50 protein-coding genes and 1 pseudogene (2 of these 51 running past the window's edge) are annotated in these 57671 nt (G+C 64.0%); 18 read left to right on the top strand and 33 right to left on the bottom strand.

Annotated elements, in window-relative coordinates:
* From AC0L3P_RS23400 to AC0L3P_RS23385, 4 genes are all read right to left on the bottom strand, one after another.
* A protein-coding gene (locus AC0L3P_RS23400) for a glycosyltransferase family protein (RefSeq protein ID WP_473305401.1) crosses the window boundary here: on the bottom strand, positions 1-328 show its 5' portion. Its footprint begins 761 nt before the window's first position; 328 of the gene's 1089 nt are visible here — the first part of the coding sequence; its start codon is at positions 326-328; its stop codon lies beyond the left edge, outside the window.
* Positions 329-331: 3 nt separating this feature from the next.
* Positions 332-2170 carry an asparagine synthase (glutamine-hydrolyzing) gene (gene asnB / locus AC0L3P_RS23395; protein ID WP_473305399.1) on the bottom strand — a complete coding sequence of 613 codons (1839 nt, stop codon included), beginning with the start codon at positions 2168-2170 and terminating at the stop codon, positions 332-334.
* Between the two features lie 3 nt (positions 2171-2173).
* Positions 2174-3727 (bottom strand): oligosaccharide flippase family protein, encoded by a 1554-nt coding sequence (locus tag AC0L3P_RS23390; RefSeq protein ID WP_473305468.1) that lies wholly within the window; start codon positions 3725-3727, stop codon positions 2174-2176.
* A gap of 157 nt (positions 3728-3884) precedes the next feature.
* On the bottom strand, positions 3885-4211 hold the full coding sequence (locus AC0L3P_RS23385; RefSeq protein ID WP_473305396.1) for a hypothetical protein: 327 nt from the start codon (positions 4209-4211) through the stop codon (positions 3885-3887).
* Between the two features lie 126 nt (positions 4212-4337).
* On the opposite strand from AC0L3P_RS23385, the gene AC0L3P_RS23380 reads away from it, so the two are divergent.
* On the top strand, positions 4338-4625 hold the full coding sequence (locus AC0L3P_RS23380; protein ID WP_473305394.1) for a hypothetical protein: 288 nt from the start codon (positions 4338-4340) through the stop codon (positions 4623-4625).
* A gap of 348 nt (positions 4626-4973) precedes the next feature.
* Here AC0L3P_RS23380 and AC0L3P_RS23375 read toward each other — a convergent pair whose 3' ends face one another.
* The gene (locus tag AC0L3P_RS23375) at positions 4974-7925 is read right to left on the bottom strand and encodes a M10 family metallopeptidase C-terminal domain-containing protein (RefSeq protein WP_473305392.1); all 2952 of its coding nucleotides are present in this window, start codon (positions 7923-7925) and stop codon (positions 4974-4976) included.
* 198 nt (positions 7926-8123) lie between these two features.
* On the opposite strand from AC0L3P_RS23375, the gene AC0L3P_RS23370 reads away from it, so the two are divergent.
* Positions 8124-8438, top strand: a complete 315-nt coding sequence (locus AC0L3P_RS23370; RefSeq protein WP_473305390.1) for a hypothetical protein — start codon at positions 8124-8126, stop codon at positions 8436-8438.
* A 134-nt stretch (positions 8439-8572) separates the two neighbouring features.
* Positions 8573-9766 carry a CaiB/BaiF CoA transferase family protein gene (locus AC0L3P_RS23365; RefSeq protein ID WP_473305388.1) on the top strand — a complete coding sequence of 398 codons (1194 nt, stop codon included), beginning with the start codon at positions 8573-8575 and terminating at the stop codon, positions 9764-9766.
* A 76-nt stretch (positions 9767-9842) separates the two neighbouring features.
* Here the strand turns inward: AC0L3P_RS23365 and AC0L3P_RS23360 are convergent, their stop codons facing one another.
* The 7 genes from AC0L3P_RS23360 to AC0L3P_RS23330 all read right to left on the bottom strand — a co-directional run bounded on the left by AC0L3P_RS23360 (position 9843) and on the right by AC0L3P_RS23330 (position 17514).
* On the bottom strand, positions 9843-10736 hold the full coding sequence (locus AC0L3P_RS23360; RefSeq protein WP_473305386.1) for an outer membrane protein: 894 nt from the start codon (positions 10734-10736) through the stop codon (positions 9843-9845).
* A 435-nt stretch (positions 10737-11171) separates the two neighbouring features.
* Positions 11172-12047 carry an outer membrane protein gene (locus AC0L3P_RS23355; protein WP_473305384.1) on the bottom strand — a complete coding sequence of 292 codons (876 nt, stop codon included), beginning with the start codon at positions 12045-12047 and terminating at the stop codon, positions 11172-11174.
* Positions 12048-12200: 153 nt separating this feature from the next.
* The gene (locus AC0L3P_RS23350) at positions 12201-13718 is read right to left on the bottom strand and encodes a tripartite tricarboxylate transporter permease (RefSeq protein ID WP_473305382.1); all 1518 of its coding nucleotides are present in this window, start codon (positions 13716-13718) and stop codon (positions 12201-12203) included.
* Between the two features lie 12 nt (positions 13719-13730).
* Positions 13731-14273 carry a tripartite tricarboxylate transporter TctB family protein gene (locus AC0L3P_RS23345; protein WP_354100982.1) on the bottom strand — a complete coding sequence of 181 codons (543 nt, stop codon included), beginning with the start codon at positions 14271-14273 and terminating at the stop codon, positions 13731-13733.
* A gap of 76 nt (positions 14274-14349) precedes the next feature.
* A complete protein-coding gene (locus tag AC0L3P_RS23340; protein ID WP_473305379.1) occupies positions 14350-15336 on the bottom strand; it encodes a Bug family tripartite tricarboxylate transporter substrate binding protein in 987 nt (328 codons plus the stop codon).
* A gap of 136 nt (positions 15337-15472) precedes the next feature.
* Positions 15473-16270, bottom strand: coding sequence for an enoyl-CoA hydratase/isomerase family protein (locus AC0L3P_RS23335; RefSeq protein ID WP_473305375.1), 798 nt, complete (start codon positions 16268-16270; stop codon positions 15473-15475).
* A 44-nt stretch (positions 16271-16314) separates the two neighbouring features.
* On the bottom strand, positions 16315-17514 hold the full coding sequence (locus AC0L3P_RS23330; RefSeq protein ID WP_473305371.1) for a pyridoxal-phosphate-dependent aminotransferase family protein: 1200 nt from the start codon (positions 17512-17514) through the stop codon (positions 16315-16317).
* 244 nt (positions 17515-17758) lie between these two features.
* On the opposite strand from AC0L3P_RS23330, the gene AC0L3P_RS23325 reads away from it, so the two are divergent.
* From AC0L3P_RS23325 to AC0L3P_RS23305, 5 genes are all read left to right on the top strand, one after another.
* Complete coding sequence (locus AC0L3P_RS23325) at positions 17759-20770, top strand: FAD-binding and (Fe-S)-binding domain-containing protein (protein ID WP_473305366.1); 3012 nt, start codon at positions 17759-17761, stop codon at positions 20768-20770.
* Positions 20763-21191 carry a GlcG/HbpS family heme-binding protein gene (locus AC0L3P_RS23320; protein WP_473305362.1) on the top strand — a complete coding sequence of 143 codons (429 nt, stop codon included), beginning with the start codon at positions 20763-20765 and terminating at the stop codon, positions 21189-21191. Before AC0L3P_RS23325 ends, AC0L3P_RS23320 begins: the two co-directional genes overlap by 8 nt.
* Before the next feature lie 469 nt (positions 21192-21660).
* The gene (locus AC0L3P_RS23315; RefSeq protein ID WP_247411853.1) at positions 21661-21834 is read left to right on the top strand and encodes a hypothetical protein; all 174 of its coding nucleotides are present in this window, start codon (positions 21661-21663) and stop codon (positions 21832-21834) included.
* A gap of 112 nt (positions 21835-21946) precedes the next feature.
* On the top strand, positions 21947-22909 hold the full coding sequence (locus tag AC0L3P_RS23310) for a GIY-YIG nuclease family protein (RefSeq protein WP_473305360.1): 963 nt from the start codon (positions 21947-21949) through the stop codon (positions 22907-22909).
* 166 nt (positions 22910-23075) lie between these two features.
* Positions 23076-24632 (top strand): AAA family ATPase, encoded by a 1557-nt coding sequence (locus AC0L3P_RS23305; protein ID WP_473305358.1) that lies wholly within the window; start codon positions 23076-23078, stop codon positions 24630-24632.
* Between the two features lie 129 nt (positions 24633-24761).
* Here AC0L3P_RS23305 and AC0L3P_RS23300 read toward each other — a convergent pair whose 3' ends face one another.
* The 8 genes from AC0L3P_RS23300 to AC0L3P_RS23265 form a co-directional block, all read right to left on the bottom strand.
* On the bottom strand, positions 24762-26048 hold the full coding sequence (locus AC0L3P_RS23300) for a relaxase/mobilization nuclease domain-containing protein (protein ID WP_473305356.1): 1287 nt from the start codon (positions 26046-26048) through the stop codon (positions 24762-24764).
* Complete coding sequence (locus tag AC0L3P_RS23295) at positions 26048-26461, bottom strand: hypothetical protein (protein WP_473305354.1); 414 nt, start codon at positions 26459-26461, stop codon at positions 26048-26050. The genes AC0L3P_RS23300 and AC0L3P_RS23295 overlap by 1 nt, the downstream gene beginning before the upstream one ends.
* A gap of 255 nt (positions 26462-26716) precedes the next feature.
* On the bottom strand, positions 26717-27529 hold the full coding sequence (locus AC0L3P_RS23290; RefSeq protein ID WP_473305352.1) for a hypothetical protein: 813 nt from the start codon (positions 27527-27529) through the stop codon (positions 26717-26719).
* A gap of 144 nt (positions 27530-27673) precedes the next feature.
* Positions 27674-28603, bottom strand: coding sequence for a hypothetical protein (locus AC0L3P_RS23285; protein WP_473305350.1), 930 nt, complete (start codon positions 28601-28603; stop codon positions 27674-27676).
* A 299-nt stretch (positions 28604-28902) separates the two neighbouring features.
* Positions 28903-29331 (bottom strand): hypothetical protein, encoded by a 429-nt coding sequence (locus AC0L3P_RS23280; protein ID WP_473305348.1) that lies wholly within the window; start codon positions 29329-29331, stop codon positions 28903-28905.
* An 86-nt stretch (positions 29332-29417) separates the two neighbouring features.
* Positions 29418-30053: a hypothetical protein gene (locus tag AC0L3P_RS23275; RefSeq protein WP_247411811.1), complete on the bottom strand. Its 636-nt coding sequence runs from the start codon at positions 30051-30053 to the stop codon at positions 29418-29420.
* A 499-nt stretch (positions 30054-30552) separates the two neighbouring features.
* Positions 30553-31335: an enoyl-CoA hydratase/isomerase family protein gene (locus AC0L3P_RS23270; RefSeq protein WP_473305344.1), complete on the bottom strand. Its 783-nt coding sequence runs from the start codon at positions 31333-31335 to the stop codon at positions 30553-30555.
* A 131-nt stretch (positions 31336-31466) separates the two neighbouring features.
* Positions 31467-33557, bottom strand: coding sequence for a molybdopterin-dependent oxidoreductase (locus tag AC0L3P_RS23265; RefSeq protein ID WP_473305341.1), 2091 nt, complete (start codon positions 33555-33557; stop codon positions 31467-31469).
* 249 nt (positions 33558-33806) lie between these two features.
* Between AC0L3P_RS23265 and AC0L3P_RS23260 the strand changes: the two genes are divergently transcribed.
* The 4 genes from AC0L3P_RS23260 to AC0L3P_RS23245 are packed head-to-tail and all read left to right on the top strand — an operon-like array spanning position 33807 to position 38073.
* Positions 33807-34763, top strand: coding sequence for a Bug family tripartite tricarboxylate transporter substrate binding protein (locus AC0L3P_RS23260; RefSeq protein ID WP_473305465.1), 957 nt, complete (start codon positions 33807-33809; stop codon positions 34761-34763).
* 15 nt (positions 34764-34778) lie between these two features.
* Entirely contained in the window at positions 34779-35249 is a 471-nt protein-coding gene (locus AC0L3P_RS23255; RefSeq protein WP_354100989.1) for a (2Fe-2S)-binding protein, read from the top strand.
* Positions 35246-37378: a xanthine dehydrogenase family protein molybdopterin-binding subunit gene (locus tag AC0L3P_RS23250; RefSeq protein ID WP_473305337.1), complete on the top strand. Its 2133-nt coding sequence runs from the start codon at positions 35246-35248 to the stop codon at positions 37376-37378. The genes AC0L3P_RS23255 and AC0L3P_RS23250 overlap by 4 nt, the downstream gene beginning before the upstream one ends.
* On the top strand, positions 37375-38073 hold the full coding sequence (locus AC0L3P_RS23245) for a molybdate ABC transporter substrate-binding protein (RefSeq protein ID WP_473305333.1): 699 nt from the start codon (positions 37375-37377) through the stop codon (positions 38071-38073). Before AC0L3P_RS23250 ends, AC0L3P_RS23245 begins: the two co-directional genes overlap by 4 nt.
* 9 nt (positions 38074-38082) lie before the next feature.
* Here AC0L3P_RS23245 and AC0L3P_RS23240 read toward each other — a convergent pair whose 3' ends face one another.
* From AC0L3P_RS23240 to AC0L3P_RS23225, 4 genes are all read right to left on the bottom strand, one after another.
* Entirely contained in the window at positions 38083-38889 is an 807-nt protein-coding gene (locus AC0L3P_RS23240) for an SDR family NAD(P)-dependent oxidoreductase (protein ID WP_473305331.1), read from the bottom strand.
* A 23-nt stretch (positions 38890-38912) separates the two neighbouring features.
* Positions 38913-40205 carry a TRAP transporter large permease gene (locus tag AC0L3P_RS23235; protein ID WP_473305327.1) on the bottom strand — a complete coding sequence of 431 codons (1293 nt, stop codon included), beginning with the start codon at positions 40203-40205 and terminating at the stop codon, positions 38913-38915.
* Positions 40196-40744 (bottom strand): TRAP transporter small permease, encoded by a 549-nt coding sequence (locus AC0L3P_RS23230; protein WP_473305323.1) that lies wholly within the window; start codon positions 40742-40744, stop codon positions 40196-40198. Before AC0L3P_RS23230 ends, AC0L3P_RS23235 begins: the two co-directional genes overlap by 10 nt.
* 86 nt (positions 40745-40830) lie before the next feature.
* Positions 40831-41802 carry a TRAP transporter substrate-binding protein gene (locus tag AC0L3P_RS23225; protein WP_354057799.1) on the bottom strand — a complete coding sequence of 324 codons (972 nt, stop codon included), beginning with the start codon at positions 41800-41802 and terminating at the stop codon, positions 40831-40833.
* A gap of 324 nt (positions 41803-42126) precedes the next feature.
* Here AC0L3P_RS23225 and AC0L3P_RS23220 point away from each other — a divergent pair, with 324 nt between their 5' ends.
* Positions 42127-42903 (top strand): cyclase family protein, encoded by a 777-nt coding sequence (locus tag AC0L3P_RS23220; RefSeq protein WP_473305319.1) that lies wholly within the window; start codon positions 42127-42129, stop codon positions 42901-42903.
* Here the strand turns inward: AC0L3P_RS23220 and AC0L3P_RS23215 are convergent.
* Positions 42900-43628: a Crp/Fnr family transcriptional regulator gene (locus AC0L3P_RS23215; protein WP_354100992.1), complete on the bottom strand. Its 729-nt coding sequence runs from the start codon at positions 43626-43628 to the stop codon at positions 42900-42902. The two genes, AC0L3P_RS23220 and AC0L3P_RS23215, sit on opposite strands and share 4 nt — an antisense overlap.
* Positions 43629-44127: 499 nt before the next feature.
* Positions 44128-44835 (bottom strand): annotated as a pseudogene (locus AC0L3P_RS23210) (helix-turn-helix domain-containing protein); the annotation flags it as partial.
* Between the two features lie 148 nt (positions 44836-44983).
* On the opposite strand from AC0L3P_RS23210, the gene AC0L3P_RS23205 reads away from it, so the two are divergent.
* Positions 44984-45304 (top strand): c-type cytochrome, encoded by a 321-nt coding sequence (locus AC0L3P_RS23205; protein WP_473305315.1) that lies wholly within the window; start codon positions 44984-44986, stop codon positions 45302-45304.
* A 6-nt stretch (positions 45305-45310) separates the two neighbouring features.
* Here the strand turns inward: AC0L3P_RS23205 and AC0L3P_RS23200 are convergent, their stop codons facing one another.
* The 3 genes from AC0L3P_RS23200 to AC0L3P_RS23190 are packed head-to-tail and all read right to left on the bottom strand — an operon-like array spanning position 45311 to position 48324.
* On the bottom strand, positions 45311-46414 hold the full coding sequence (locus AC0L3P_RS23200; protein ID WP_473305312.1) for an ABC-type transport auxiliary lipoprotein family protein: 1104 nt from the start codon (positions 46412-46414) through the stop codon (positions 45311-45313).
* 3 nt (positions 46415-46417) lie between these two features.
* Entirely contained in the window at positions 46418-47185 is a 768-nt protein-coding gene (locus tag AC0L3P_RS23195; protein WP_473305309.1) for an ABC transporter ATP-binding protein, read from the bottom strand.
* Positions 47186-47187: 2 nt separating this feature from the next.
* Positions 47188-48324: an ABC transporter permease gene (locus AC0L3P_RS23190; protein ID WP_473305307.1), complete on the bottom strand. Its 1137-nt coding sequence runs from the start codon at positions 48322-48324 to the stop codon at positions 47188-47190.
* 176 nt (positions 48325-48500) lie between these two features.
* Between AC0L3P_RS23190 and AC0L3P_RS23185 the strand changes: the two genes are divergently transcribed.
* Together AC0L3P_RS23185 and AC0L3P_RS23180 are read left to right on the top strand one after the other, a co-directional pair.
* A complete protein-coding gene (locus tag AC0L3P_RS23185; RefSeq protein ID WP_473305303.1) occupies positions 48501-48776 on the top strand; it encodes a hypothetical protein in 276 nt (91 codons plus the stop codon).
* Complete coding sequence (locus AC0L3P_RS23180; RefSeq protein ID WP_473305301.1) at positions 48777-49265, top strand: phage holin family protein; 489 nt, start codon at positions 48777-48779, stop codon at positions 49263-49265.
* 9 nt (positions 49266-49274) lie between these two features.
* On the opposite strand, the gene AC0L3P_RS23175 is transcribed toward AC0L3P_RS23180, so the two are convergent.
* Together AC0L3P_RS23175 and AC0L3P_RS23170 are read right to left on the bottom strand one after the other, a co-directional pair.
* Positions 49275-51968 (bottom strand): bifunctional acetate--CoA ligase family protein/GNAT family N-acetyltransferase, encoded by a 2694-nt coding sequence (locus tag AC0L3P_RS23175; RefSeq protein WP_473305299.1) that lies wholly within the window; start codon positions 51966-51968, stop codon positions 49275-49277.
* A gap of 70 nt (positions 51969-52038) precedes the next feature.
* A complete protein-coding gene (locus AC0L3P_RS23170) occupies positions 52039-52869 on the bottom strand; it encodes a universal stress protein (RefSeq protein WP_473305296.1) in 831 nt (276 codons plus the stop codon).
* Between the two features lie 194 nt (positions 52870-53063).
* Here AC0L3P_RS23170 and AC0L3P_RS23165 point away from each other — a divergent pair, with 194 nt between their 5' ends.
* Both AC0L3P_RS23165 and AC0L3P_RS23160 read left to right on the top strand, forming a co-directional pair.
* Positions 53064-54590, top strand: a complete 1527-nt coding sequence (locus AC0L3P_RS23165) for a bifunctional aminoglycoside phosphotransferase/ATP-binding protein (protein WP_473305294.1) — start codon at positions 53064-53066, stop codon at positions 54588-54590.
* A 12-nt stretch (positions 54591-54602) separates the two neighbouring features.
* Complete coding sequence (locus AC0L3P_RS23160; RefSeq protein ID WP_473305291.1) at positions 54603-55574, top strand: CHAD domain-containing protein; 972 nt, start codon at positions 54603-54605, stop codon at positions 55572-55574.
* Here AC0L3P_RS23160 and AC0L3P_RS23155 read toward each other — a convergent pair.
* On the bottom strand, positions 55571-57421 hold the full coding sequence (locus AC0L3P_RS23155) for a PHA/PHB synthase family protein (RefSeq protein WP_473305288.1): 1851 nt from the start codon (positions 57419-57421) through the stop codon (positions 55571-55573). The genes AC0L3P_RS23160 and AC0L3P_RS23155 overlap by 4 nt on opposite strands.
* A protein-coding gene (locus AC0L3P_RS23150) for a hypothetical protein (protein ID WP_473305286.1) crosses the window boundary here: on the bottom strand, positions 57418-57671 show its 3' portion. It continues 166 nt past the right edge of the window; 254 of the gene's 420 nt are visible here — the last part of the coding sequence; the start codon falls outside the window, past its right edge; it ends in the stop codon at positions 57418-57420. Before AC0L3P_RS23150 ends, AC0L3P_RS23155 begins: the two co-directional genes overlap by 4 nt.

Here is a 57671-nt window from a genome sequence, read left to right as displayed (position 1 = left end):
CGAATGCGCTCGGATAGCGCACGGGATCGAGGTTGTAGAACACCTCGGTGGCGTGATGCTCGATTTGAGCGAGCAGAATGGCCTCGAGCGTCGGCTCACCCGACATGCCCTGCTCGCGCGCCCAGCGGCGCTGCAAGACCTCGTCGTCCCCATTGGTGAAGAAGGCCTCCGGCGAACCGTCGAGCACCGGTTGAAGGAAATGCGACGCACCGAAACGATCGTGCAGAAATACGCGCCGCCGCTCCGCGAAGCTCTGCGTGTTGGCCGCAAGCTCATTCAACCGCGGCAGATAAGACGGATAGAGGGCGCTATTCTGGAACAAACGCATCGTTTACGCGTACCTCGCCAACATCCATTTCATATTCAGATACGGCCAGATCCGCCCGACCGACTCCCAATCCCAGGACTTCGACGCCGTCAAACGGCTGACCGCCGCGCGCAGACCCGCTTCATCCACCAGTTCCGCAAACGCCGGCACATTCCTGTCCAGCAGGTCAGCCGTCCAGCCGGCCAGCGGTCCGTTCAACCATTCCGGCATCGGCGAGTTGAAGCCGACCTTGCGACGCGCGGTGCGAATGGACTCCGGCATCAAATTGGCCATCGCCCGCCGGGCAACAGCCTTGGTATAGCCGTCCGCCGACTTGCTGCTCTCGGGAAGGGCCATCGTATAGGTCACCAGCCGCCAATCCATAAAGGGCATGCGGACTTCGACGCCGTGCGCCATCGAAAGGCGGTCGAAGTTGCGCAGGATGGTGGGCAGCACCGTGCTGTGAAACATCCGATAGAGGCGCTTGTTCAAGCCACCCCATTCACGCGGCAGCACATCGTCCTCCGCTATCAGCGGAAGCGGGGCGGGAAGATTGCGCAGGCCACCGCGCAGAAAATACACGCCCTTCCGCTTGAGGGCCAACGCACGCAGGACATCCACACAACGCCGGGCCAGTTTCGAACGCGACGCGAGGTCCTCTGCCGCGTTCCGTATCTGAAACGCGCGCGCTTGTCCTTCCTGCAAATAGCCGCCCATCAGCTCGTCCGCCCCGTGGCCGTCGAGTGACACCGTCACGTTGTTTTGGGTCAATTGCCGATAGAGCAGCCATATGGCGCTGGGCAACGCGATGTAGACGTCATCGAGATCGTCGAGAATCTGATCGAGGTCCGTCAGCGCATCGGCCTGTCCGATTTCGAGAAAAGTTGGCGCGACGTTGGCCCAGACGGCGGCCTCCTCGGCCATCGGCCTCTCGTCGTTCAAGGCGCCGGGGAACGTCGCAACAAAGGCGTGACGCCATGCTGCGCTGTCGCGCGGCCCCATGCCTTCCTTCTCGTGCGCCGCCATGGCGCAAATCACGGCCGACGAATCGAAGCCGCCGGACAGGCATGTTCCGATCGGCACATCGCTGCGCATGCGCAGGGCCACGGCATCCTGAAACAGCTCGCGAAAGCGCGCGACACGCTCGGCTTCGGTGGCCGGCACCGGCGGCAGATGATCCACGGTCCGCCACCATCGCTTGACACTGACCTTGCCCTGACGAAGCCACATGCAGTGGCCGCCCTGCAAGCGGCGAACCTGGCGAAACAGGGTCCGCTCGCTTCCTTCGATCCCGAAGGCATCGAGCAGCAGCCGGCGTGCAACCTCCATGTCGACGGAGGTATCGATCAGTCCACTCCGCACCAACGCCCGTTGCTCGGACGCGAAGACGAATCGTTCCGGCGACGCGGCATAGAGCAGCGGCTTGATGCCGAAGCGGTCGCGCGCAAGGAACAGCTCGCGGGTGCTGGTGTCGAAGATCGCCAAGGCCCACATGCCGTTGAAGCGGGGCAGCATGTCTTCCCGCCAGGCCTGCCACGCGGCCAGGATCACTTCGGTATCGGATTGGCTGCGCAACACCGCGCCCTGCGCCTCGAGCTCGCGGCGAAGCTCGAGGAAGTTGTAGATCTCGCCGTTGAACACGATCACATGGCGGCCGTCCGCGGACAGCATGGGCTGATAGCCGCCCTCGCCTGGATCGATGATCGCCAGGCGGCGGTGGCCGAATGCGAGGCTTCGGTCCGCGCTGAACCAGGTCCCCTCGCCGAACGGACCGCGATGCGCGATCAGGCTGGTCAGCCGCGAGATGTCGGCCGGTTCGACCGCATTGCCACCCAGATTTACGATGCCTGCGATTCCGCACATGTCCTAGACAGCCTTGATGGGCAAGAAGCGACTGACGATCGAACGAATATCTTGCCGGCAAGCCCTTCGATACGGACCCAATTGCGACGCCGCAACCGCGATCGCGAAAATCGTCGCGGCCGTCACCGACGAGATAGCTCCCACCGACCACCAGGACGGCGCGGGCTGGAATGGCGCGCGGTCGAGACCGTATCGCACCGCCAGCGCCGTCGCGATCCCGATGCCGAGCGGCATCAGCACGCAATGCACGATGCGCGACCACATGCCGGCGAGATCAAAACTACGGCGCAACAGGAAGACAATGGTCGCCATCTGCGTGATCATTCCGGCGCATGCGCTCCAGCCTGCGGCGTGCCATCCGAAGCGTGGCAATGCGATGGCGCTGGTTACGAGTGTGACGACACCCGTGATCAAGGCGATGAGCGCGTTGGAGCGCGACCGCCCGTGCGCCAGCAAGTAAAAGCCGAAGACGTTCGCGCTCGATCCGAGGATCCCGGCAATCGACAGGACGACGAGAACCTGTGCAGCCTCGGCCGCGACCTCGGCGCCGGTCCAAACATGCAGCAGCGGACGAGCCACGGGGATCAATCCGCCGAGCGCGCTTGCGGCCAGGACATTGAGAATCCACGACGCTCGGAATAGCAGATCGACCTTGCGGTCCTCGCTCTCCCCCTGCAGCGTGCTGAAGAAGGGAAACAGGATCTCGCCGACCTTCAGGATACCGATATAGGTCGCCTCCTGCAGGCGCTGCGCAACGCCGTAGAAGCCGACAAACTGCGGTTGCAGCAGCGCGCCAAGCAGATATCGATCGGCCTGCCCTGCAAGCAGCGCACCGCCCTGTGCGGCAACCTGCCATCCGCCGAAACGAACCAGCCTGCCAAGCGCGTCGCGATGCAATGCTGGAGGTGCCAGCCACTGACGCATTTGGCCGCTAGACAAGGCCAAGGCCAGCAGCAGACCGATCGCCAACCCCAGCGCCTGGCAACCCAGGAATGTCGATGCGTATGGCGCGGCGGGGATCAGGAGGAGCATCGAAAGAGTCGAGACCACGGTGCTGACGATGCCGATCGAGGCGATCCGGCGATAGTCTTGCCGCGCGGTGAACAACGAAATGAAGACGGCCGATACACATTGGCACAACCAGCCGATACCGGCCAGCGCGAACGCCAGCGCGAGATCCGCGGCAGCCGGACCGGCCAGATGAAATCCGAGACGCGCGAGTGGAGCTCCGGCCACCAAAAGGAAAATGGCGATCGGCCCGCCCGCGCCGACCGCGAGCATGACCGCGGTCGCGAACAGGCGTCGCGCGTCGTCGCGGTTGGATGGCTCGAGTCGCTGTGCAAGCTCGCGCGACGTCGACAGTCCGAGCGCGTTGCTGAACACCTGCGCTGGCGCAATGCATGCGGTGACAAGACCCGCGACACCGAAGGCCGCGAGCCCGAGATGGGTGATCACGAAAGGCAGGATGGCCAGGTTCAGCACCACGGCCACCAGGAAGGCCGTCGCATTCCACGCGGAATTCCCCAGCAGATCGGGCGGTGTTTTTCTCAACGTCATGCCAGCCACCCGGCCATCACCTCAGCAAGCCTTTGCCCACACCGATCGGGGTCCTTCCCAAGGCATCGCGAATTCGGGCTAGCAGTCAGTTCACGGAATGTCGATAGCCGGCAGGAACCGCAGCCGGCCCGCTTGGCGGACCCGTTCGGCCTGCGTTTCAGGGCTCCGCCCGAGGCTTGCGGGGCGCCCGGGAAGGCACGCTCAGAGCCCGTCCGACTCGCCGTTCTTCGGCGTGGAGCGCGGCACGGAAGGCGAGAACGCCGGATCGGCCGGGCCCGGCATCGTCGGCCTGCCGCCGGCATCCGCAGGCCGGACCCGCGGGAGCGGCCGCGTCCGGCCGCTGGAACGTCAGCACCTCGCTGCGCTCGCCCTGCTTGGACGTCACCTCGCGCGGCTGCACCGAGGTCAGCGACCAGCCGGCGAGCGATTCGCCCTGCCGCAGGCGCACGACCTTCTGATCGGTGCGGTTGACGAGAATGGCCATGGCGTCGCCCTCGCCCACCACGGCCCCGACCAGCAATAGCGGTGGCGGTGCCTCGACCGGCTGGGTGACGGTGCGGAAATCTCTTCGACCGGCGATGCCGCGACCGCACGCGGCGGCGGCCGTCGCGTGGCCGAGAAGATGGGGCGCTCCTGGGTCGCGGTCGAGCCGAGAACGGCACCGACCACAGCGGATTGCCGCGACGAACGGGCCTGGCGGGAGCCTGCTGCGCGGGCCATGCGACCGGCGCATCGTCGCGACCTCGAAATTTCCGGGCGGGGCTGCCCGCAGCATCGTCAGGCAGCATGTCGATGCGCGACGACGTGGCAGCCATGGTTCCTTGTTGCCATGCACACGTCCTCGCGCCGCAACCTGCGCGTCGCGCAGCCCTACGACATCACCTTCCAGATTCGCTGAAACTGCCGCCGGCCGCTTTGAAGCGCTCGCAAAATAAGGCCTTCGTGTTGAAATTTTCTGGGTATGCGACGCTACTTGGAAAAAGGTTGCAGAATTTTCTGGCATTTCCTCGCCAGCAACTGTTGCGTGACGGACCGCGGATTTTCTAGTGGTCGCACCGGATCAGGCAAGGTGCTTTTTATCTTCCGGAACTTGCCTGGGAGGCCTCGAATATAACCTACTGTGGGCGCCGGGATCAACGGATTGCACAAGCATCGTGTACGTCCCACGGTTGCGACGTCACACGCAGGCTGTAACAGAAATGCCCGCGCCATACTGTGTTGGTTCGACGCGACGCGACCTGCGTCGTCAGCCGAGCATGAAACCGGTGCCGTGCAGGTTATGGAGAAGGTCGGCCACACTGTCGATCATCGTGTCCTGGCTTCCCGCCGGTTCGGCCGAAGTCGCCTGTTCCAAGTCAATCAGCACACTCGCTGGCGCGGGCATGGAATCCGGCAGCTCAGACGAATTGGACAATGTGATTCCGCCTTGGCTGAAATTGAAAGCGAAGCCGCCACCGGCGGTCGCGAGCCCCGACGTCGCTGCGGGCGCTGCGCCTACGGCGCCGTCACCATTGAGGTCCTGGTGGAATGCCGGCTCGAGCGCCTTCAGGCGCGCGTCGCTTCCCGCCACTTCGGGCGTGAGGGTGGACAGGTAGTTGCCGTTGCTGTCCGCGCTCCAGACCGAGAAATAGCCGGTCGATGAGTTCTTCCAGGCGACGTCGTAGCCGCCGCCCGAGACCTGCTCGGCGGCAACCGGCGACCATGCGCCGTAATTGCCCGCGACGACTGCCGCGCCGCCATTCTTCAGAACCGGGCCGGTGCCGGTGGAGATGCTGTCCAAATCGTAGTTGCTTCCGCTCTGAACCAGGCTGGTCGAACCGGTATGTTCGATCGTGACGCTCGTCGTCGAACCACTCGGGCTGCCGATCGTGCCGTCGCCATTGAGATCCTGTTGGAAGACCGACTCCAGCGAGATCAGGCCGGCATTGCTCCCGGGCACTTCAGCCGTGAGGGTGGTCAGAAAGTTGCCGTTGCTGTCGGTGCTCCAGATCGAAAAATATCCGGTGCTCGCATTCTTGAAGGCAACATCATAGCCGCCACCCGAGACCTGTTCGGCGGCAACGGGCGACCAGGCTCCGTAACTGCCTACGATGACCGGAGCACCGCCATTCTTCAGGACAGGGCCCGTGCCGGTAGCGATGCTATCCAGCTCGTAATTGCCTGCACTTTGGACCAGGCTGGTCAAACCGGCATGTTCGATCGTCGCGGTCGACCCGCCTGACGTCCCGATCGTGCCGTCACCATTGAGATCCTGATGGAACGCCGTTTCCAGCGATATCAGACCGGCATTGCTCCCCGACACTTCGGGGGTGAGGGTGGACAGGAAGTTACCGTTGCTGTCCGTGCTCCAGATCGAAAAATATCCGGTCGATGCATTCTTGAAGGCGACGTCGTAGCCGCCGCCCGAGACTTGCTCGGCGGCCACGGGCGACCAGGCGCCGTAACTGCCTGCGATAACGGGAGCACCGCCATTCTTCAGGACAGGGCCCGTGCCGGTAGCGATGCTGTTCAGGTTGTAATTGCCGCCGCTCAGGACCAGGCTGGTCGATCCCGCGGCCTCGATGGTGGTCGTCGGAACACCGATCGTGCCGTCGCCGTTGAGGTCCTGATGAAACGCCGCCTCCAGCGAAACCAGGCTGGCGTTGGTTCCCGACACTTCAGGCGTGAGGGTGGACAGGAAGTTACCGTTGCTGTCCGTGCTCCAGATCGAAAAATATCCGGTCGATGAGTTCTTCCAGGCGACATCGTAGCCGCCGCCGGAGACCTGTTCGGCGGCCACCGGCGACCAGAGGCCGTAATTGCCGGCGACCACTGCCGCGCCGCCACTCTTCAGGACGGGGCCGGTGCCGCCGCCGGTCGGATTCAGGTAGTACTTGCCGCTGTCGATGACGAGAACGGTCACGCCCGTTGATTCGCGCACGATGGGCCCGGTGAGCATCGCGCTGGCAACGGTCTGATCGGCGAACTGGAGATACTCGACGCCTGTGACGGTGTCGGTGCCATCGGGCGAACCGCTGCGTTGATCCGTGATCGTGAAGGTCTGGGTCGTGGCATTGTACGTGAACGCGTAATTGGCGCGATTGCCTGAATACGCGGCGGTGTCCGTGCCCGAGCCGCCGGTGATGGTGTCGTTGCCGCCGCCGCCGGTCAGCGTATCGTTGCCGGACCCGCCGTTCAGTGCGTTGGCGATCGCATTGCCGATGATCGTGTCGTTGCCGGAGCCGCCGACGGCGTTGTCGATGTAGGAACGCGCGTCGTTGTTGTAGAGATAGGAATTGTAGACGTTGCCCCATGCGTAATGGCCGTTTCCGAGATTGGCGAGTTGAACCGACGAGAACACGGACGACGCACCCGGATTGAGATTGATGCTCAGGTTCGTCGTGTAGTTCGACAGGTCGTAGGTATCGACGCCGCCACCATCCCAGATCGTCTCGTAGATGCGATTGGCCGAGCCACCGGCACCGCCATTGTCCGCCGGCTGGCCAGCGCCGTTGATGAACTCCTGCCCGGTGGTCGGGCTCCATGTATAGACGGTGGTCCCGCCCTGAGTGGTGTAGTCCGCGCCGTACATCGTCTGCAGCGCGAGGATATCGTTGGCCATATAGGTCTGCGAATATCCATAGGCTTCGTTGGTGTAGCCGCTCGTCGTCGAAGCACCGACATAGCTGCGATAACTCATGACGGTGTATTCGCTGTCGTCGTGCGCGCTCGGCACGGCGACGTTGGCGGGACCGCCCGCTTCCTGACTGTGCTTCAGGCCAAGGGCGTGTCCGAGTTCGTGCAACGCAGTCGTGAAATAGTAGTTGCCGAGCGCAGCCAGCGAATAGTTGTAGGCGGTTCCGAACCACACGTCGCCGCCGGACGCGTAGTTGCCGGGATAATAGGCGTAGGATGTCGGATTGGCCGCTGGCGACTGCGCGACCATGATGTCGGCGCCGTTCGTCCCGGCGTACTGGATGTTGGCGTTGGTGTAGCCGAGGATCAGTCCGATCGCGTAATTGATCGCCGCCTGCATCTGACTCGGCGCCGAGCCAAAACCCGACGTCGTCGGCTCACTGCTGCCGCCGCTGTAGGGACTGGCGTAGTCGCTTGCAGCGTCCGGAAAGCTGTAGGTGATCGTGCCGGACCATTTGTAGCCCGACAGAAGGCCGTCGATCTCGGCGTTGTTGGTGGCACTGACGTTGACGGCGGTGGCCAAGAGAATCTCCGAAGCAGCAACCCCCGTTCGATTCGGGGCGCGACAGGTGATTCTAGCTTGAGAGTTAAACGTTTGGTTTAATTTTGGCGAGCCGGTCCGGACTCCTTCCGTAAGGCCGTGTTAGCCATCAAATCCCGTAGTCATACGGGCCAAGACAAGGATGCCAGTTCCGGCTCCCTGCGTGTTGCGAGCGAAATCATGAAACGACGTCTACTCTCGGCCGGTCTGTTCGGCGCCCTGATCGCGCTCGCCGGGCCGGACCATCTACCTTTCGGAGGACTGCCTGTCATGGTCGGAAAAGCCAATGCGGATGAGAGCGGCAAACAAGGCGACACAGCGAGACGCGCGCCCTCCGTTCCAATGGCCCGCGACTCCTCGGCTGCGGTCGCGGAGGAGTACGAATCCGCCCGTCGCAAGGGAACGCGGGAGGCATTCGAGCTGTTCATTGCGCGCCACGGCGATGACCCGCTGGCCGAGCAGGCGCGCGCCGAGCTGAAGCAGCTGGCGCGCTGATCCTTCGCGGGCGCCGCTCAGGCATTGCATTTCGCCAAGCGGCATCCGCGCGGCCCTGACCTGCCGCGTGATGTCTTGCCGCATGGTCATTCGGCACTATGGTGGGCCCGCAATTTGTCCCGGAGCCCATCAAGATGCCCTTTCCGCATGCCTCGGAAGCCCTGTCACGCTTCACCGTGCTCGATCTGACCCGCGTCCGGTCCGGGCCCACCTGCGTGCGGCAGCTCGCGGACTGGGGTGCGAACGTGATCAAGATCGACGCGCTCACCGCGGATGCCGGCGGCGAGCAGCCGGGCGGGCCGCGGCAGGGCTCCGACTTCCAGAATTTGCATCGCAACAAGCGGGCGATGACGCTTAACCTGAAGGACGAGCGCGGGCTCGCCGTGTTCAAGCGCCTCGCCGCCAAGGCCGACGTCGTCGTGGAGAATTTCCGCCCCGACGTGAAGAAGAAGCTCGGTATCGATTATGAGGGCCTCGCCAGGATCAATCCGCGCATCGTCTACGGGAGCATCTCGGGCTTCGGCCAGGACGGGCCCTACCACAAGCGGCCGGGTTTCGATCAGATCGCGCAAGGCATGGGTGGGCTGATGTCGATCACCGGCGCGCCCGGCGAAGGCCCGATGCGGGTCGGCATTCCGGTCGCCGACCTCACCGCCGGCCTGTTCTGTGCCATGGGTATCCTTACCGCACTGCTGGAGCGCGAGGTCTCGGGCAAGGGCCAGTGGGTGCAGACCTCGCTGCTGCAGGCCCAGATCTTCATGCTCGACTTCCAGGCCGCGCGCTGGCTGATGGAGAAGGAAGTGGCCAAGCAGGCCGGCAACAACCACCCGACCAGCATTCCGACGGGCGTGTTCAAGACCTCGGACGGCTACATCAACATCGCCACCACGGGCGGCCGGATCTGGGAGCGTTGCGCGCAGGCGATCGGCGCGCCGGAGCTCTACAGCCATCCCGACTATCTGACCGCGCCAGCCCGCTCCAAGAACCGCGACGCGCTCAATGCCGAGATCGAGAAGCGTACCTTGACGAAGTCCACCGAGACCTGGGTCCGTGAACTCAACGAGGCCGGCGTGCCCTGCGGGCCGATCTACGCCATCGACCAGATGTTCGAAGACGAGCAGGTCAAGCATCTCGGCATCGCGCAGGAGGTGCCGAATGACGAGGATCGCGACATCCGTCTGGTCGGCCAGCCCGTGACGCTGTCGCGCACGCCGAGCAGGATGGTGGCGCGGCCGCCGGAATTCGGCGAGCAGACCGACGAAGTGCTGAAGGAGTTCGGCTTCGGCGCCGACGAGATCGCCAAGCTCCGGGACGCCAAAGTGGTGTGAGTGCTTCGTTGGAGATCGGCCAGCGAAAAAGCCCGGCGCTCGCCGGGCTTTTTGACTCGCGGAGCCACGTCGCCGCTCAGGTGCCGCTGAAGCGATAGTTGACGCCGACGCGCAGGATGTTGTCGGTGATGTGCGAGCGATAGCCGACGACCAGGGGCGCGCCGCTGAGCGCGATCACTGGCGTTGCGAGCGAACCCGAGACGGTTCCGAGATCGACATGGAGATATTCGAGCCTGGCGCTCCAATTGTCGGCGAAGGCGCCTTCGATGCCGGCACCTGCGGTCCAGCCGATCTTCGTCGCACTGCTGCTGAAATTTGCCGCGACGGGCGTGAACGCCAGGTTGTCGTCGCTCCCAGGGCTGCCGCTGACATTGGTCGCGGCGATGGTGCCCGAGGTGGAGACGCGGCCATAAGCAAGACCACCGGTACCGTAGAACAGCACGCGCGGCGTCACCGCCGCGCCAAGCCGGCCGCGGACAGTGCCGAACCAGTCGAGCTTCTGGACGAGATTGAAGGTCACGGGCAGCGCGGGATCGAACGTGTTGTCGCCGCGATGACCCGGCGTGCAGACGCCGTCCTGCAAACCCGCCGGCGCGCCGGCGCACAGCGCGTCGAAACGGCCGTTCCGGCCGCTGCCCTGGAAATCAGCCTCGAAGCCGATCACGAACATCTCGCGCTGCCAGTTGTAGCCGATCTGTCCGCCGCCGCTGACGCCGTTGAGATCGAACTTGCCGGCGCTCGAATTCAGCAGCGCGCCAGCTCCGCTGTCGATGAAATCAGCAGTCGTGGCCGAGCGTCCCCAGCCATGGCCGACATTGATGCCGGCGTAGAAGCCGCTCCAATTGTGGCCGGGATCCACGGCCACCGGCGACGCCTTGGTATAAATGTGCGGTACCGCGAGATCAGCGGCGAAGGCAGGCGGTGCTAGCAGCATGGCAGTCGCGACCGCAACCAGCAGAGTTCGTGTCATCAATCTTCCCTCGACAAAAGGTGTTGCCTGCTCGCTTCCTCGCGCGAGGCCGGCGATTCAGTGTCGCGACCCTAGGGAAGAGCGCATCGCTCCGCGTCGTGCGAACGAATGTCAGTCGTTTGTGGGATGCGAGCGGACAGTTGCGCGCGGAAGGCGTGCGCGCACCATCCAAGCGTTCTCGAAATCGCTGCTATTTCAGTAGGATTTGATGGTGGGATGGATTTTCGCGGACTGGCACGATGGCGTCGGGAGGCGCTCGACGCATACGGCTTCGCAGGTCCAACCAGAGCAGATCAGGCCGCAGATGTGGCGCCACCGCAACAAGTCAATCGCTCCGTCCGATTGTCGGCCTTGCGCCATTTCCAAAAATCAGGACAGAAACGACAAAGCCCGGCTCGAGCCGGGCTTTGCTTCTTGTTGACGCCGCTGTTGTTGTTAGTACCGGGCGACCACCGGGCCACCGAACTGATAGTTGATGCCGGCGCGCAGGATGTGGTCGGTGAAGCGCGACGAGACGTTGGCACTGACCGTGGAGAGCGGCGCCAGGGTAAACGGACCGGACGAGAAGCTGCCGAGATCCATATAGAGGTATTCGAGCTTGGCGCTCCAGTTCTGGGTGATCTTGCCTTCGATTCCCACGCCGGCGGTCCAGCCGGCACGCGTCGTCGAGTTCGATCCGACCGAGGCGATCGCGACCGCCGCGGGCGTGAACCCGGTCATCGTACCGGTGGTCTTGATCTCGCCAAAGGCCAGACCGCCAGTGCCGTAGAACAGCACTTTCGGAGTCGCCAGGATGCCGACCCGGCCGCGAACCGTGCCGAACCACTGAAGATGCTGATCGATCGTCAGGACGGTGCCGCCGGCAGCAGCGGGGGGAAGGAACGTCAGGCCGGGAAGACAGGGCCCGGCGCCCGGCGCGATCGGGGCGCCCACGCAGCTATAGGTGGCGCTGCCCTTCTCACCTGACCACTGGAGGTCGCCCTCGACGCCGAACACCCAGTTGGCGTTCTGCCAATTGTAGCCCGCCTGGCCACCGGCGACGCCGCCGTTCATGTCGAAAGACGCATTGGTGACGGAGCCGGCGGGAGGCGCGATCCCAAGGCCGGTTGCCGAGTTGAAGTAGGAGACGTCGGTGCGCGAACGGCCCCAGCTATAGCCGCCATTGCCGCCGACGTAGAAACCGGTCCAGTTCCAGACCGGATCGGCCATGACCGGCGCCTTGACGTAGGGCCTTGCGGCCAGATCGGCCGCCAGTGCGCCCGTCGCGAACAGCGACATCGCCGCCGCCATTCCAATCACAATCCGCTTCATGGCAATCCTCCACACAAATTTGTGATGAAAATATGCGCTGAGAAGCGCCCAAGGGCTGTGCCGCGCCTACAACTACCCGAAACAATCGCAGCGTGTAACGCCTAGGACTAGGACGACATCCCCCTATGTATTTGAATCCAGGGGTGATTACGCCTAGCTTTGCGCCGGCTTGGCCCCCTGCGTCAATCCGACACGGGCGAGCAAACGGTCGATCACCGGCCAGAACAGCAGCACGATCGCCAAGGTCGTGAGCGAGCCGACCAGGCCGTTCGACCAAAACACCTTGAGGTCGCCGCCGGCGCCGATCATCGACAGGCGGAAGGCATCCTCGGCGCGGTTGCCGAGCACGAGTGCCAGCGTGAACGGCGCGAGCGGAATGCCGATCTTCTTGAAGACGTAGCCGACGAGGCCGAATCCGAGCATCAGCCAGATGTCGAACATCGCGTTCTGGATCGCATAGGCGCCGATCGCACAGGACACCACGATCATCGGCGCCACCGCGGCGAACGGCACGCGCAGGATCGAGGCGAAGATCGGCACCGTCGTCAGCACCAGCACGAGGCCGACGACATTGCCGAGATACATCGAGGCGATCAGGCCCCAGACGAAATCCTTGTGCTCGACGAACAGCAGCGGTCCCGGATTGAGCCCCCACACCATCAACCCGCCGAGCAGGATCGCCGCGGTGCCGGAGCCGGGAATGCCGAGCGCCAGCATCGGCAGCAGCGCCGCGGTGCCGGAGGCATGCGCCGCCGTCTCCGGCGCGAACACGCCCTCGATGCGGCCCTTGCCGAAGCTCTCTGGATTCTCGGCAAAGCGTTTCGCCAGATTGTAGCCCATGAACGAGGCTGCGATCGCGCCGCCCGGGGTAATGCCGAGCCAGCAGCCGATGAAGGAGGAGCGCAGCAGCGTCACCCAGTATTTCGGCAGGTCCTTCCACACACTCAGCACGACGCGCAACGAAATGCTCGCTGCGTGTCCGCGCAGCGCCAGGCGCTCCTCCATCGTCAGCAGGATCTCGCTGATGCCGAACAGGCCGATGACGGCGACGAGGAAGTTGATGCCGCGGAGCAGCTCGGACGAGCCGAAGGTCATGCGCAGATTGCCTGACACCGTGTCCATGCCGATGCCGGCGAGCAACAGCCCGAGCGACATCGAGATGACCGTCTTGTGCTTGGCCTCGCGTCCCAGCCCGACGAAGGAGCAGAAGGTCAGCAGATACACGGCGAAGAACTCGGGCGGGCCGAACTTCAACGCAAAGGACGAGATCATCGGGGCGAGGAAGGTGATCAGGAGCACCGCGACCAGCGAGCCGATGAAAGAGGACGTGAACGCCGCCGTCAGCGCCTCCGCCGCCCTGCCCTGCTGCGCCATCGGATAGCCGTCGAAGGTGGTCGCGACCGACCAGGCTTCGCCGGGGATGTTGAACAGGATCGAGGTGATCGCGCCGCCGAACAGCGCGCCCCAGTAGATGCAGGACAGCATCACGATCGCCGAGGTCGGATCCATCGTGAAGGTCAGCGGCAGCAGGATCGCAACACCGTTGGGTCCGCCGAGCCCGGGCAAAACGCCGACGAAGATGCCGAGCACCAGCCCGACCATCATCAGCGCGAGCGTCTTCCACGTCAGCAGGACCGCAAAGCCGTGAAGCAAGAGACCGAAAGCTTCCATCGCGGGCTCGCCTTAGTGGCCGAAGGCCGCTTCTAGCGGCCCTTTCGGCATGATGACGTCGAAGGCGATGTCGAAGGTAACGAACATGATGGCCGTGAATACGACAGCGGTGAGCAGCGACTTCCAAAGCGCGATCTTGCCGACGAGGCGCATGAAGCTGGCGATCAGCAGGAAGCTCGCGACATAGAGGCCGAGAAACTGCGTCGCCAGGCAGAACAGCAGCGTCGGCACGAACACCGCCATCACGCGGCGGGCCTGCGCACGCGTGACGAAGGTCTCAGCTGCCGCGCGGTGCGCGACCAGCGCCACGATCAGGCCGTAGAGGCTGGCACCACCGAGAATGACGGAGAGGTAGAACGGGAAATAGCCGGGCTCCGGCCCGGTCGAATCCCAGGAGGCGCCGGTGCGCCAATTGTCGTAGCCGAGCGTGGCGGCCAGCGCGAGCAACAGGAGACAGACGAATATCTCGATCGTGCCGGAGGAGACGACGGAAGGCGAGTCGTCTTCGGGCGCGGTCGGATCGTCGACGATGATTTCAAGATCGGTTTGGGGCATGAGCCGTTGGGACGGAGTGCGGTTCGATTCTCCCTCTCGCCGCAAGAACGGGAGAGGGAGAAGGGAGAAGAGACGGCTACTTCGCGACGAATCCAGCTTCCGTCATCAGCAACTTGTTGACTGCATCGTCCTCCTCGAGGAATTGCACCATGTCTTTGCCGGTGAGGAAGATCGGCTTCAGCGCCTGCTTTTCCATGTAGTCTTTGTATTCCGCGGTCTGCGTCACCTTGTGGAACAGCTCGACATAGAACGCCTGCTGTTCCGCCGTGACCTTGCCCGGCAGGAACGTCGCGCGGAGCATCAGATACTGCACATCGACGCCCTCCTCCTTGCAGGTCGGGATGTCGGCCCAGGACTGCGTCTCCGTCACTTTGCTGGTGTAGGAGATTCGCTCCTTGTCGAACACGCAGAGCGGACGCACCTGGCCCGCGCGCCAGACTTCGAGATTTTCGGATGGATTGTTGACGTTGGATTCGGTGTGGTTGCCGACGAGTTGGGTCGCCGCCTCGCCGCCGGACTTGTAGGGCAGATAGGAGAATTTCGCGCCGGTCTTCTGCTCGAGGAACACGGTCAGCACGTGATCCTCGCGCTTGGAGCCGGTGCCGCCCATCTTGAACGGCGCGCTCGCCGCCTTCGCGGCCGCGACGAACTCCTTCACCGTCTTGGGACCCGCGCTGTTGTCCCACAGCACGAACTGGTCGAGCGCGATCACCGAAACCGGGGTGAGCTCACGCCAGTTGAACGGGATCTTCGCCGACAGCGGCAGCATGTAGATCAGCGAATAGGCGATCAGCACCTTGTTGGGGTCGCCCTCGCTGGATTTCATGTACATCAGCGCTTCGGCACCGGAAGCCCCGCCCTTGAGCGAGACCACGATCGGCTGCTTCATCAGATTGTTCTTCTGGATCGCGGCCTGCATCATCCGAGCCATCTGGTCGGAGGCACCGCCCGCGCCCGCCGCAACCACGATTTCGACCGGCTTCGTCGGTTCCCAGCCGGCAATGGCCGGGGTGCTCAACGATAACGCTGCTGCAACGCCAACAGTTTTCACTAGACTTCGCACGAGTTTCGTCCCCCGGTTATTGTTTGGCTTGTTGCCAGGAATTCGATGCATTTTGCGGACGAATGCTGGCGAGTTCAAGCCGGCGCGCATCGCGCCGCCTATGACTTTCGGCTGACGAAGCCAAGCCGGAGATGCGCTACTTGCCCTTCCAGTTCGGCGTGCGCTTGTTGAGGAAGGCGTCCATTCCCTCGCGGAAATCTTCGCTCATATAGGCCTTGAGGATCAGATCCTCGCCCTCTTCGCGCGACAGCGTGCGGCGGATGCGGCGGACTGCCTCCTTGGTCGCTTCAAGCGTCAGCGGGGCGTGGCTCGCCACGAGCCTGGCGGTCTCGTCAGCGCGGCGCTGCAGCGTCTCGACGTCGGGAACGATCTCGTTTAGAAGGCCGAGCGCCAGTGCTTCCGGCGCTTCGACGAGGCGCGCCTTGAAGATCAGATCCTTGGTGCGGGCGGGCCCGACCAGCGAGACGACGCGGCTGATGTTCGACATCGACAGGCAGTTGCCGAGCGTGCGCGCGATCGGAAAGCCGATGCGCGTCGCTTCAGTCCCGATGCGCAGGTCGCAGCAGGCCGCAATTCCGGCGCCGCCGCCGGTGCAGGCTCCCGCGATCGCCGCGATTACGGGCACGCGGCACTGCTCCAGCGTGCCGAGCACGCGGTCGATGCGGGCCTCATAGTCGAGCGCATCCTGCGCGGTTTTGAACGCACGGAATTGAGAAATGTCGGTGCCGGAGGCAAACGCCTTGTCGCCGGCGCCGGTCAGGATCAGCGCCTTGATCGAGCGGTCGGCGTTGATCTCCTGGCAGATCTCCGCCATGCGCTCGTACATGGCGAAGGTCAGTGCGTTGCGCGCCTGCGGGCGGTTGAAGGTAATCCGCGCGATGCCGTCCGTGACGGAGTAGAGCAGGTCTTCGTTGGCGGTGGTCGGTGCGTTCATTGCGCGCTCTCTTTTCTCTAGGTTAGTTCAGGCAACCTGGGCCTTCAGGCCACCTGAGCTTTGGTCATCGGCACCGCGTCGCGTCCCTTCAGGAGGTCCATGGCCGCCAACACGCCGCCGCTCCGGTGCGGGATCTTTGCAAGATCGAGGCCCATCTCGACGCCGGCGAGCGTGCCCATCAGCATCAGGTCGTTGAAATGGCCGATATGGCCGATGCGGAACACCTTGCCCTTGACCTTGTTCAGGCCGGTGCCGAGCGACATGTCGAAGTTTTCCAGCACCACCTTGCGGAAGGCGTCGGCATCGTGGCCATCCGGCACGCGCACGCCTGTCAGCGCCGGCGAATGCGCGGCAGGATCGGCGCACTGCGTCTCCAGGCCCCAGACCTTGATCGCGGCACGCGTCGCCGCGCTGTGGCGCTTGTGGCGGGTCCAGACGTTCTCGAGCCCCTCCTCTTCCAGCATCTTGATCGCCTCGCGCAGGCCGTAGAGCAAATTGGTCGCGGGCGTATAGGGGAAGGTGCCGAGCTTGTTGAAGCTGATGACCTCCTGCCAGTCCCAATAGGAGCGCATGCCGGGGTTGGCCTTGGCCACCGCGAGCGCCTTCTCTGAGACGGCGTTGAAGCCGAGGCCCGGGGGCAGCATCAGGCCCTTCTGCGAGCCGGCGACCGAGACGTCGATGCCCCAGGCATCGTGCTCATATTCCATCGAGCCGAGGCCGGAGATGGTGTCGACCATCAGCAGCGCCGGATGCTTGACGCGGTCGAGCAGCTTGCGCACCTCCAACGGCGGCGTCACGCAGCCGGTCGAGGTCTCGTTGTGGACGACGCAGACCGCCTTGATGGTGTGCTGCTTGTCGGCGGCAAGGCGCTTCTCGATCTCGGCGAGATCGGCGCCATGGCGCCAGTCGCTCGGGATGAAATCGACGTCGAGCTTGAACCTGTCGGCGATGCCGCGCCACAGCACGGCGAACTGGCCGGTCTCGCACATCAGGACCTTGTCACCGGGCGCGAGCACGTTGACCATCGCGGCTTCCCAGCCGCCGGTGCCGGACGAGGGGAAGATGATCACGGGCTGCTTGGTGCGGAACACCCGCTGCATGCCGGCGAGGACGGCGAAACCGAGCTCGGCGAACTCCGGACCGCGATGGTCCAGCGTCGGCATGTCCATCGCCCGCAGCACCCGGTCGGGCACGTTGGTCGGTCCTGGAATCTGGAGAAAATGCCTTCCAGTATGCACGGTCATCGGCGTCCTTCCCGGTCTTTGAGTCTGTCTTTTGCGTCTGTCTCTTGAGTCTGTCTTGCCTTCGAGCCCAGCCTGACTTCGAGCCCGCTGGCCTCAAGGGGCTGCGCGAGCCGCTCGAATATCACTATTCGCCGGGCTTGTCCCTCGCCGGGCGGGGTCCGTCAATGCACAAGAAGCAGGGCTCGCCTTGCCAAGGGCCGTGACCGGAGGCAAGACGGGGGCGGCGAACAGGCAAGAGCGGACCATGGCGGCGGAAGTGCCCGGGAAATCACAGGAATCGGCCAAAAAGGACGGCCTCGCGGCACGTCTGGCCCGGGAAATGACCGGTGACGTCCTGTTCGACGCTTTCAGCCGCGGCCGCTACGCCACCGACGCTTCCTTCTACCAGATCATGCCCCATGGCGTGGTGGTGCCGCGCACCATGGACGAGGCCTTGCGGACGCTGGCAATCGCGCGCGACGAGGGACTGAAGGTGACCCCGCGCGGCGGCGGCACCTCGCAATGCGGCCAGACCGTCAATGACGGTCTCGTGGTCGATCTCTCGAAACACCTGAACCGGATCCTGTCGCTAGACGTCGAAGGACGCACCTGCGTGGTCGAGCCGGGCATCGTGCTCGACGACCTCAACCGCCAGCTGAAAAAGCACGGCCTCTGGTTTCCGGTCGACGTCTCCACGGCCTCGCGCGCCACCATCGGCGGCATGGCCGGCAACAATTCCTGCGGCGGCCGCAGCTTGCGCTACGGCACCATGCGCGACAACACTCTGTCGATGGAAGCCGCGCTTGCCGACGGCACGCTGGGCCGCTTCGGCGAGGTCTCGCGCGATCTTTCCGATCTCGATGCGAACGACAGCGCCCGCGCCCTGTTCCGCGACATGCTCGATCTCGGCGCCCGCGAGGCCGGGGAGATCGCCGCGCGCTTTCCAAAGGTGCAGCGTCGTGTCGGAGGATACAATCTCGATGCGCTGGTGCCGCGCAATGCGCGCAACAACATGGCCCACCTTCTCGTCGGCTCCGAGGGTACCCTCGCTTTCACCACCAAGGTCGAGCTGAAGCTGTGGCCCGTGATCCGCAACAAGGCGCTCGGCATCTGCCATTTCGGCAGTTTTTACGAGGCGATGGACGCGGCCCAGCATCTGGTCAAGCTGAAGCCGATCGCGGTCGAGCTGGTCGACCGCACCATGCTCGCGCTCGGCCGCGACATCGCGATGTTCCGGCCGATCATCTCCGCCGCGATCAAGGGCGATCCGGATGCGGTGCTCGTGGTCGAGTTCGCTGAGGAAGATCAGGCGGACAACCTCGTGCGCCTGAAGCAGCTGGGCGAGCTGATGGGCGATCTCGGCTTCGGCTGGAACAACGACAAGCGAAAATGGGGCGGCGTGGTGGAAATCACCGAGCCTGCGCTGCAGAGCGGGATCGCCGATTTCCGCGCCGCCGGCCTCAACGTCATGATGTCGATGAAGCAGGAGGGTAAGCCGGTCTCCTTCGTCGAGGACTGCGCCGTGCCGCTGCCGCATCTCGCCGACTACACCGCGCGGCTGAGCGAGGTGTTTGCCAAGCACGGCACCAGCGGCACGATGTATGCTCACGCCTCCGAAGGCTGCCTGCATGTACGGCCCGTGCTGAACTTGAAGCTGGAGAAGGACGTCAAGGCGATGCGGGCCATCGCCGAGGAAGCCTTCGAACTGGTGCGCGAATACAAGGGCTCGCATTCCGGCGAGCACGGCGATGGCCTGGTGCGCTCCGAATTCCACGAAACGATGTTCGGCGAGCGCCTGGTCGCCGACTTCAGGGAAGTGAAGCAGCGCTTCGATCCCGATGGCGTGCTCAATCCCGGCAAGATCGTCGACGCCCCGAAGATGGACGATCGTTCGCTGTTCCGCTTCAAGCCTGAGTATCGCGTCGCTGAGCTCAAGACAAAACTCGACTGGTCCGCTTATCCCGGGGCCGGCGGCGGCTTTCAGGGCGCGGTCGAGATGTGCAACAACAACGGCGCCTGCCGCAAGCTCGAGGGCGGCGTGATGTGTCCGTCCTACCGCGCGACGCGCAACGAGAAGGACGTGACGCGAGGCCGCGCCAATACGTTGCGCCTCGCGATCTCCGGCCAGCTCGGCGCGGGCGCGCTCTCCTCCGACGAGATGATGGAGACGCTAAAGCTTTGCGTGTCCTGCAAGGCCTGCCGCCACGAATGCCCCACCGGCGTCGACATGGCCAAGATGAAGATCGAGGTGCTCGCCGCGCGCGCGGCCTCGCATGGCCTGACCTTGCGCGACCGGTTGGTCGGCTATCTCCCGCGCTATGCCGGCCTCGCGTCGCGCTTCGCGCCGCTGGCGAATTTGCGCAACCGCAGCCCGCTGCTGCGAAAGCTGTTCGAACACTTTGCCGGCATCAGCGCCCGCCGCGCGCTCCCCGCCTTCCGCAGCGACGTGTTCGTGCCGCCGGCCGAAGCGGTCGGGCCGGAAACCGGCCGCGAGGTGGTGCTGTTCGCCGACACCTTCAATCGCATCTATGAGCGCGAAAACCTCGAGGCCGCGCTGCGCGTACTCACAGCCGGGGGCTATCGCGTGCACATGCCAAAACCCGCGAGCAGCGGCCGCCCGCTCTGCTGTGGCCGCACCTTCCTGTCAGCCGGTCTCGTCTACGAAGCCCGGTCCGAGCTTGACCGCCTCGTCGCCGCCTTCGCGCCGTTTGCCGCGCGCGGCGTGCCGATCGTCGGTCTCGAGCCAAGCTGCCTTTTGACCCTGCGCGACGAGCTCGCCTCGCTGCGCCAGGACGATGACGCCAAGGCCGTCGGCACCCACGCGCTGACCTTCGAGGAATTCCTGGTGCGCGAGGCCGAGGCCGGCCGGCTGCAACTGCCACTCGGCACTGTTGCCGACAAAGCCCTGGTGCACGGCCATTGCCATCAAAAATCCTTCGGCGCGTTCAAGCCGGTCGAGCAGGTGCTGCGCCTCATCCCTCGCCTGAAGGTCGAGACCATCGAGTCGAGCTGCTGCGGCATGGCCGGCGCCTTCGGCTATGGCGCGGACACCTACGATGCCTCCATCGGGATGGCCGAGCTGTCGCTATTGCCCAGCATACGGCGCGCGGACCAGAATACGCTGGTCGTTGCCGACGGCACCTCCTGCCGGCACCAGATCCACGACGGCACCCAGCGCGAGGCGCTTCACGTTGCGCGCGTGCTGGCGATGAGCCTTGATCGTGCCGAAACCCAATCCACAACCACTCCCATTGCAAAGGAAACCAATCATGGCTGACCTCACCCTCGACACCGCCCGCAAGATCCTCGATGCCGCTTTCGCAAAGGCCGGTGAGCTGAAGCTGAAGCCGCTCGTGGTCACCGTCCTCGACGCCCGCGGCGTGCTCAAGATCGCCGCGGCGCAGGACGGCACCAGCCTAATGCGCGCCGAGATCGCCCACGGCAAGGCCTATGGCGCGCTCGCCATGGGCCTCGGCTCGCGCGCCCTGTTTCAGCGGGCGCAGGAGCAGGCCTATTTCATTGATGCCGTGAACACGATTGCCAAGGGCGCGCTGGTGCCGGTCCCCGGCGGCGTGCTGATCATGGACGGCACGACCCTGCTCGGCGCGGTGGGTGTGTCGGGCGACACGTCCGACAATGACGAAGCTTGTGCGGTGGCGGGCATCCAGGCCGCGGCCCTAAAGGCCAACGCTGGGTAGCGATGTCCCCCTCGAGCGCTGCCCACCGGAAAAATGTCACAGATAAAGTTGCGGAGAGGACATTAGCATCATCCGCCTGCCTCAATAGAATTTACCGCGCCTGCTGCGTGCGCGACCGGTCGATCGACTGATTAGAGTCGTCGCGCCTATTGAGATAACGACGGATGGCCCTCAAACTTTCGTTCGCGGTCTCTACTATCAAACTGGGAGCAAAGATATCTCTGAGCAGCATTCCGCCATCCCCAGGCCGGCTGGTAGCGAGGTTGTCGCCTTGTCAAGCGAGCTGCACAATTGGAGGGGAAAATCGCCCAAGGCGAATTTCGGGAAAATCGACAAATATTTGGACTTTGCGCCCGGCCACATTTTGTTCTATGTTTGTCCGGCCTACGCATAACCGCAAGGGCGGCCGCCGCCGATGGTTCAGATCGGACGGCGACCTAACCACAGCAGACTAACCAGGAGTCTACCAATGGCTATCGGCCAGTATATTGCCGATTCGTCGGCGAATTTCTCTTTTGATCTTCTTGTTCCCTCCCAGATGGCTGTCCGGTCGCGCCTTGCGCACTCGGAGCTCATGAGCTCGTCGGGCCGCCTGACGCGCGTGGATGGCGGCGTTTCGCTGTCGTGGATCGCGATCCACTAGCCTCGCCCCCCATCGAGCTTTCCGAACGGCACAGCTTCTCGGCACGCAAGGTGTCGGGGACTGCTGCCGTTCGGATTTCAACGGACATTCGATCGAACAGGAGATCTTCAACATGTCTTACTTCAAGGACAAGCCGCTCATCAGCACGCGCACCACGAGCCATGTGCACCGCCCGTATGGAGGTGTTGCCGACGTTCGCGAGATCATCGACCGCGCCGCCCATGTCAAAGTTCTGGTGTTCCCGATGAGCCTCGGCCCCAAGCTCGTGGCGAGCGAGCTCGCCTGCCCGGCCTTTTATGCCATGACCGGCGACGTTCAGGACGGCAACGTTCCGATCTATCTCGGCGAGACGAACTGCTTCAGCCGGCGGCTCGGTGAACACCTTGCCGATCCGCAGAAGGCGTGGGCCCGCCAGGTGGTGGTGGTGCGCGGGACCTCGAAGGAGGTGCGCTTCACGAAAGAGACCGCAGCCTACCTGCAGTTCTGGCTGACGCATGCGGCCGATCGCTGCGGCGTCATGAAAGTGGTCGCGGGCAGCCCGCCACGGATGCCCGAGATCGATCCGCTGGACCTGCCGCTGCATGAGCGCATGCTCGAAGACGCACAGCGCTTGCTGTTCGATGCCGGCTTGACCGCATTCGAATCGCCGCCGGGCGGCATGCCACAGGTGGACGCGCCGGTGCTGTCGCCGGAGGCGGCTGACGATGTAGAGAGCGGCCCGATGGAGATCGACGTGCACCTGTCGCCTGGCGGCGCGGAGTTCGAGTTGCGTTATGATGAGACGATCTGGGCGCGCGGCTATCCCGCCAACGACCGATTTGTCGTGGCGGCCGGCTCGGATTTCCGCATCGCCACCAATCCGAGCGCGAGCCCGGTGACCCGGGCGCGTCGAGCCGCCTTGTTCGAGGCCGGCGTGCTGACGCCGATCCCGGGAGCCATAGATCGCATGCGGATCACCGTCGACATCGCCTTCCCCTCGATGGCGACCGCCGCCAAGGCCGTCTGCGGGGCGCATGTCGACAGCTCGAAGTGGCGGCCGGTCGATCCGACGCAGCGCCCGGTGATGCAGCTCTAGACCTGAGCGCGACTGGACGCTGCGGAAGGTTTTCTGCAGCGTCCATGTTCGTCGTTTGCGTAGGCGGGGCCTTGCCCTCCTCCGCAATGGCAAGAGCGATCCGCGATTTTTCACAGTAGGACCGGCTGGCGCCGTGTTTCGGCGTCGACGCGAGCCGAGCAATCTCATGATCGATGATCTGGATGACCTGCCGCCGAGCGACCTCGATGAGAAGGTCATCGAGGGCGCGGCCGAGGATTCCGCATCCGGCGAGCAGGCCACTGCCAGCTTGCCACGCGTGCTGCGCTACGCTGTTCTGGCCTCGCGCGCCGACCATTCGGTCTACCAGCGCCTCGCCGCCGAAATCGAGACGGTCTGCCCGGGCATCGCCCTGACGGAGACATGGATCGACACGCCCGACGCCGCAAGCGGATGCGCGCTTGCCGTCGAGCTCGACCACCGGGCTGTCCGCGAAGACAAGCCGGAGTGCCGGAGCCTTGCCGATGGCGTGCGGCTGATCTCGCTGGCGCTACCTCGCGACAGGGGGCTCGACGAAGAGCACCGCCGTGTCGCAAGCGCGCTTGTTGCCGCCTTTCACAAACTTCCGCCGTCCATCCCCCTCGAGCTCGCCGCCGAGATCGAGGCCCTCGTTTATGGCTGGGCGGCACTGCCAGTCTGCGCGCACGAAGTTATAGGTGCCTTTCAGACGCCCGCAATCCGGGCAGCTGCGATGCTCGGCGCCAGCATGGCGCGGCGCAGGATCGAGGAAGCCGAGGAGACAGCATTCGCCCGCTCGCGGGAGCGTCTGCGTAAAGCCGACGAGCGGGAGGCCATGCGCAGCGACGCCAGTAGTGAGAGGCCGCTGCTGGACGTTCCCGAGGGGCATGTCATCGTGGTGCGAACGGATCCGGTCACCATGACGGGCTATAAATTGAAGGAGATCGTCACGCCCTTGAAAGGCCTGATCGATGTACCCTTGCCGCTGATCAAGACACCGGCGCTTGCGGAAGTGCGCCGCCAGTTGATGGCGGAATTCAGCTACGCGGCCAATGTCGTCGATTTTGTGCTATCCGACCTCGTCGGTCGCCCCACGATCGCCTTCCGCCCGCTGCTGATGGTGGGGCCGCCCGGGAGCGGGAAGACGCGTTTCGCGCAACGGCTGCAGCAGCTGCTTGGCGTCGGCATGTGGCGGACTGATTCAAGTGGAGCCGATGGCGCGGCGTTCTCCGGAACCGACCGCAGATGGGCGACCGCGCAGCCGTGCCATCCGCTTCTGGCGATCGCGCGCGCTCGGCATGCCAACGTAATGATCCTGCTCGATGAGCTCGACAAAGCCGCGACGGGGCGAGACCATGGCCGCCTGTTTGATTGCCTTCTTGGGTTCCTCGAAATCGACTCGGCGCGGCAATATCCGGACCCCGCACTGCAGACCCCCGTTGACCTGCGACACGTTTGCTACGTTGCTACGGCGAATTTCATCGACAACCTGCCCTCTCCTTTGCTCGATCGCTTCCGCAAGATAGACTTTCCCAAGCCGACGGAGGCCGACCTTCTGGCTCTAATCCCCGCGGTGATCACCGATATCCTGCGCGACCAGGGTATGGACCGGCGCTGGATCGAGGGCCTGAGCCCGAGTGAAACTTCCGCCATCGCGCACCATTGGCGCGGCGGATCAGTGCGACGGCTCCGCCGCCTCCTCGAGATCGTGTTGCGCCAGCGCGAGGTCAACGCAAGCCGCCATTGAACGATAGCGCCGATCCCCCTGTGCCACAGCGGGTAAGGTCTCAGGCGTTGTCATCCAAAGTCCCCCGCGGGATCAGCCCTGTCTCTTGAGGACGCTTTCAAAGGCTCGCAACCGCATGAACTTCCGTCACTAAGGACTCCAGCCGGAAACTCGCACATCTTCCACCTCCCCGCGCTGCGCGATCTCAATGTTCGGCGGAATGTCCTCGGCCGCCGAGGTGACGATCTTCGCCGCGGCGTGCATCAAATCGAGCTCCGGTCCCACCATCCACCCAGCATCCTGGCACAGCAGCGAAATCGCTTTTTCCAAAATGGACTCGGCTCGGGCAAGACGGTGAAAGCGGATGGCGATTTCGTCCGGGGAAATCGGCTCGCCCGAGCCTGTACGGCCCGGTTGGTAGATCAGCGATAGACGTTCCGTCTTCAGACGAGCCAACGGCCGCTCTATCGCATCGATCCTCTTCTGCAAATCGAGGCGGGCGCGCCGATCAGCATCGGACGGCTTCAGGACCTCGGCCGAAGCATCTGACGAGGCAGCATCGAGTGGGTTGCCTTCATCGGCGTGAAGTAACCGGGGGATCCGGCGCTGCGCCTCGTGATAAGCAACCGAGACCTCCTGCCTGAGAATGCGATGCAAGGCACCAACGAACAACTGCGGATGGTGAAACGCGATCACTCTCGGCGCATTCCCCGGTTTGACCGCCACGTTGTTGCGGCCCAGGAACGAGGCGAATTCGGCTTCCGTCGCTGAACTCTTCCACAGGCGTTTCAGCTCCGACTGAAACCTGGGCAGCGGGAAGTCAACAGCCTGAGCCGCTCGGCGCATGGAATCGGTCATGCGCGGCGCATCGATGACCGGCACGACCCCGAGTTCGTCGATAAGCCAGTCGGCAACGTGACCGTTGCCATCGGCGCGAAGCGCCTCGATGACCGACTTTTGCCAACGGCTCGGGACGGCCTCGCCCTCGATCAGGTAGGCCGCGAGCGCCATGACTTTGTGGAGTCTCGGTGCATGATGGCGCATGTCCAGCGCGCGAAAAGTTTGAGGGGAAACGTGGCCCAACACCAGGTGCAGATGATTTGCACCTCCTCCAGCACGCGGCTTGTCGTTGTGGGCGAACACCATCAACGGGTGGTCATGTGCCTTGAGTTCTGTGAGGACGAGATCGACGACCTTCGCCGCTTCGTCCGTCGTCAGCGTACGCCGGGGCGAAATATAGAGATGCCAGAGCGCAATCTCGGCGCGGGACGCAGCCGTCAGGGCCGCCATGACTTGCATCCCGTCGATGGTCCGACGAACGCAGAGATTGCGCATCTCGAGGAGTTCTGGACGCTGATCCTTGTCCTTCCAGAGGTGTGCATCGAGGCGGCGGGCGTCCGTTAGCGACCCCCGATATGAAAAGGCGCGCGCGATCATCAGCGCGGCCCGATCGAGCGGGCGATCAGCAGCAAGGCGGATACTGCATCTCGCAACAAGATTGTCGTCTGCACGAGGTGTTGGGCATCGGCGCCCTGAGCGCGGCTCTGCTTGATTTCGTTCGCACAGCGAATGATCGTTGCGTGGATTTCCGCGAGCTTTTGTCTTATTCCGTCGTGTTTGGCCCGCCTCCTGCGCGGACGGGTTCCGGACAAGTAGGCTTCCATCGCATCCTTGATGAATTGGCTGAGGTCGATCTTCATCGATGCCGCTCGGTCGGTGGCCTGGTCCTTGAGTGCCTGCGGCAAGCGCACGGAAAAAGGAGCGTTGGTCGTGATCGGCGTATTACAGCCAATCTCTGGATGCTTCGCCAATGGCTTTTTCCGGCCCTGCTTGGAGCTGTTTACACCCACGTGATTTTGCTCCAGAAGGCGTCCATCCAGCGGCCGATGAGCCGCAGCCGGTGCTCGCACGGGCCGATCCGGCTTCGACGGATACGGACCCGGAGTTTGAGGACTTGCTCGCGTTCAGCCCGCGTCAGCATCTGAAACTCCCGTGGCGGATCTAGCAGCAAGGAAATCAGGCTGGTCGATCGAGCGAGGCGCCGGACCAGCGTGCAAGAAGCCGCGGCTCCGCGCTGTTCGGCTCGTGCGAAGGTCGGCCCAAGCTTAATTGGCATCGGGAAACCTGAGCCCGCGCGAGGCCTCCTCCATCATCTTTGCGATCCAGCTCGCGATGCGCCGCTGGACCGCCGCCGCCGACAGCCGATCGAGCGGCCGGCCGGAGGCATCGAGCCACAAGGGGGCGAGTTTCGCCGGATCGGCGTTCACGAAATCGACGAGGTTCAATCCTGCACGGTCCACGGGCTGCCACAGACGGTCATCGAGCCGCGGCAGCGCGATCTCCGTCACGCCCGCACGCATCTCGTCGAAGTGCTCCGGCTCCAGGTGGATGATGCCCGGATCGAAATTCGGCGGGAACACGACGCCGACCCGTTCATTGAGCACCCACAGCGGCCGGGCGAGCGGCAGCGCGGTGCGCACTAAGCTCGTGTTCGTCGCCAATGCGCGCATGGCGTCACGATTCGAGGTGGTCACAAGCGCCACGATCATCTGGCCGCCCCCGTCGGCGACCAACTTATCGACGTCCATGTCGCGCAGGAAGCGCAAGACCGTCACGTCCCATGTGGCCGCCGTGTCGAGCACGATGCTGCTACCGCTTGTCACCGCCTGATCGAGGGCGTTAGACAGGGGTGAAAATGCCCGCAACAAAGCAAGCGGATCGTCGGATGCGTCGAGCAGATCGGTGTCGATCTTGGTGACGCTGCCGAGCTTGTCAGCCAACCGCTCGGCGACGTCCGCCGAGAAGACCTCAATCTTGCATCCGCGCGAGCGCAAGATCAGCGCCACGAGTTCGGTAAACAGGCTCTTTCCCTGGCCGCCGATGGCGGACAAGATGACAATGAAGTACCAACCCGGCATCAGCTGCTTCTCCTCTGTCGGCGAGCAGCTGAATAAGGCATGGCTTGACGAACAAGGCCCCCACGAACCCTATGTGGAAACTGTCGTAGATTGTCGTCATCCGTCGGAAATTGATATCAATCGTCTGAGGACGCCTGGCTCGGCTTACGGGCGGAGCGCGGGCGCGCAGGCTTTTGCAAGGGTGCGGAGGAATCGAAAAATCGTCCCGGCGCTAGCTGCGGCGGCAAGATCGAGAGTCGGCATCGGCATTCCCGTCGCGCGGGCTTTCGGCGTGCTGCTGACGCCGCCGGCCGGCGAGGCTGACGTGGCATCGAACGGCTTGGAAGAGCCGCCAAGCAGCGCGACATGATGATAGTCGCCCATGCATGCCCGGCGCCAGAGTTCGGCGGCCGAGTCACGGACGGCGCCATGGCAGGCGATCCAGAAGCCGCGTCGACGCCGATGGCGCAGCGTTTCCGCTCGCCCCGACGCGCCGTCCAGGAGTTCCGACAGACGCGTTGCCACGATATGGTGCTGACAGCTCGCGACCCAGATCGTCAACATCGCGGAAACGACGTCGGAACGGATGTTGTCTACGCCAATCGACCCCGCCAGGATATCGACGATCCGAATGATGACGTCCTGAACCGGGCCTTGCGGTCGCTCCGTCATGGGATCCAGAACGGCCTCGAGCACGTCCCAAACCAGACGGGCTCCGGGCGACGGCTCGGCCCAATCATAGAGCGTTCGCCGTCCGCGGTTTTGCCGCTCCGGATCTCGTGTGGCGAGGCACACGCGATCGCGCACATGTTCAAGGAAGCTGGGCGCGACATCTGTCATCCCAGCGATGAAATCTCCGAGCCGCCTTCTCAGATCGCCCGCAGCCGGCGTGGCCAAACCTTCGAAAAAATACGTCTTCGCCGCGTCAAATGGGAAGGGTGTCGACCTGACGGCCACCAAATGCGGTTGGCCCGGGACCTGGCGCAGCGCCGCATTCACAACATGGGGCTCGACGGGCGCAGCTACGACGACCGTCCGGGAAGAAACTGCGCAACTGACGGCATTCTTCAGCACTTCAGCGGTGACAGGCGCCATGTCGCAATTCGAGAATGGATAACGCCCGATCAGCGCGTCGAAAGTCTCAGGCAATATCTCGGACGGAATGCAGGCGACGCCGGTGTGAGCCGCGTGATGCGCCGCATCTACGAGCACGGACAGCTGCGAGATGACTTCCCCGATACGAGCCGAGGCCTCGCGCCGCGCGCTCCGGCACTGAAACAACGACGCGGCCCGGTCGAGGGCTTCGAGATGGACCGCGACATCCGCCGAAGGACGGCGGACCCGGAGGACGAGGCTCTTAACCTCGGCACGATCCTCCTCGATAAGCATGCACGCTACCGTTTTCCACGACGGAAGAGATCGTCTATTGCGTTGTGGATCCGGGCCTGGTCGATACGGTGCTTAAACCTTTCAAGTTCGGGCGACGTCGGCTGGTTCTTCGCTGTGCTCGCCGGCGATGGTCCGCCAACATCGGTTGGTCGAACGGACGGCCCCCTCGTTGCCGCTCCGGGCGGCCGATCCTTCTTCCCCTTAGCACGCTTGATGAAGTTGTAGAGCGATTGCCCGGTGAACTCCGCGCCCGTGCGACCTCGCGCCCCCCGGACGTTCAGACCCTCGGCAATCTGCTTGTAGGTCAAGCCATGCTCCAAAATCGCCTCGAACGAGCCGATGTGTTGGCCGATGACCATTTGCGTTTTCGGAACGCCCAACTCGGTCGCGGCCAGCGCAGCAACTATCGGCGTCAACAACTCGTCAAGGATCATCGCGGTGCCATTGCCCTTAGATGATGAACAAAATACCTTCCGTTGGGCTTGCGCGTGGCCCGCCCTTCACGACGTGGAATGCTCGATTAGGGCGCCGGCAGGCTGAGGATCGAGGGCGTCGCCCGCGCAGAGCGGCTCCTGCGAATCTTCGCGGCCGCGCGATCGGCAAGATCCGCCACGAAATGGCGCGCGGACGGCCGCTCCTCAAGAAAAGCGTGCAGCAGCCGGCATTGGTGGGCGTCCAACGCCTCCGTGATCATCGCCGCGATCTGAACCGATTCAGCCGAGTCCGTCTCCATTTTAGCGGAGCCCTCCTTGGCGCGCCGGATCGTCTGCTTCACGAACTCGACTGTCACCCGCTCGCCGCGCCGCACCCGCGCGATCACCTCGTGCACCGTTTCCTCGCTCACCGACGCAGCACCCAGCGCCTGAGCGGCGGTCAGCGGCAGCCGGCACACGACCTCGCCGTGGCGCTGGAACAGATGCGCTGCGTTCATATAGAGTTGCGCCTTCCGCGGCTTGAACCCCAAAACCACGCGACACCACCGCAAGAAAATGCCGTGCCCCAGACCTTCCTTGGCCTCTACCAGCGCGACGCCGATCACAAGTCCGCTGCAGGCCTCCCGCTCCACCCCCTCCTGGATGACGACCTCGAGCTCCGGCAGCCTGTCCCGCATCTGGGGAGGAATCTGGCCATAGTCGAACTGATCGCCGCCCATCATGGTCGTGCGCGCTCCAACGCTCTCTCGTTTGAAGTATCCTTGGCCAGGATACACCAAAACGGAAAAACGTCAATCTTTTCCGTATGATGGCAACTCGGCACGGTCCGGGAAGAAAATCCAAATGCGAAAAGTTTTCGCTTTTGCCGTCAAACTAGAGAGGGAGGACAGCCCGAATGGGAGGAGCTTTGATCCAAGAAATGACCTATAGGCGATCGAGCGCACGCTCTTGATTGCCTGACTAGATGTCCCGTGAGCGGCCGAACGACTGCGAGACCAAGAATAGCGCAAACAGAGGAGCGAGTGGCGATGCACGCTTCGGAAGCGCTTCCAAAACGCAACCCGCGCGAAGCGGTCAGGGCATTGCGGTCAGCGGGTCGATGATGGTGGAATTCAGGGCAGGCAGTCTTCCGTCTGCGTTCCCTGCATCAGCACCATAACTAGGTCGTTCGCCATGCACGATCTCAGTCAGCTTAACGAAAGCTTATGACCGGAGCGCCCCTCATCTCCCCGTCCAGACCGGCTTGCGCTTCTCGGCGAATGCCTTCAGGCCCTCCTTGGCGTCCTCGGTCATCGCCAGTAGTGCGATCTGGCTTTCGGTGTAGGCGATGCTCTCGTCGAACGACATCGACGCGATGGCCCGCATGGCGTATTTGCCACGTCGGATGGCGGTCGGGGATTTGTCGACGATACGGCCGATCAGCCAGTCGACCTTGGCGTCGAGCTCGGCCGCAGGCACGACGTAGTTGAGAAGACCTGCGTCGAGTGCCGCGTCCGCGTCGAACGGTTCGCCGGTCAGCGCCCATTCGTTGACGAGGCGCCGCGGTGCGATCTCCTGCAGCAGGCTCAGCACCTGCATCGGAAACACACCGACCTTCACCTCCGGCAGGCCGAAGATGACGTGATCGGCGGCAACTGCCATATCGGTCATGCAGAGGAGGCCCATGCCGCCGGCCATGCAGACGCCGCCGACGCGCGCGATCGCGGGCTTGGTCGCGTTCCGCGACAAGCGCAGCAAATCGGCATAGTCGACATTGGGCTTCGAATGATCCATCGCGAAAGCCGCGCCGGAGTTCTGCAGATCTGCACCGGCGCAGAACGCCTTGTCGCCCGCGCCGGTCAGCACGATAACGCGGACATCCTTGTCATCATGGGCATCGCGGTAGCCGCGCGTGATGCCAGCTATTACGTCGCCGTTCAGCGCGTTGCGCTTCTCAGGCCGGTTGATGGTGATCCAGAACGACTGCCCGCGCTTCTCGGTGATGACGCCTGTGGTGTCGGTCATGACGCAGTTTCCTTGCTCCCGTTTGCAGCCATTTGCGGCAGCTCGGGCGCGCGGTGCAAGGGCAATCTGCCGGGAGGCGCCACTTTAGCACCTCGACACAAATTTGCGCGCGATTAAGGCGCGAGCGCAGCTCAGGCCGCGGTCGCCTTCCGGATCCAGACCTTGTTGTCGTGGAAAGCGGCTCCACCGATCGGCGCGATCGTGTCCGCGCCGGTCAGCATGTTGATGCCGCGGTTACCGATATGGTTCTTGTTGGGATGAACGGACTCCGCGATCAGCACGCCGCGGCGCACGCCCTCGAACAGCGTGGCGATCAGCGTTGTCTCGCCGCGGGTGTTGCCGAGCGTCACGGCGTCGCCATGGGCGATGTCGAGCGCGGCCGCATCCAGCGGATGGATCATCACGCTCGCCTTGCCCTCGCGCGCCTGAGAGGACGGCGTCTCGTTGAAGGTGGTGTTGAGGAAGCTGCGCGACGGGCTCGTGGCAAGCCGGAACGGATGGGCCTGGTCGGAATGCTCGATCACCGCCCAATGGTCCGGCAGCGACGGCATCTTGTCGAAGTCACCCATCTTCTGGCCGAACGGGGGATGCGCCCAATCGGCCTTGAAATGGAATTTCCTGTCGGCATGGGCGAAGCCATCGAGATAATGCGACGTGCGGAAGTCCGGCTGCAGGTCGCGCCAGAGATCGGCTTCGAGACCGGCAATGTCGCCGTGGTCGCTCAGCTTCAGCGTCGCGTCGATCAACTCGCGCGGCGTCAGCTCGAACCCCGGATGCCTGGCACCGAGCCGCGGCGCCAGCGCCTGCAGCACCTCGTGATTGGAGCGGCATTCGCCGGGCGGGTCGATCAGCTTCGGTCCGACCGAGATGTGCTGGTGGCCGCCGCCGTAATAGAGATCGTCATGCTCCATGAACATCGTCGCCGGCAGCACGATGTCGGCCATCTCGGCCGTCTCGGTCATGAACTGCTCGTGCACCGCGACGAACAAATCCTCGCGCGCAAACCCCTGCCGCACCAGTGCCTGCTCCGGCGCCACCGTCATCGGGTTTGTGTTCTGGATCAGCAGCGCCTTGACCGGACCCTTGCCGTGCAGGGCCTTGGAATCGCCGGTGAGGATGCGGCCGATCTGCGACTGGTCGAGCGCGCGGATGGTTGGGTCGATGGCGTCGTGACCTTCGATGATGGATTCGTTGAAGTGCCACAGCGCATAATTGTTGAAGAAGGAGCCGCCGCCTTCATATTGCCAGGCGCCGGTCACCGCGGGAATGCAGTTCGCGGCATGCATCTGCGCCGCGCCGTTGCGCGAGCGGGTGAAGCCGTAGCCGAGCCGGAAGAAGGTCCGCTTGGTCTCGCCGACCAATTTGGCGAAGGCCTCGATCTCCGCCACCGGCACGCCCGAGATCGCGGACGCCCATTCCGGCGTGCGGGTCTTCAGATGCGCCTCGAGTTCGCCGGGGCAATCGGTGTACTTGTCCATATAGGCGCGATCGGCATAGCCGTCGCGGAACAGGACATGCATCACGCCGCAGGCGAAGGCGCCGTCGGTGCCGGGCCGCAGGATGATCTTGATATCCGCCTGCTTCATGGTCTCGTTGTCGTAGATGTCGACGGCTGCGATCTTGGCGCCACGCTCCTTGCGCGCACGGGCGGCGTGCGTCATCACGTTGACCTGCGTGTTGACGGGGTTGGTGCCCCAGATCACCACGAGATCGGACAGCGCCATCTCGCGCGGATCGACGCCGGCGATCTTGCCGGTGCCGATCGCAAACCCGATGCGGCCGACATTGGCGCAGATGGTCTGATAGAACCGCGAATATTTCTTCACATGCGTGAGGCGGTTGAGGCCGTCGCGCATCACCAGCCCCATCGTGCCGGCGTAATAATAAGGCCAGATCGAGTCCGCACCGAACTCGCGCTCGGCCTGGTTGAAGCGATCCGCGATCTCGTCCAGCGCCTCGTCCCAGGTGATCCGCGCGAATTGGCCGGAGCCCTTCGGCCCGGTTCGGCGCAGCGGATACATCAGCCTTTCAGGATGATGGATGCGCTCGGCATAACGGGCGACCTTGGCGCAGACCACGCCGGCCGTATAGGTCTGCTTTTTCGAACCTCGGACGCGACCGATGCTGCGTCCCTCGAGCACCTCGATATCGAGGGCACAGGCCGACGGGCAATCATGCGGACAGGTCGAATGGCGGATTTCGATCTTGGCGTGCTGGTTCATGTCCAATTTGGTAACACCAAAATACCTGTCAGCCGAGGGTATTTATCCGGCAACGCCCATGCGATTTGCTCAAATCACGCGCCGCCGGTTCCTGCCGCGACCGCGAAGAGCGGCGCCGCCACACCGAAGCCGCAGGATATTCCAGGCCGCATCGGCCCTGTGAGGCGTCGACAGTCCGCCTCCCCTGCCGCTACAGTGCCGGCCAACAAGAACGACATCAGGGAGGTGGGTGTGACGGCCCGACAATTCATGCTGGCGCTGGCCGCCGGCCTGCTCAGCGCCTTCTCCGCGGCCCCGTCCCTGGCGCAAGACTATCCCAATCACGCGGTCCGGATCGTCGTGCCCTTCGGCGCCGGCGGGCCGGCCGATGTCGCGGCCCGGCAGATCGGCAATGCGCTTCAGGAGAGTTTTGGCCAGCCCTTCGTGATCGAGAACCGCACCGGCGCGGGCGGGGTCATCGGCACGGTCGAGGCGGCGAAGTCGCCCGCCGACGGCTACACGCTGTTGATGATGTCCAACACCCAAACCGCGAACGAATCGCTGCTGACGCCGGACAAACGCAAATACGAGCTGATGCGCGACCTCGCGCCGATCGCACCGGTGAACGCTTCCGATCTCGTCATCGTGGTGAACCCGCAAGTCGCAGCGAAGACGCTGCAGGAGTTCGTCGCGCTCGCCAAGTCGCAGCCGGGCAAATTGAACTACGCCTCCTCCGGCCAGGGCACGCCCTACCACATGGCCGGCGAGCTGTTCAAAGCCATGGCCGGCACCGACCTCGTCCACGTCCCTTACCGCAACAGTGGCGAGGCGCGCAGCGGCGTGATCGGCGGGCAGGTGCAGATGATGATCGACGCGGTGCCGGCGATGGCGCCGAACATCGGCGAGAGCCAGGTCCGCGCGCTCGCGATCACCGGCAAGCAGCGCTCGGCGGTGCTGCCGAACGTGCCGACAGCGATCGAAGCGGGCGTAGCAGGCTATGAAGCCACGATCTGGCTCGGCCTGATGGCTCCGGCCGGCACGCCGAAACCTGTGATCGACAAGCTCAATGCCGCCGTGAACGCAATGGTGAAGCGACCCGACATCGTTAAGCTCTGGACTGCGCAGGGCGCGATGCCGATGTCGATGACGCCGGAGGAATTCGACCAATTCCTGCGCGGCGACATCGAAAAATGGGCCGAAATCGTCAAGAAGTTCGACAAGTCCTGAAGCCGTAGAGCGACAATGCCCACCATTCAATTCCAGCTCAACGGCACGGCGGCGGCTGTGGATGCCGATCCGGATCAGACGCTGCTCGACGTGCTGCGCGCCCGCCTCGGCGTCACAAGTCCGCATTTCGGCTGCGGGGCCGGCGAGTGCGGCGCCTGCCATGTCATGGTCGACGACCGCGCGATGGCCTCCTGCGACATGCCGATGTGGTCGGTCGCAGACAAGGAGGTCGTCACGGTGGAAGGCCTCGGCACAGCGGAGCAACCGCATCCGCTGCAACGCGCCCTTATCGCCGAACAGGCGATGCAATGCGGCTATTGCGTCTCGGGGATCCTGATCAGCGCGGCGGCGCTGCTGAAGCGCAATCCGTCGCCGACGGAGGCTGAGGTCAGAACCGCGCTTGATCGCAATCTGTGCCGCTGCGGATCGCACAACCGCATGGTCCGGGCCGTGCTGCGCGCGGCCTCGGAGATGGCGACATCATGAGTGCGCCGTCCCCTGCCCCGACACTGCCGGTCAGCCTTGCGGCCAATCCAAAGCTGTCATCCTGGGTGAAGCTCATCGGCGATGGCCGTGTCGCGATCTCGCCCGGCAAGGTCGAGATCGGCCAAGGCATCGTCACGGCCCTGGCGCAGATCGCAGCGGACGAGCTCGACGTCGATATTGGCCGCATCGAGATGATCCGCGCCTCCACGGCGGCCAGCCCGAACGAGGGCGTCACCTCGGGCAGCCTATCGGTCCAGCAGTCCGGCCGCGCGCTGCGCCACGCCTGTGCCGAGGTGCGCCAGCGCTTCCTCACCGCGGCATCGGAGCGTCTGGGTGTCGATGCGTCGCTGCTCGAGATCGATGACGGCACGATCTCGGGCCCCGGTAATGTCAGGACCAGCTACTGGGAATTGGCAGGCGACGTGTCGCTCGACCACGACGCCAATGCGGGCGCGACAGCGAAGATTGTCGCCAAGCGCACTGTGGCCGGACATTCGGTCCAGCGCGTCGACATTCCGGACAAGGTGTTCGCACGGCCTCGCTTTCTTCATGACTGTCCGCTGCCGGACTTGCTGCACGGACGCGTGCTGCGGCCGGACATCTCGGGCGCCAGGCTGATCGCGCTCGACGAGAGCGCGACGCGAACCGTTCCCGGTCTCGTCGCGATCGTCCGAAACGGCGGCTTTTCCGGGGTGGTTGCCGACAGCGAGGCAGCGGCGGAAACCGCGCTGAAGGCCTTGCGCAAGGGCGCGACATGGTCGGCCGGTGAGCCGTTGCCAGATGAAGCTGATCTGGCCGGGTTTCTGAAGAGCCAACCGGTCGAAACGACCATCATTGATACCAGGGCCGTAGCAGCGACCGATAAAGCTGCTCACACCCTCCGCCGGCAATACATCCGTCCCTACATCGCGCATGCCTCGATCGCGCCTTCCTGCGCCATGGCACAATGGAACGGCGATCGCGTCCATGTCTGGACCCACAGTCAGGGCGTCTACCTGCTGCGCGCCGACCTCGCGATCGTGCTCAAGCTGCCGGCAGAAAACATCGTCGTCGAGCACATGGAAGGCGCGGGCTGCTACGGACACAATGCCGCCGACGATGTCGCGCTCGATGCCGTGCTGCTGGCGAGAGCGGCCGGCGGCCGTCCGATGCGGGTGCAGTGGTCACGTCACGACGAGATGTCCCACGCGCCGTTCGGCGCGGCGATGGCGATCGAGATCGAGGCCGATCTCGATGCGGACAACGAGATCGTCGGTTGGCGCCATGCGATCTGGAGCAACGGCCACGCGGCGCGTCCGGGGCGCGCGGCGCAGCCCGCGCTGCTCGCCGCAACCGAAATTGCGAACCCCTACCCGCGCATGGTCTCGACCAATCCGCCGGCGGCCAATGGCGGTGGCGGCGACCGCAACTCCGTTCCGCTCTACGACCTCAAGGCCTGGACGATCACGAGCCACCGGCTGCTGACCATGCCGGTGCGGACCTCGGCGCTGCGGACACTTGGCGGACAAGGCAATGTCTTCGCCATCGAGTCCCTGCTCGACGAGATCGCAGCCCTGCGCGGCGAAGATCCGATCGCGTTCCGCTTGCGTCATCTGCGCGACGAGCGCGCAAAGGACGTCATCCGGGCCGCGGCACGACGCGCGCAGTGGAAACCGCGGAAGCAGGCCGGCATCGGTCATGGCGTCGGCTTCGCCCGCTACAAGAACACCGGGGCCTATTGCACCGCGATTGCGGAGATCGAAGGCACCGATGACATCCACGTCAAGCGGCTGACGCTCGCGGTCGATGTCGGCGAGGCCATCAACCCGGACGGCGTCATCAACCAGATCGAGGGCGGCGCGATCCAGGCGACAAGCTGGGCGCTGAAGGAACGCGTCCGCTTCGACCGGACGCGCATCTCATCGACGTCCTGGACCGACTATCCGATCCTCACCTTCAGCGAGGTGCCAATGGTGGACGTCGAGATCGTTCAGCGGCCGGAGATCGAGCCGGTCGGCGCCGGCGAGGCCGCCCACGGCCCGGTGACGGCCGCGATCGCGAATGCCGTTTACGATTGCCTCGGCGTGCGCGTGCGCGACCTGCCGATCACCCGCGACAAAATCATTGCAGCCATGGAGCTGGCATCGTGACGACAGTGAGCATTTTGAGCGGAGGCGCGGCACAAGGCCTGGTGCGCGGCCTCAGCGATTCCTTCAAGACACAGACCGGCTTCGGCATCGACGGCGAGTTCGGCGCCGTCGGCATCATGGCCGACAAGCTGCGCGCGGGAACGGCGGCCGATCTGGTGATCCTGACGCAGGCGCTGCTTGCAAAGCTTGCCGAAGAGAAGCTCGTCGTCCCCTCCTCGATCTCGGATGTCGGGCGGGTCGAGACCGCGCTGGCGGTCCGCAGCCGCGATCCCAAGGTGACCGTGAAGACCGAGGCTGACCTGCGCGAGGTGCTGCGCAGCGCCGACGCGATCTACGTCCCGGACACGAAAGCCTCGACGGCGGGGCAGCACGTCGCAAAGGTGCTGGATCAGCTCGGCATCGCCTATGAGGCCGCCTCGCGCCTCAAGATCTTTCCCAACGGCGCGACCGCGATGCGGGAGCTCGCGGCGTCCACCGCCGCCCATCCGATCGGCTGCACGCAAGCGACCGAGATCATCGCGACCGACGGCATCGCGCTATCAGGAGCGCTGCCGCCGGGCTGCGAGCTCGTGACGATGTACACGGCCGGCGTAACCACGCGGGCCGCACATCCGCAAGAAGCGGCCGCGCTGATCGCGTTGCTGACCGGCGCAGACCGCAAGGATCTACGCCAGCGCGCAGGCTTCACCGGCTAGATAACCGCTCTATGTGTGCAACTGGGTGAGGCCGGTCGGCGGACCGTCGACTGCGGTCCAGCCGCCATCGACGAACAGCGTGCTGCCGCTGACATAGCTCGCGGCGTCCGAGGCGAGATAGGCGACGGCTGTCGCGACCTCGTCGGCGCTGCTCCAACGGTTGAACACGGTGTGGCCGGCGTAGAGATTGTAGATATCGGGACGCTGCTTGAACGGGCCGGTCAGCGCGGTCTCGGCGATGCTCGGCGCGATCGCGTTGACGCGCACGCCGGAGCGTCCGACCTCGGAGGCAAAGCCCTTCACCAGCAGGCCGATGGCCGCCTTGGTCGAGCCGTAGACGCCGAGGCCCGGCTCGATGGTCACCGCCCGCACCGAGGAACAGGCAATGATGCTGCCGCCCTTCTGCTCGACCATGATGCGGCCGAAGGCCTGGAAGAACCAGACCGTGCCCTTGATGTTGAGGTTGAGGACGCGGTCGAGATCCTCCTCGGTGTAGTCGAGGATAGTCTTGCGGATGTTGAGCCCGGGCGTCGTCACCGCGATGTCGAGCCGCGAGAATTTCTGCATCACGGTCTTGGCCAGCGCATTGACGTCCGCAGCGTTAGCCGCGTCGCACGCAGCTGCCTCGGCCCAGCCGCCCTTCTCGCGAATGCCGGAGGCGGTTGCTTCGGCGACGTCGAGCGCGCGATCGGCGCAGATGACACGGGCGCCGAGCGCGGCCAGCGCCTCGGCCGACGACTTGCCGATCCCGGAGGCGGCGCCGAGCACCACGGCCGACTTGCCGGTGAGATCGAAGAGCTTGCGATAGTCAGTCACGGGTAGATTCTCCTGTATTGCTGCTATCCCTTGTAGCCCATCAGCAGGCGAGGCAGCCACAGCGAGAAGGCGGGGACGTAGGTCACGAACATCAGAGCTGCGATCAGGGCGGCGTAGAAAGGAAGGATGGTGCGCATTACCGCACCCACGGAGATGCCACCGATGGCGCAGCCCACGAACTGCGTGGTTCCGACCGGCGGAGTGTTCAGCCCGAGCGCGCAGTTGATCAGCATCAGCATGCCGAACTGCACCGGATCCATGCCCGCCTTCATCGCGATCGGCAGGAAGATGGGCGTGCAGATCAGGATGGTCGCTGCCATGTCCATGAACGTGCCGAGCACGAACAGGATGACGTTGATGAGCAGGAAGATGACCCAGGGTTGCGTCGAGACCCTGCTCATCATCTCGCCGGCGAAGTCGGCCACCTCGTAAAGTCCCATCAGATACTGGAACATGGTGGAGACGCCGATCAGCAGCAGCACCACGCCCGTGGTCTTCACCGCCTTGGCCGCGGCGCGCAGGAAGTTCGGCCAGGTCATGGTGCGATAGATGAAGAACGTCAGCAGGATCGTATAGGTGACCGCGACGGCCGCGGATTCGGTTGCGGTGAACACGCCGGACAGGATACCCGCCAGGATGATGCCGATGATCAGAAGGCCGGGCAGAGCGGCCGCGAGCGAGCGAAAAACCGCGGGCCAGCCCGGGAACTTGCCGGCCGGATAGCCTCGCTTCACCGCGACCGCGTAAGCGGCGACCAGCATGCACACCATCAGCACCAGCGCAGGCAGGAGACCGGCGGCGATCAGCGCGCCGATCGAGACCTTGCCGCCGGCGGCGAGCGCATAGATGATCATGTTGTGACTGGTCGGCATCAGTGCTCCGACCAGCGACGCATGGGTGGTGACATTGACGGCGTAGTCGGTGTCGAAACCTTCCTTCTTCATCATGGGGATCATCACCGCCCCCATCGCCGACACGTCGGCGACAGGCGAGCCGGACACGCCGCCGAACAGCGTGCAGGCGACCACGTTCGACATGCCGAGCCCGCCGCGGATGTGTCCGACGAGATTCTTGGCGAGCTGCACGATCTTGTCGGCAACGCCGCCATGCAGCATCAGCTCACCGCTGAAGACGAAGAACGGGATGGCGAGGAAGGAGAAGATGTTCATCCCCGACATCATCTGCTGGAAGATGACGGCGACCGGCAGGCCTTCGTAGAGGATGGTGCAAATCGCCGAGAGGCCGATCGCAAAGGCGACGGGGACGCCGAGGATCAGGAAGCCGAAGAAAGTGGCGCCGAGGATGATCAATTCCATGAGGGGACGACCTCTTCGCCGCGCAGGAGAGCGATGATGTGCTCGATTGAAAACGATACGATCAGGACACCAGAGGCGATCAGCGGCACGTAGCGGATGACCTCGGGCAGACCGAGATTTGGGATCTTCACGGTTCCGACCGACGCTCCGAGGATCCAGCCGTTATAGGCCATCGCAACGCCGAACCCGGCCACCAGGACGTGGATGACGATCTCGATTTTCTCTCGTGCGTGATCCGGCAGCATCACCAGCAAGCTGTCCATGCCGATATGCCCGGCATCGCGCACGCCGACGGCGGCGCCGATCAGCGTGACATACAGGATCAGAACCAAGGCAAGGTTCTCCGTCCAGGTCGGACTGGAATTGAGCACGTAGCGTCCGAACACCTGGTAGAAGACGATGGTGACGATGACGAGCAGCCCGGTCACCGACAGATACATGCCTAGCCGAGCGACGGGAGCATTGATCCGTGACAGCAAGCCGGTGGACGGGCGTCCGGCTACGTCCAGTTCGTGGTCTGCGACGTGAGGGTCTGTCATCCAAGTCTCCTTGCAAGTCTCCTTGCGCGCCTCCAACGCGTCGGTCCGGTGTCGCCAATCGGCGACGCCGGACCGACGCAATGGTCTTACTTCGTGTCCTGGATACGCTTGACGAGGCCCTTCAGCTTCTCGTCACCTGCGAACTTGTCGTACACCGGCTTCATCGCGTCGACGAACTCCGCCTTGTTGGCGATCGTCACGACCTGAACGCCGGCCGCTTCGACGGTCTTGCGGGACGCCTGCTCACGCTCGTCCCAGAGCTTGCGCATGACCGGAACCGATTCCTTCGCCGCCTTGCGGACCATCGCCTGGTCCTCCTTGCTCAGCGTGTCCCAGACCGTCTTCGACATCACGAGAACTTCTGGCGCCAGGGAGTGTTCGGTGATGTTGTAGAACTTGGCGGCCTCGAAGTGGCGCGAGGACTCGTAAGACGGCCAGTTGTTCTCGGCAGCGTCCACCAGACCGGTCTTGAGAGCGGTATAGACCTCGCCATAGGGCATCGGCGTCGGATTGGCCCCGAGGCTCTGGATCATGCCGACCCACAGATCGGATTGCTGGACGCGAATCTTCAGACCCTTGAGGTCCGCGAGCGACTTGATCGGTGCCTTGACGGTGTAAATGGACCGGGCGCCGCTGTCATAATAGGCGAGGCCGACCAGACCGGCGGGCGCCATGGCCGCCAGGATCTCGTCGCCGATCGGCCCGTCAAGGACGGTGCGCATGTGCTGCGTGTCCCGGAAGATGAAGGGCAGGCACAACGCGATGGTTTCCGGCACGAAGTTGTTCAACGGCGATGCGTTGATCCGCATCATGTCGAGTGCGCCGATCTTGAGCTGCTCGATGGTGTCCTTCTCGGAGCCCAGGGCACCGTTGGGAAACACTTTCACTCCGAGCTTGCCGCCGCTCGCCGCGGCGAGCTGCTTGCCCATGAACTTGACGGCCTCGACGGTCGGATAATCGGCGGGGTGGATGTCGGCGGAACGGAAATCGCGTGCGGTCGCCAAGGGGGCTGAGACCGCCAGCAGAGCGGCTGCGATGATGCCGGTGAGTATCTTCATCTGGGCTTCCTCCTGAGTTGATTATGTCGTTGGGCAGATGCTGCGGGCCGCCTTGGGTCGCTCCACTTCCGGTCTGAAGTCAAGCGCCATCGTCGTCCCTAGGGCGCGCGGCATTCTCTGTCCAAGCCAAATCCGGCATCGATCAATGCTAGAGTTGCATCGATGGATCAAACCGGGGTTTGGGCAGACAGCCGGCTCATCGTCCAGTTTTTCCGAAATCATCTGCCGTCTGGCACGGGAAGCGTTCATGCGCGTTGCTTGACGACGCCGGTGCGGCCCCCTCAAGATGCTGCGAAACGAAACGAACCATCCCGAGGAATGCCCATGCCGCGGAAGCTGATCGACATCTCCGTGCCGCTCAGAAACGACGTGACGGCGGATCCGCCGGGCAATCACCCGGCGATCCAGTACATCGATCACCAGCAGGGCCTGCCGCGGATGCTGCGGTTCTTCGACGGCCTCACGGCACAGGACCTGCCGGACGGCCAGGGCTGGGCCGTCGAGCAGGTCTCGCTGTCGACCCATAACGGCACGCATCTCGATGCGCCCTGGCACTTCCATCCAACCATGAATCGCGGCGAACGGTCATGGACGATCGACGAAGTGCCGCTGGAATGGTGCTTTCAGCCCGGCGTGAAGCTCGACTTCCGGCATCTCCCCGATGGCTATGTCGCGAGCGCGGACGACGTCGAGAAGGAGTTGAGGCGGATCGGGCATGCGCTGTCGCCGCTGGAGATCGTCGTCGTCAACACCGGCGCCGGCGCCAAGTTCGGCCAAGCCGACTATGTCAACTCAGGCTGCGGCATGGGCTATGAGGCCACCATGTATCTGCTCGAACGCGGCGTGCGGCTGACCGGCACCGACGGCTGGAGCTGGGACGCGCCGTTCGTCCACACCGCGAAGAAATATGCCGAAACGAAAGATGCCGGCCTGATCTGGGAGGGCCACAAGGCGGGGCGGCACATCGGCTATTGCCATCTCGAGAAGCTGCACAATCTCGACCAGCTGCCTTCGACCGGATTCACCGTCTCGTGCTTTCCAGTGAAAATCGAGCGGGCCTCCGCGGGCTGGACCCGCGCCGTCGCGATCATCGACGGCTAGCTGTCGAGCCCGCTCTCGGCGAGTTCGCGCAAGGCATCAATGTCGAGCACGACAATGGCGCCGTGCTCGAGACGAACCCAGTTGCGGCCCGCCCAGGCGCGCAATTGCTTGTTGATGCTCTCGCGTGTCATCCCCACCATCTCGCTGATCTCCTGCTGCGTGATGACAAGCGTGCCGCTGCCGGAGTCGAACTTGCGCTCTTCGGTGAGGCCGAGCAGTGCGCTGGCGAGCCGGCCCGGCAGATTTTGCAGGATCACCTGCTCGACCTGCTGGCTGGTCCAGCGCAGGCGCGCGCAGAGCAGCTCGATGAATTTCATTGCGAGCGCCGGCTGGCTCTTCACGAACGGCAGGAAGTCCCGGCGATCGATGATGTAGAGCTCGCAAGTGGTGTTGGCGGTCGCATCGGCCGACCTGGGGGCGCCGTCGAGCACCGCGATTTCGCCGAATATCTCTCCAGGACCGATCAGATTGAGAATGGCGTTGCGGCCGTCAGGCGACGAAGAGGAAATCTTCACCGTCCCTGTGATCACCGCGAACAGATTGTTGCCGGGATCGCCCTTGGCGGCGATCGTCGCGCCGCGCTTCACCGTGGTGTGCTTGGCGTAACGGCAGAGCTGATCCAGCGCCTCCGGCTCCAGATCCGCAAAGATCGGGTGCTTGCGCAGGACCGATAATTTATTCCCCGCCGCTTGTCGGGGGTCGTCGCCGGTCTTGTCCTGAGGCACGCCACTGGGCTCCTAAGACTGCGAGGCACTGGGGTCCCTGCGTAGTCAGTGTAGCCCAGTTTTTCAACCGGAAAGCATGCGCCCCCATTTGAGGCAAACGCGGCGAAAATGCCGCGGTCAGGCGCGAAGCCGGCAGCCGAAGGATGAGCCAATGCGTCCCAGTCGATGCAGAGTTGCAAGCGCCGCAAGCCGCCTTGCGTTGAGGCGCTGCCAACCATCCCGAACTCGCACGGCATAGCCCGCGCCGCGGGTGCCGCAAAATGCGACCGTGATCTCAGGAGCTTCGAGGCTTGACGTTCGGCTCGGGCCGGCTTGCGCTGGTCTGCCGGTCTGCCCAGACCAGTGCCCCGGCGAATGTGACAAAGATTACCACGACTATGATGCTCATAAGCAACGCGTCAGCCGGCATGATGGCCTCCCCTGTGGTTTCAGGCATTATTTGGGGCACGCGGCCGAATGCATTGATCCCGATCAAAATTGAGCCGCGCTGCGTCGGAATGGCTGCGGCCAAGGCCTCGACCTTCGCCGGATCGAGCAGGCTGATCCCGCCATGAATGATCTCGATCACGCCGTGGCGCTCCAGCTTGGTAAAGTTGCGGCTGACGGTCTCGATGGTCAGGCCGAGGTAGTCGGCGATGTCCTGGCGGCTCATTGGAAGCGGAACCGTGTCCGACGGCCCCTTCAGCGAGACCAGCCGCTCGCGCCAGCCGAGCAGAAAGGCAGCAACCTTTTCGTCCGCCGAACGGCGGCCGAGCAGGACCATGTGGTCCCGGGCCTGGTTCAGCTCGCGAATTGCCAGTTCGTTGATCCGCCTGAGGAGGTGCAGCCGGTCCTCGATGAAACGGCCGAAAGGTGCCTTAGCGAACTGGCATACGGTCACCGCGCCGATCGCATCGGCCGAAAAATTGTGCCTGCCCGAAACATTCATCCCCAGGAAATCGCCGGGCAAGGCAAAGCCCACGATCTGCCGGCGGCCGTCGGTCAGCAGCTTGTACAGCCGCATGACGCCCTCGACGAGATTGTAGAACGAGGTCGTGATGTCCTCCTCGGAGAAGACAGTCTCGCCTGAGGAAAAATGGACGCGCCGACCGAGATGCTCGAATTCCCGAAGCTCGATCGCATCCAACGACGAACAAACCGCCGATGCGCGGACGGCGCAATCGCTGCAGAGCTGCCAGTTCGGCTCAATCGTGACTACGGGCTTCATCGACCGCTCCAAGCGCCGGCTGCCCATCAGGCCCATTCCGCCGCGCGGCTGCATTTTACTGCACTGCGCCAAAGCCGGTTGACCCAGATCAATTTTGGAGGGAATCCCCGCCCTATTCTTCTCCCAGACTTAAACGGGGTCACTTTAAATGCTGCAAGGAACGCTGCGTCACGGGTTGATCGGGTTGCTTCTGATGACGCCGCCTGCCCTGGCGGCCCCGACCGCCGAACAACGCGGCAAGGCCTTCGCGCGAGCCAATTGCGCGCGCTGCCACGCGATCGACCGAGCGTCGAACAGTCCGCTCAAGGTCGCACCGCCGCTGCGGGCCCTGCACCAGCGTTATCCCATCGAGAGCCTTGGGGAGGCGCTGGCCGAGGGCATCAACACCGGCCACGCCGACATGCCGGCCTTCGAGCTCAGTCCGGACCAGATCCACGATCTGCTGTCCTACCTCAAGACCCTGGAATAGCCGGCGTCACACCGCCTGCACCGTCCAGCCGATCAGCTCCTTCGCGATGCGCGTGAAGGCCGTATCGAACGCTGCGACCGCTAGGGCCCGCTCGACCTTGTCGAGCTTTTCGCTGGTCTCGACAAGACGCGAGGCAATCACCTTGCCGTTCTTGTCGACGATCCGTGCCGACAGTCCGATCTCGACCCGTGTCTCCCCCTCCGTGGCAATGCGGAAGCGCCTGATGTCGATCAGCAGCTGATAGTCCGCCTGCCCGAGATCGGCCGTGCGCAATGGCGCGTGGGCGATGTCGTAATTCTCGAAACTGTCGATCAACCGCGCCTGCACCAGCTTGGGAATGCTGTCGGCCCAGAGGAAGTCCGCAAAGCCCGGATTATCGCCGCCGGGCGCGAACAGCATGCGCTGGGTCTGGAGCATGGCGACCGCTGTTGGCTCGGGAATGGCCAGTGACGCCGAGAGCGTCTTGCCGGCCGGACCGAGGTTCTGCGGCGTGCGCAGGTCATAGGTGACTTTCTGCGCCGGCGTTCCGCCACCGGTCATCTTCTCCAGGCCCGCCAGAATGCCGTCAATCTTGCCGGTGTTGCGCGCAAGTCCCTCCGAGAAGGTCTTGAGATTGGCGACGGTGTCCTTTAGCGGGCCCGAATTGTCCTCCAGCACGGTGTCGACCCGCCGCAATGCATCACGCGCGGCCTGCGTCATGCTCTGGCCCGCACCCGCCTCGGCAATCAAGGTCGGGGGCTCGCCGGATTTGGTGACCATGACGCCCCCCTCCAGCGTCACCACCGGCACCCCGGTCAGCCCCTGGAAATCGAGCCCGACCCTGCTGTCGGCGCGCACCGGCGTGGTTGAAGCAACCGATATCGTCGCATTGACGAAGCGCGGATTGTCCGGCGCAAGCCCGAGCTGGGTGACCTCGCCGACGCGGATGCCGTTGAACAGCACGCCGGCGCCGACCAGAAGACCGGGCACCGGGCCCTGGAATTGCACGTGATAGCTCGTGCGCGGCCCGATGCCGCCGGTGTTGTTCAGCCAATAGACGAAGCCGAACACCGCGAGGATCGCCGCAAGGACGAAACTGCCGATCAGCACGTAGGGAGCGCGGGTTTCCATGTCTCATCTCATCTCGTGTTGCAGCATCTGCGAGCGCTTGCCATGGAAATAGGCGCGCACCCAGGGATGCTCGGATTGCAGCAGTTCGCGCATCGGACCGATCGCCACGATCTTGCCGTCGGCGAGAGCAGCGACACGGTCGCAGACCGTGGTCAGGCTCGCCAGATCATGGGTGACCATGAACACGGTGAGGCCGAGGGTCTTTTGCAGTGTCCCGATCAGCGCATCGAAATCACCCGCCGCGATCGGATCGAGGCCTGAGGTCGGCTCGTCCAGGAAGAGGATCGGCGGATCGAGCGCGAGCGCGCGCGCCAGCGCGACGCGCTTGGTCATGCCGCCGGATAGCTCCGCCGGATATTTATCGGCATCCTGCGCCCGCAGCCCGACCATTTCGAGCTTGGCGATCGCGATCTCGTCCATCAGCTCCTGCGACAGGACGAGATTTTCACGGAGCGGAAACTGGATGTTCTGCCGGACCGTCAGCGAGGAGAACAGCGCGCCCTGCTGGAACAGAATGCCCCATGTCGTGGCCGCGCCTTCGGTGCGGCCACCGATTGGCCGTCCCGTGACCTCGATGCTCCCGCCTTGGCGCGGGATGAGGCCGATGATGGTTCGCATCAGGACCGACTTGCCGCCGCCGGACGCCCCCACGAGTCCGAGGATCTCACCGCGGCGCACGTCGAGCGACAGATGATCGAGCACGGTCTGCCGGCCGAAGCCGACCACGAGGTCGCGAACGCGGATCGCGAACTGCTCTTGCGATTCGCTCATGATCACATTCCGATCGAGGCGAAGAAGATCGCGAACAGGCCGTCGAGCACGATCACCAGGAAGATCGACTTGACCACCGACGTCGTGGTCTGTCGACCCAGCGACTCGGCGCTGCCCTTCACGCGCAAGCCCTCGCTGCAAGCGACTACTCCGATCACCAGCGCCATGAACGGCGCCTTCAGGATGCCCACCTCGAAATGGGCGACCGAGATCGCCTCATGCAGCCGCGCGATGTAGATCGCCGGCGCCATGCCGCCGTAAAACTGCGCGACCAGGCCGCCGCCATAGAGTGCGGCGATCGACCCGATGAAAGCAAGGATCGGCAGCGCAATGACCAGGGCCACAACCCGCGGCAGGATCAGGACGTGGACGGGATCGAGGCCCATGGTCGAGAGCGCATCGATCTCCTCGCGCATCTTCATCGAGCCGAGCTCGGCGGTGTAGGCGCTTCCCGAGCGGCCGGCGACCATGATGGCGACGATCAGCACGCCGAGCTCGCGCAACACCAGGATGCCGACCATGTCGACGGTGTAGGATTCCGCGCCGAACCTGCGGAAATGGAAAAATCCCTGCTGGGCGATGATGGCGCCGATCAGGAAGGTGATCAGCACGACGATGGGGATGGCCTGCCAGCCGATGCGGTAGAGCTGATAGATCAGCGATGTCAGCCGCAGCGAGCGCGGCCGGCGCAGCACGCCAATCACGGCCATGAACAACGCGCCCAGCATTTGAAGAAAGATCGTGACGTCTTCGCGCGCGCCGACCGTGGACTTGCCGAGATCGTTCAGTCTGAGCAGGACAGGGTTGGGTGCAGGCGTCGGCGCTGGCGTGTGGCGGTTGACCTGACGCACCTCGTCCATCAGGCCACTGAAATGGTCGGCGACACCGATAAACTCGGCCGATTGACCGGATGATGAGGCCCTGCGCGACAGCTTTTCCAGGACCCAGGCGCCGAGCGTGTCGAGCGCGCTGACGCCTGACATGTCCAGCGTCACGGTTCTGGATCGATCGACATCCGCCCCGACCGACCGGGACAACGTCTCCAGCATCGACACGTTCGCGGCAATCCACGGCCCTTCCGGGCACAATTTCAGCTCTTCGCCGGAGGGCGTTGCCAGCAACAGCGGTTCGGAGTTCACGCTTCCACCTCATCGGGACAACCGGGTCCCCATTCAGCCGGTCATTCTAGGCCAGCATGTGGCAGCCGGTTTGACCTGTCTCAAGACCACGGCGCGTCTGCCTCCTTGACGCAAATCAAGCGCGCTCGCGCCGGCGGGTCCTAGGTTTGATTCCATTCGACGGGGAAATCAGATCCATGTTCGACAGCGACAGGATGAGCGAAGAACTGCGCACGCTGAAGGTTGACGTCACACGCTTGCTGAGCACGGCCGGCGAGGAGATGTTCGACAGTTCGAAAGCCCGCGCGGAGGCTCTTGCCGATCAGATCAAGGCCGCGCTCGCCGAACTCGGCGAGACCGTTGACGCGGACCAGGAGCAGCTTCAGGGCCTCGTTGCGGACCGCCCGATCACATCACTTGCTTCGGCTTTCGCGCTCGGCGTGGTCGTCGGCTTCATGCTGCGGAGGCACTAGGTGAACACGGAAAATGTCGTCAAGCATTTGCGTGTGCTCTGGCGTACCGACAGGATTATCGCGGACATCAGGCTGCGCCACCTGCTGATCGGCCTCGGCTTGCGCGCCTTTGCGGCGCTGATCGCCGCGTTCGGGCTGCTGATGCTGGAGCTGTCCGCCTATTTCGCACTGGTGCAGATCTGGAGTGCCATTGGCGCGGCGGCCATCCTCGGCGCCGTCAATTTTGCCATCGCAGCAATTCTCTTCGTGATTGCCGGCCGGCCGCCTTCGGGTCGCGACATCGAACTCGCCAACGAGATTCACGGCGCATCCATCGAAGCTCTTCAGCTCGAGGCACGCACATTCCAGGCCCAGGTGTCGGGCGCCGTGCACCATCCGCTCAGCACGATGTTGCCCGTGCTGGTGCCGCTGATTGCGGTTCTGATCAAGACTTTGCGGAGAACGGCCAAGGAGTCCCCTGCCGCAAATCCGGCTGAAGCGCGCTCCTGACGGGCGCGCTCAAAGCTTCAGCCTGACGTCGCAAAGATCCGGCTCGGCCGGATCCGGCTTCACCTCGAAGCCGAGCTGCCGGCACATTTCGAGCATCGTGGTGTTCTCCCTGAGAACATCACCTGAGATCGCTTTGAGACCCTCCGATCTCGCGTAATCGATGATCAACTGCATTAGTGCCCATCCCAGTCCCTTGCCTTTGAGATCGGACCGCAGCAGGATCGCATATTCGCCGCTCTCGTAGATCGAGTCCGAATGGAGTCGGACCACGCCAACCATCTCACCGGTCGCCTCGTCGAATGCGATAAATGCCATCGCCCGCGCGTAGTCGAGTTGGGTCAGGCGCGCGATGAACTCGTGGGTGAACTCCTTCATCGGCGCGAAGAAGCGCAGACGAAGGTCGTGCGACGTGACATGCTTCAGGAATGCGTGGATGGTCGGCTCGTCCTCCGGACGCAGAGGCCGCGCGAAGATCCGCCAGCCCTCCTTGAGCTTGAGGTGGCGCTCCCATTGCGACGGATAGGCCCGAACGGCGAAGTTGGCGGCGCCGGAGCCGGCAAACTTCCGTTGCGGCGGCCCGACCGCGACGCGAGCATCGACCGCGGTCACGCCGGTTTCGTCCGCGAGCAGCGGATTGATGTCGAATTCGCGGATCTCGGGAATGTCGGCGGCCATCTGCGCCAGCTTGACCAGAACCATGGCGACGGCGTCGGGCTTCACCGCCGGCACGTCCCGGTAAGCGCGAAGCAGTCGTGACACGCGCGTGCGGTCGATCAGGTCGCGGGCCAGTTGCAGATCGAGCGGCGGTAGCGCAAGCGCCTTGTCGTTGATGATCTCGACCGCGGTCCCGCCGCGGCCGAACACGACGACGGTGCCGAAGGTCGGATCGTCGGCGAGGCCCAGGATCAGCTCGCGCGCCTTCGCCTTGACAACCATCGCCTGCACGATGACGCCCTCAATGCGGGCTTGCGGACGCAGCTTCCTCGCGCGGGCGAGAATATCGGTGGCGGCGGCGCGTACCGCCTCGACCGTCGTCAAATTGAGCACGACGCCACCGACATCGGATTTATGGACGATATCGCGCGACATGATCTTCAGCACGACGGTGGCACCTTGCGCAAAGATGTCTTTCGCGTAGGCGACCGCCTGCTCGACATCGGCCGCGGCGTATGTGGGCACCATCGCGATATCGTACGCTTCGAGCAGGTGCTTGATCTCGACGGGTTCGAGCCACTGGCGGCCGTCTGCGATGGCCGCAGCTACGATCTGCTTCGCGGCACGTGCGTCTGGCACGAAAGTATCGGGCATCGCGGGTGGAACCTGGCTCAGTTCCTCCACCACTTCGCGGTGCCGGACCAGGTGCATGAAACCGCGCACGGCGTCATCCTCGGTCGGATAGTTCGGGATGCCCGCGCCAGAGAGTGCCTGAACGATGTTCTGATCGGCTCCGACCCAGGCGGCCAGCACGGGCTTCGCCCATCGGCGGTGCTGCTCGCGGTACTTGCCGACGAGCTCCGTCACGGCCGTGGCGATGTCGGCAGCCGAGGCGATCGCGGTCTGCACGTTGAGGACGAGGACCGCGTCGTTGTCGGGATCGGCGAGCAGCACCTCGAGCGCCGCCGCGTAGCGCGCCGCATCGGCGTCGCCCACGATGTCGACGGGATTTGCGCCGGACCAGGTCGGCGGCAGCACGTCATCGAGTTTCTTGCGAGCGTCCGCCGAGATGGTGGCCGGAATGCCGCCGAGCTCGACCAGGCGGTCAATAGCGAGGACACCGATGCCGCCGCCATTGGTCAGGATGGCGAGGCGCTTTCCTGCCGGCGACTCGACGCGGCCGAGCGTCTCGGCGCAATCGAACAGCTCGCGCAGATCGGAGACCCGCAGGACGCCCGCGCGGCGGAACGCCGCGTCATAGACGGCGTCGGCGCCCGCGAGTGCACCGGTATGGGTGGCGGCCGCCTTCGCGCCCTGCGCCATTCGGCCGGACTTCACCACGACCACCGGCTTCACCCGCGCCGCGGCGCGCGCGGCCGACATGAACTTGCGCGCGTCCTTGATGGCTTCGATGTAGAGCAGGATCGCGCGGGTCTTGTGATCCATCGCGAAATAATCGAGCAGATCGGCAATATCGACGTCGATTTGATCGCCGATCGAGACGATGCCGGAGAAGCCGACGCCGCGCTGTGCGGCCCAATCGACCATGCCGGCCGCGATCGCGCCCGATTGCGAGATCAGCGCGAGATTCCCCGGCCCCGGCATGTGCGCGGCAAAACTCGCATTCAGGCTCACGCCGGGCATCATGATGCCCAAGCAATTCGGCCCGATCAGCCGCATCCCGTATTTGCGGGCCGCAGCGATGGCGGCCTCGTGGAGGGACCCCGGTCCGTGACCGAGCCCGGCCGAGACGATCAGGGCGCCCGCCGAGCCGCGTCGCCCGGCTTGATCGACAATGCCGGGAACCGCGCGCGCCGGCGCGGTGATGACCACGAGCTCCGGCACGAACGACAACTTGTCGAGGCTGTCCACGGCCGCGACGCCGCCGATCTCGGCATGGCGCGGATTGACGAGGCCGAACTGTCCCGTGAATCCAGCCTTGCGGATGTTCTCGAGAACGGCGCGTCCAACGGAGACCGGGCGGGCGCTCGCACCGACGAGCGCGACCGAACGCGGCGACAGCAGGTTCTTCAGACGATAGGTTGACATGAAAACAAATGCGCCCGGTCGGTGGCGGTTCCGATGGTTGACGATCAAGCCCGATAAACTGGCGACCCGCCTAGTAGGAGATCATAACCCAGCACGGTGGCTCGCCAATGACGGTCTTTGTCACACCGCCCCAAACAATCTCGTTCAGGCGCGAATGATGGTAGGCGCCCATCACGATCGCATCGATGGCATGGGAATTCGCCCAGCTTCCGAGCACCTTGCCAATCGAGCTGCCGCCGCCCGCCACGGTTTCGAACGAGGCGTAGACCCCGTGTTCCCTCAAGTGATCGACCAGAGCCGTCCCGGATTGCACGATCGCGTCGGACTTGTCGTCCGCCACGGTCACCACGCGGACTAGGGCTGCTGCCTGAAGGATAGGCAGCGCGTCGCCGACCGCACGCGCCGCACGCGCGGAGTGATCCCAGGCTATCATGATGTTCTCGAATTCCGGGCGCAGTTCGTCCAGATGCGGCTCCGGGCAGAGCAGCACGGGCCGTCCGGATTCGAACAGGAGCGTCTCGATGATGTGCTCGGTTCGGCTGTCGTGCGGCTTCACGGGGACCAGGGTGAGATCGCTGAAGCGCCCGTGTTCGGCCAGGACTGACGCGATCTGCTCTGCCGGCACCTTGGCCGACCGGCTTTGAGCGCGGATGCCGGTGCGGGAGGTTGCACGGGTGAACGCATCCAGGAGATGCTGACTGTCGCCCGCCCTTAGCGAGCCGTTTGCCTCGGCCGTATCGGGGAGCATCACCTTCGGCCGCACGAAAACATCCTCCTCGAGTGCAAGCGCGGTGATCCTGGCGCCGAGGTCGGCGGCAACGGCCACGCATTTCTCGATCGCAGCAAGGGCCGGGCCGCGCGGCTGACCGACGAGCGGTAGAAAGACGTCCTTGATGGCCATCGGGATTCTCCTCAGGCACCAAAATAGGCCGGCTCGGGTCCGGACGCTTGATCCTCGTCAAGCCCCGGGAACTCCGACCGGTCTGAGGGAGACAGCCGTTGACCGAAGTCAAGGACTGGCCGCGATCTGCTTCTATGGATTACCCTGATCGCGGGGCGAGCCGCCTTCCGACGCATCTGGACGTACCTGCTGGAATGACAGACGATTCTGCGACCCAGGACCGGATCTTTGCGGCACTCACCGCGGATCATCCAAACGTAAGGCGTATCGATACGCACGCAGCTTCGGTCTTTCTCGAAAGCAGGCGCGCGCTGAAAATCAAGCGCGCCGTGCAATTTCCGTTCCTCGATTATTCGACGCTCGAGAGGCGCAAGGCGGCGTGCGAAGAGGAGATCAGGATCAACCGGCCGCTGGCGCCACAGATCTATCACCGCGTTGTGGCGATCACGGAAGAAGCCGATGGAACACTGAAGGTCGACGGAAGCGGCCGGCCGATCGAGTATGCAGTCGAGATGTCGCGCTTCGACGAAAGCCGGACGTTGGATCATCTGGCCAAGGCCGGAGCGCTGGATGACACTTTTGCCTCGGCTGTCGCCGACGCGATCGTGGCTTCGCATGCGCAGGCTGTTCACGCCGAGAGCAACGCATGGGTTTCCTCCATCCCCGGCCTGATCGATGGCAACAGCAATGGCCTGCGGACCGACAATCATTTCGAAGCCGAAGAGATCGCAGAACTCGGCAGAGACTCGCACGCAATGTTCCTCCGCCTCCGGCCTTTGCTCGAAGAGCGCGGCCGTCAAGGCTTCGTGCGCCGCTGCCATGGGGACCTGCATCTTGCGAACATCGTCTCGATCGATGAACAGCCGGTGCTGTTCGACGCCATCGAGTTCGACCCCCAGATGGCAACCACCGACGTGCTCTACGATCTCGCATTCGGATTGATGGACCTGTTGCACCACGATCAGCCACGCGCGGCCAATATCGTGCTGAACCGCTATCTCGACGCGACTCCGGCCGAAAATCTCGACGCGCTCTCCGCACTGCCGCTATTCATGTCCATCCGGGCGGCGATCCGCTCCCAGGTCGCGCTGGCACGGCTGAAGTCGCCGCATCCCCATGATACGGGCATTCTCGACGGTGCACGGCGCTATTTTGGCCTCGCCCGCGCCCTGATCCAGCCGCCCGCTCCGCGGCTGATTGCAGTCGGCGGATTATCAGGTACCGGAAAGACGATTTTGGCACGCGCGCTCGCGCCGAGCGTTACGCCGCAGCCGGGGGCCGTCGTGCTGCGCAGCGACCTCGTCCGCAAGCAGATGTTAGGGGTCGAGGACACGGACCGGCTGCCGGCATCCGCGTACACGCCGGAGGTCACGGCCCGCGTTTACGACATGTTGGCTCAGCACGCCGGGCGGGTGCTGGCGCAAGGCCATTCCGCGATCATCGACGGCGTGTTCGCCCGTGAGGACGAACGAGACGCGGTCGCCGCACTGGCGCGCGAGCGCAACGTGCCGCTGAGCGGCCTATTTCTGGTTGCGGATCTCGCGACCCGGCAGGCGCGGATCGGCGGCCGCCGGGGCGACGCATCCGACGCCACGCAAGAGGTTGCCGCGCTGCAAGAGCACTATAATATCGGCCATGTCGGTTGGGCGACCATCGATGCATCCGGGACGCAAGAGCAGACGCTCCAGAACTGCCGGGACGCGATCGCCGAGAGCAAGTAAGGCAATCCGCAAATGGCGCGACCCAGCACGAATTCGACGGCCGCGCGCGTCAAGCCTGCGGCGAGGCGCAATGCCCTGCCCGGCCGCCTCAGCCCCGGCATGGCCTGCGACACGGCCTTCCGGATCATCGCCCGCCGTCACCTCGACGCCGTTCTTGCCCAGCATGACGGCACCTGCCGCGGCGATCCCGAGGCGCTGCACCAGATCCGGATTGCACTGACGCATCTGCGCACCGCCATCCGCTTCTTCTCACCGACGGTCGATGACGCCGTACGGCCGGAGGTCTGGACCGAGCTGAAATGGCTGAACAGCCAGCTCGGCATGGTACGGGACCTCGACGTTGCAATCGAGCGGGTCATCGCCGAGAGTGGCGGCGAGTTGACCGTGATTGCCGAACTCCAGCACTGGGACGAGAAGCGCACCGAGAGCCACCGCTTGCTGGCGCGCGCGCTGCAATCCTCGCGATATCGCCGGCTCGTCGAACAGACGTCAGCCTGGATCGAGAGCGGCCCGTGGTCGACCCGGCGCAGCAAGGAAGCGATCAGGCTACGCCGCTGCACGCTCGCCGACCACGCAACAGCGAAACTCACGGAATGGCAAAAGACGTTGCTCAAGAAAGCACGAAAGCTCCGCAAGCTTGACGTCGAGAAACGGCACAAGCTGCGGCTTCTCAACAAGCGGCTGACCTATTCGATCGAGTCGCTGGAGGACCTGTTCGCCGACGATTCGCTGACCAAGCAGAAGTCGATCCTCAAGCTATTGCGCAAGGCGCAAAAGTCCCTCGGGCAATTGAACGACGATGCGCGAGGGCAAACGCTGGCGGCGTCATTGAACGAGGCCATCCCCGAGGCGGGCATTCGCTTCCTCAACCGCAAGCGCGAAAAGAAACTGTTGCGGACCGCCTCGAACGCCTACCGGAAACTGGACAAGGCCAAGCCGTTCCGCTCCGCCGACCTTGCGCCGAATGCGGAACCTGAAGATTAGGTGTGGACGTAGTCTCCCGGCGCGTCGGGCAGGCTGTTGACGTTCCCAAACCCCATCCGTGGCGGCTCACCGAGTTCACCAGAGCGGGCAGTCAGCCATCTGGACCATTCTTGCCACCACGACCCCTTCGCATGCGGGGCCAGTTTCAGCCATTCGTCGCTGTCGACGTAGGGCGCATCCTCCGCCTTGGTCATGACCTGGTAGCTTTGCCCGGGCTCCTCGGGAGGCGCGACGATGCCGGCGTTGTGACCTCCGCTCGTCAACAGGAAGGTCACATCGGCATCGACCTGATAGTGAATCTTGTAGACGGATGGCCACGGCGCCACGTGATCCCTTACCGTGCCGACGACAAACATAGGCGTGTGGATGTCTGAGAGTGATATGCTCTTGCCGTCGACGTGGTAGCGACCTTCAGCCAGGTCATTGCTGAGGAACAGCTTGCGCAGATATTCAGAATGCATGCGATAGGGCAAGCGCGTGGCGTCGGCATTCCAGGTCATCAAGTCGCTCGGCGGTGCCCGCTCCCCCATCAGATAATTGTGCGAGAGCCGCGACCAGATCAGATCGTTCGAGCGCAGCAGCTGAAAAGCGCCGGCCATCTGCGTCGTATCGAGATATCCCCGCTCCCACATCATGTCTTCCAGAAACGAGACCTGACTCTCGTTGATGAAAAGCGTCAGCTCGCCCGCTTCGGTGAAATCCGTCTGCGCAGCAAGCATCGTGATTGTCTTCAGCCGATTGTCGCCGTCGCGTGCCATCGCGGCGGCCGCGATCGACAACAAGGTGCCACCAAGGCAGTAGCCAAGCGCATGAACTTTCCGGCGCGGCAAGATGCAGGCGATCGCATCCAGCGCAGCAAGGACGCCCGATGTGCGATAGTCATCAAACGCCACGTCGCGATCGGTCGCGTTCGGATTGCGCCAGGATATCGCAAATACGGTGAAGCCCTCGCCGGTCAGATATTTGACGAGCGAGTTCCGCGACGACAGGTCGAGGATGTAGTATTTCATGATCCATGCCGGCACGATCAGGATCGGCTCGGGCCGCACCGTTTCAGTGGTGGGATGATACTGGATCAGCTCGATCAACTCGTTCCGATAGACGACCTTGCCGGGCGAAATCGCGACGGCTTTGCCGACAACGAATTGTTCGTCGCCTGCCGGCTCCCTCGTAGGCAGCATGCGCATCAAGTCCCTGCACCAGTTCTGCCACCCGAGTACGAAATTCTCTCCCCCGCTCTGGAAGGCCTTCTGAAGGACCTCGGGGTTTGTGGCCGCGAAATTCGATGGCGCAAGCATGTCGAGCATCTGGCGTCCCGAGAACTCGACGATTGCTTCATTCGTGGGGGCGACGCCACGCACACCCGTCGCAGCATCGTGCCACCACCGTTCTCCGAGGAGAAACGATTGTGCCAAGAGGTTGAAAGGCGGGCTTTGCCACAATGGCGCTGCGAAGCGGCGGTCCTTCGCTTGTGGCTTGATCACCGACCAGGGGTTTTGGCCTGGTGCAGCGGCATGCGCGAGGGCGTCGAAATACCGGCTGGTGTCCCCTACGATGTCGCGCGCCCTCTCCAGTTGGCGCTGCGGTGCTGCTGCAAGATGCGAACTCCAATCGAGATAGGCGAGCGACAGCGCTAACGGCGAAATCCCACCGGTGAATCGCGCCAACATCGCATGGAAGGCCCGATCGAGCGGGTATGGTTCGGGCACGGGCGGCGCATCGGCAGCCGGAAGATGCTGCTGGACGATCGCGGCCGGCGTTGCGGAACCCTTTACCAGATCGACGGGCGGCTCGGACGTCAGTTGCCCTCCGGCCAGCAGGAGGTTCGACGCCTGCGTGACGTTCATGGCTGAATATTCTTATTGGCTTCTGATTTTCCGTCAGCGACAGCGCTGGTCAGCCGCGACCGCTCATTGAGCATGCCGAAGATGGCTGCCGCGACCCGCTCGCCATGCCGAAAATACCGATCGCAGTCGCGACGAATGAAGTCGAGCTGATGCTGACTGCATTCGCGGTACATGGTCGTCCAATCCTTCACGGAGTGAGAGCCGGCCAGTTTCGACGCGAACTCCGCAAATAAATGCGTTTCGGTTTGCG

This window comes from Bradyrhizobium sp. WSM4874, from assembly GCF_055811835.1.
This window is presented reverse-complemented; position numbering and strand designations above follow the sequence as displayed.

Coding starts and splice junctions, on each gene's coding strand:
- asnB (WP_473305399.1), bottom strand. CDS start 2,170: ATGTGCGGAATCGCAGGCATCGTAAATCTGGGTGGCAATGCGGTCGAA.
- AC0L3P_RS23390 (WP_473305468.1), bottom strand. CDS start 3,727: ATGACGTTGAGAAAAACACCGCCCGATCTGCTGGGGAATTCCGCGTGG.
- AC0L3P_RS23385 (WP_473305396.1), bottom strand. CDS start 4,211: ATGGCCATTCTCGTCAACCGCACCGATCAGAAGGTCGTGCGCCTGCGG.
- AC0L3P_RS23370 (WP_473305390.1), top strand. CDS start 8,124: ATGAAACGACGTCTACTCTCGGCCGGTCTGTTCGGCGCCCTGATCGCG.
- AC0L3P_RS23365 (WP_473305388.1), top strand. CDS start 8,573: ATGCCCTTTCCGCATGCCTCGGAAGCCCTGTCACGCTTCACCGTGCTC.
- AC0L3P_RS23360 (WP_473305386.1), bottom strand. CDS start 10,736: ATGACACGAACTCTGCTGGTTGCGGTCGCGACTGCCATGCTGCTAGCA.
- AC0L3P_RS23355 (WP_473305384.1), bottom strand. CDS start 12,047: ATGAAGCGGATTGTGATTGGAATGGCGGCGGCGATGTCGCTGTTCGCG.
- AC0L3P_RS23350 (WP_473305382.1), bottom strand. CDS start 13,718: ATGGAAGCTTTCGGTCTCTTGCTTCACGGCTTTGCGGTCCTGCTGACG.
- AC0L3P_RS23345 (WP_354100982.1), bottom strand. CDS start 14,273: ATGCCCCAAACCGATCTTGAAATCATCGTCGACGATCCGACCGCGCCC.
- AC0L3P_RS23335 (WP_473305375.1), bottom strand. CDS start 16,270: ATGAACGCACCGACCACCGCCAACGAAGACCTGCTCTACTCCGTCACG.
- AC0L3P_RS23330 (WP_473305371.1), bottom strand. CDS start 17,514: ATGACCGTGCATACTGGAAGGCATTTTCTCCAGATTCCAGGACCGACC.
- AC0L3P_RS23325 (WP_473305366.1), top strand. CDS start 17,759: ATGGCGGCGGAAGTGCCCGGGAAATCACAGGAATCGGCCAAAAAGGAC.
- AC0L3P_RS23320 (WP_473305362.1), top strand. CDS start 20,763: ATGGCTGACCTCACCCTCGACACCGCCCGCAAGATCCTCGATGCCGCT.
- AC0L3P_RS23315 (WP_247411853.1), top strand. CDS start 21,661: ATGGCTATCGGCCAGTATATTGCCGATTCGTCGGCGAATTTCTCTTTT.
- AC0L3P_RS23310 (WP_473305360.1), top strand. CDS start 21,947: ATGTCTTACTTCAAGGACAAGCCGCTCATCAGCACGCGCACCACGAGC.
- AC0L3P_RS23305 (WP_473305358.1), top strand. CDS start 23,076: ATGATCGATGATCTGGATGACCTGCCGCCGAGCGACCTCGATGAGAAG.
- AC0L3P_RS23300 (WP_473305356.1), bottom strand. CDS start 26,048: ATGATCGCGCGCGCCTTTTCATATCGGGGGTCGCTAACGGACGCCCGC.
- AC0L3P_RS23290 (WP_473305352.1), bottom strand. CDS start 27,529: ATGCCGGGTTGGTACTTCATTGTCATCTTGTCCGCCATCGGCGGCCAG.
- AC0L3P_RS23285 (WP_473305350.1), bottom strand. CDS start 28,603: ATGGCGCCTGTCACCGCTGAAGTGCTGAAGAATGCCGTCAGTTGCGCA.
- AC0L3P_RS23280 (WP_473305348.1), bottom strand. CDS start 29,331: ATGATCCTTGACGAGTTGTTGACGCCGATAGTTGCTGCGCTGGCCGCG.
- AC0L3P_RS23275 (WP_247411811.1), bottom strand. CDS start 30,053: ATGATGGGCGGCGATCAGTTCGACTATGGCCAGATTCCTCCCCAGATG.
- AC0L3P_RS23270 (WP_473305344.1), bottom strand. CDS start 31,335: ATGACCGACACCACAGGCGTCATCACCGAGAAGCGCGGGCAGTCGTTC.
- AC0L3P_RS23265 (WP_473305341.1), bottom strand. CDS start 33,557: ATGAACCAGCACGCCAAGATCGAAATCCGCCATTCGACCTGTCCGCAT.
- AC0L3P_RS23260 (WP_473305465.1), top strand. CDS start 33,807: ATGCTGGCGCTGGCCGCCGGCCTGCTCAGCGCCTTCTCCGCGGCCCCG.
- AC0L3P_RS23255 (WP_354100989.1), top strand. CDS start 34,779: ATGCCCACCATTCAATTCCAGCTCAACGGCACGGCGGCGGCTGTGGAT.
- AC0L3P_RS23250 (WP_473305337.1), top strand. CDS start 35,246: ATGAGTGCGCCGTCCCCTGCCCCGACACTGCCGGTCAGCCTTGCGGCC.
- AC0L3P_RS23235 (WP_473305327.1), bottom strand. CDS start 40,205: ATGGAATTGATCATCCTCGGCGCCACTTTCTTCGGCTTCCTGATCCTC.
- AC0L3P_RS23230 (WP_473305323.1), bottom strand. CDS start 40,744: ATGACAGACCCTCACGTCGCAGACCACGAACTGGACGTAGCCGGACGC.
- AC0L3P_RS23225 (WP_354057799.1), bottom strand. CDS start 41,802: ATGAAGATACTCACCGGCATCATCGCAGCCGCTCTGCTGGCGGTCTCA.
- AC0L3P_RS23220 (WP_473305319.1), top strand. CDS start 42,127: ATGCCGCGGAAGCTGATCGACATCTCCGTGCCGCTCAGAAACGACGTG.
- AC0L3P_RS23205 (WP_473305315.1), top strand. CDS start 44,984: ATGCTGCAAGGAACGCTGCGTCACGGGTTGATCGGGTTGCTTCTGATG.
- AC0L3P_RS23200 (WP_473305312.1), bottom strand. CDS start 46,414: ATGGAAACCCGCGCTCCCTACGTGCTGATCGGCAGTTTCGTCCTTGCG.
- AC0L3P_RS23195 (WP_473305309.1), bottom strand. CDS start 47,185: ATGAGCGAATCGCAAGAGCAGTTCGCGATCCGCGTTCGCGACCTCGTG.
- AC0L3P_RS23185 (WP_473305303.1), top strand. CDS start 48,501: ATGTTCGACAGCGACAGGATGAGCGAAGAACTGCGCACGCTGAAGGTT.
- AC0L3P_RS23175 (WP_473305299.1), bottom strand. CDS start 51,968: ATGTCAACCTATCGTCTGAAGAACCTGCTGTCGCCGCGTTCGGTCGCG.
- AC0L3P_RS23170 (WP_473305296.1), bottom strand. CDS start 52,869: ATGGCCATCAAGGACGTCTTTCTACCGCTCGTCGGTCAGCCGCGCGGC.
- AC0L3P_RS23165 (WP_473305294.1), top strand. CDS start 53,064: ATGACAGACGATTCTGCGACCCAGGACCGGATCTTTGCGGCACTCACC.
- AC0L3P_RS23160 (WP_473305291.1), top strand. CDS start 54,603: ATGGCGCGACCCAGCACGAATTCGACGGCCGCGCGCGTCAAGCCTGCG.
- AC0L3P_RS23155 (WP_473305288.1), bottom strand. CDS start 57,421: ATGAACGTCACGCAGGCGTCGAACCTCCTGCTGGCCGGAGGGCAACTG.